Origin of the sequence: Faecalitalea cylindroides ATCC 27803, assembly GCF_000469305.1 — a bacterium.
Taxonomy (GTDB): domain Bacteria; phylum Bacillota_I; class Bacilli_A; order Erysipelotrichales; family Erysipelotrichaceae; genus Faecalitalea; species Faecalitalea cylindroides.
Genome location: NZ_KI270990.1, coordinates 1 through 57,671, shown reverse-complemented (window position 1 = coordinate 57,671; position 57,671 = coordinate 1). Strand labels below are relative to the sequence as shown.

The window sequence follows — 57,671 nt, the reverse complement described above, 5'->3', positions numbered from 1 at the left end:
ACACAATATGGATCGCTGCCACCACAAGAGGTAGAAAGAATACAGTTAAAACTTGAGAATTGATCGTCTTTTTTACTTCACGTTTATCCAGTCCTACTTTCTGCATGATTTCAAATCGTTTCTTATCTTCATATCCCTCTGTGATCTGCTTATAATACATGATCAAGACTGTGGCCATGATAAATAGAAAACTCAAGAAGATGCCGATAAACAAGAAACTGGCATATAAAGACAATAGATCTTCATAATTTCCTTCCTGTGTATCCACCATCATGTAAGTTGTATCTCCTGGATAGTTTGCAATCAAGGCATCTGTGGCTTCTTTAACGCTCATTTCTTCTGATTTGCTTAAATTGAAATCATAACTGGTATGAATATAACTTGCATTATCACCATACGCTTGTTTTTGAAGATCATCGATCATAAACAAAGTATCCATAGAATCTACTACAACAAACATTGAGTTCTGCAGATTGGCACTGTAATTGGAATCGGCTTTGATCGAATCTAGAATTCCTTTTACCTTAAATGTATTTGAGGCAATATCAATTGTTTTATGATCAAACTGTTTTCCTGATGGAAAAACCAACACTTCATCTGGCGCAAGACTCACATTGGTTCCTTCTGTTCTGTTATAGTCATCAAGTGTTATAAAATACAGAACAACTACATTTGAAATGTCCTGCAATGACATATTCTCATTTCCAAACGTATATGTATTTCCTTGGTTAAAAGCACTTACGGATAAAGTACGGTAAACCAATTCATCTTCCGTTTGAATACCTGCCTGTTCAATGGCATAATTCATATCATCAATCGTATAAAGGGCCTGGTTAGAATCAACACTATTAATAGATACTGTGATATCTCGAGGGAAACGCGTCTCGATGATATCGTTCATTCCTACCCATAAAGAAATTGTTGTTGATAACATGACCAAAACCATAGTAGACAAAATACAAATGTTCCCCAAGCCAACCGCATTTTGTTTCATACGATAAATCATGTTGGAAACAGAAATAAAATGATTGGTCTTGTAGTAATAACGCTTATTTTTCCTTAAGAGCTTTAAGATAACGATACTGCCAGCCGTAAATAACATATATGTTCCAATTACGACTAGAATGACCGCAACCATGAAGAACGCAAAAGCAGTAACTGGATCTTGGATTGAAACAGACATATAATATCCTGTTCCTAGACAAATCAAGCCAATAATTGCTAATAACCATTTTGTCTTTGGCTCTTTTTCTCCATGTTGATCTCCATGCAGCAACTCAATTGGATTGGATAAATTAATCTGAATCAAAGAGAATAAATACATTAAAACAAAGATAATCAAGAATAAAATGATTGAATTTACGATAGATTGATAAGAGATATAAAATCCCAAGGCAATGGATGCATTTAACATCTTGGCAATCAACAGATAAAACGCTTTATCTAAAAGAATTCCTATTCCGATTCCTAGAACCATTGACACAAGAAAGACAATCATAGATTCCAAGGCAATCACAATAGAAAGATGTTTCTTTTCCATACCTAAGATATTAAAGAGCCCAAATTCACGTTTTCTTCGTTTGATTAAAAATGAATTTGTGTAGAATAAGAAAATTACCGCAAAAACCGTAATAACATAGATGCCCAGGCTTAAAATCTGCTGCATGACATCTCCACCAATCATGTTCATCATATTGGGATTCATAGATAAAGAAGATACCATATAATACATCATGATCGTTAAGATACAGGAAAGGACAAAAGGTATGTACATTTTGGCATTTTTCTTTAGATTATCAAATGCCAGTCGAAAGTAAAACGTTTTACTCATTGCGAGCACCACCCGTCGCCAGCACTGTCAAAGTATCGGAGATATTTTGATACATTTCATCCATGCTCTTATCGCCACGATAGATTTGATGGAATACCACACCATCTTTGATGAATAACACTCTTTGGGCATGACTGGCTGCTTTGATTGAGTGTGTAACCATCAAAATCGTTTGATTGTTTTCATTGATTTTAGAAAATAAACGAAGCAATTCTTCTGTTGATTTAGAATCCAAAGCCCCAGTTGGTTCATCGGCAAGGATCAAATCTGGATGTGTGATCAATGCACGGGCAACCGCTACTCTTTGTTTCTGCCCACCAGAAATCTCATATGGATATTTCTTTAAAATCGACTCAATTCCTAACTGACGCGCAATCGGTTCTAGTTTCAATTTCATTTCAGGATACTTCTTCTTAGATAGAACCAATGGTAAAAAGATATTATCCATATTGGAAAACGTATCTAATAAGTTAAAATCCTGGAAAACAAACCCAAGATGATCTCGTCGAAAAGCACAGATTTCTTTTTCGTTAATTTTGGTGATATCTTTTCCATTCAATAAAACAGTACCACTCGTTGGTTTATCCAATGCAGCCAGAATATTCAAGAGCGTTGTTTTACCAGATCCTGATTCTCCCATGATTGCGACATACTCCCCTTTTTCTATACTGAAGTTTACATCGGATAGCGCAAGAACCTGGTTCTGCGAAAATCTTGTAGTATAAACTTTCTTCAATCGATTTACTGTTAATAATGACATAATTCGTCTCCTCCTTAATACATCTTCAGTATAGATGTTTAGAAAATACACAACCATCGAATTTCCTTACAAAACAAACGCGAATCTTACATTTCTGAAAGAAACACAAAGAAAGCCCACATATTGTGAGCTTTAATCCTTTAATATACCAAAATCATATCGGTCCAATGTAATGATAACTTTAGTGCCCTGATGTCGTTTGGACTCAATCGCAATTGAATGATTAAGCTTATCCAAAATCTCCTTACAAAGATATAAACCCAGACCACTGGCTTTCTTATCAATACGACCATTGTATCCGGTAAATCCTCTTTCAAAGACTCGCTTTAGATCGCTTTGTTCAATACCAATTCCATTGTCTTCAATCACAAGCTCATGTTCATCTTGTAAGTAAATCATGATCTTCCCTTTTGGATTTGTATACTTTAAGGCATTAGATAAAATTTGTTCTAATACAAACACAAACCATTTTTCATCGGTTAATACGCATGTATGCGTTTCTTTAAAATCCAGCATAACCTTACGGTATATAAATTCACTGGAAAAATGACGAATGGCTTGACGAATGAGATCATCTAGATCCTGTTCACGAAAAACATAATCTGTCTGTGTACTGTTCATTCTTAAGTAAGCCAAAACCATGTCTGTATACTGTTCCATGCGTAAAAGCTGCATTTTGAGTTCTTTTTGATCAATTGGATCTGTATCTAGACAAAGGCGCATGGCTGCAATAGGAAGCTTGGCTTGATGAGCCCATAATGTAAAATAGTCCATCTGTTCTTTTTGTCTAGCTTCATTTTCTTCAATAATTCGCAGTTTATCTTGATCCATAGCCTGCAAGATCTTCTTATAATCCTGTCCCTTTAAAGAAGTATCCAAAATAAAAGGAGATAAAGATACATTATTTTTGATTTGTAAGGTCGTTAATGTCTCGTGCTGCTTATAATAACGATAGAAATCAATGATGCAGACACCTAAGATCAATACTCCTATCAACATATAGGCATAAATGATCATATCTAATTCGTATCGATAGAGAAAGAATAAAAAGGATAAAATCAAAAATGACATCAAAAACACGATGATGGCCAATAATCTATCTTTTAAATAATGAAGCACTATCATACCAAATACCCAATTCCCTTTTTTGTGATGATAAAATCTCGAACATCAATTTGTTCTAACTTCTTTCGTAAACGGTTCACATTCACGCTGAGTGCGTTTTCATCCACATAATAATCAGTCTTCCACAAGTATTCCATCAAATCATCTCGAGAAACGATCGAATTCTTTCTTTCCAACAAGAGTCTCAAGATCTTGGCTTCATTCTTGGTCAATTCGATGCTCTTGTCCTGAAAAGACACTGTATTATCTTCCACATTAAATCGAACACCTTTGTGTTCAATAAAATGACTTTGTGAATTAAAATCATAGGTTCTTCTTAATAGGGCCTGGATCTCGGCAGCCAAAACCTGTAGATCAAATGGTTTTGTGATATAGTCATCCGCTCCCTGCGATATCGCCATAACAATGTTCATATCGTCGTTGGCGCTAGATACAAATAGAATTGGTACTTTTGAGAACTTACGAATTTCCAAGGTCCAGTGATAACCATTTAGATGCGGAAGCGTAATATCCATCAAGATCAGATCCGGATCAAAGGCAATAAATTCCTCCATGATCTTAGAAAAATCATGAACCTGCCTTACTTGGTAATTCCAGCTGGATAAAAACTCTGCCATTTTTTGTGAAATCACTTTATCATCTTCTACAATAAATATTTTATAAACCATATCCTAATTATACTCAATTCGCACATAAACTCAAAAAAAGAAGAGCAGCCTAAGCCGCTCTATCTCTGTATCAATAACTTAAATCTTCTCCATTTGTCTCAATGAACTTTTTATACCACACAAATGATTTTTTCTTTGTTCTCTTCAAAGTTCCTTTTCCTTCATTATCTAGATCAACATAAATAAAACCATAGCGTTTTTTCATCTCACCGGTAGAGGCACTTACCAGATCAATAGGTCCCCAACTTGTATATCCCATCATATCGACACCATCGATTTCTACTGCATCTTTCATTGCTTGAACATATTAAGATGAACCTATAGAGAAATTATTAGAATAAAGTCATTTGGTTTTCTTCGTCCAATCCTTCCATCGCACCCATTTGATCCAATCGATCACACAAGGTCTTAGAAAGCTGTGTTCTTTTTAAGACATCCTCTTTGGATAAGAATGGTCGTTTTTCTCTTGCCTCGACAACCGATTTTCCTACGTTATCACCTAATCCATCCAGACTTGTAAATGGTGGAATTATAGCTTTAGGATCATCCGGGTCTACGATAAATTCATTGGCTGCTGAACGATTGATTGAAACATTGGAGAATCTAAAACCACGCAATGTCATTTCCAAGGCAAGTTCTAACGTATCATAAATCGCATTTTCTTTATCCGATACTTTCTGGGTCTTATCTTCTCTTGCACGCTTGATATCACTCATTCGCATACGTATTGCTTCTTCTCCGGCAATCATCGTTTGAATGTCATAAGCATCACAACGAATACTAAAGAACATACAATAATAATGAACTGGCATGTGCACCTTGAACCAGGCAATACGCACCGCCATCATAACATAGGCAACCGCATGGGCTTTTGGGAACATGTATTTGATCTTTAGGCAGGAATCAATGAACCAATCTGGAACATTGCTGGCTTTCATTGCCTTGATCCAGTCATCTTTTAAACCTTTTCCTTTACGAACGCTCTCCATGATCGTAAAAGAAAGCTTTGGTTCCAATCCATATTGAATCAAATCGACCATAATATCATCACGACATCCGATAACTTCACTTAAGACACATGTTCCATTATCAATCAAGTCTTTGGCATTCCCTAACCAAACATCTGTACCATGGGACAATCCAGAAATTGTGACCAATTCTCCAAAAGTCGTTGGTTTTGTCAATTCCAGGATACCACGAACAAATGGAGTACCAAATTCAGGAATTCCGGCTGCTCCGGTTACCTCATTGTATTTTGTCGTATCAATTTTTAATGAATCTGTCGATGAGAAGATCATCATCGTTTCAATATCATTCATTGGAATCTTTCTTACATCTACACCCGTAATTCTCTCCAACATCTTCATGGCAGTTGGATCAACGTGACCAAGAATATCAAATTTTAAGATATTGTCATGAATCTGATGGAAATCAAAGTGCGTAGTCTTCCATTCTGCATTTGGATTATTAGCTGGGTATTGTACTGGAGTAAAATCATGAACATCCATATCCAATGGCACAACAACGATACCACCTGGATGTTGTCCTGTAGTACGTTTTACCCCTTCACAGGCTTTTGCCAGATCTGTACGCTTTGCCTCACTGTATTCAGGAATATCCATCTCTTCTTCATAGCCCTTGACATATCCATAAGCTGTCTTTTCCTGAACCGTACCTACGGTTCCTGCACGAAAGACATGATCTTCACCGAATACTTCCTTGGTATAGGCATGAGCTGTTGGCTGATATTCTCCAGAGAAGTTTAAATCGATATCCGGAACTTTATCTCCTTCAAAGCCCAGGAATGTCTCAAATGGAATATCCTGTCCATCACCACGTATGATAGTTCCACATACAGGACACGATTTATCTGGAAGGTCAAATCCAGATTTAACATCTTCATCATCAACAAATTCATAGTAATGACATTTTGGACATACATAATGTGGTGTCAGTGGATTTACTTCGGTAATATTGGACATCGTCGCAACAAAACTGGATCCAACAGATCCACGACTTCCGACTAGATATCCATCATCATTGCTCTTTTTAACCAATAAATGTGAAATATAGTAAACAACATAATATCCATGCCCAATAATGCTGTCTAATTCACGGGACAATCTTTTCTCTACTACATCTGGTAGATTATCTCCATAAATCGAATGAGCTGTTTCAAAACAAATATCACGTAATTTTTGATCGGATCCCTCAATATCAGGTGGATACAGTTTATCTTTGATTGGATAAATTGGTTCCATCATAGATTTAAGTTCTCTTGGATTTTCAACAACGATCTTATACGCAAGATCTTCCCCAATCCAACTGAATGCCTGCAACATCTCATCTGTCGTCAGTAAATGCTGATCCGGTGCCTTGCATGCTTTACGCTTTACACGATCATAGAAATATAAAGGATGCCTTGCGTTTCCAATCGCTTTGGCATTGATATAAATATCACGCACACGTTTTTCATGTGGGTGTACATAGTGTGCATCACTTGTCGCAATGACCATCTTATTTTTCTTCTTGGCTGCATCAAGGATAAAGCGTATGATTTCTTTTAATTCGTCAACATCTTTGATACTGCCTCGATCGATCATATTTTTATAACATTCTAAAGGTTGAACTTCGATATAATCATAGAAATCCATCGCATCCAGCAATTCTTGTTCACTTCGCGTATGTGCCAAATCAAAGATCTCACCATTTTGACATGAAGATCCAAACAATAGATTTCCATGTGCGTGTTTTTCGATCAACTCTTTGCGAATGATGCGTGGCTCTGCCACCACATTTTCACCTGATTTTCCATTATAAGCCAAATATTGTGTATGCGATAAAGTAATCAGTTCGAAAAGGTCTTTTAACCCTTCTTTATTTTTAGCGTATACAGTAATATGATTTGGATGATTCTTCTTAAATCCTTCTGGTTTATCCTGCAACTGACATAATGTATCCATCGTTGCCTCACTGCCCAGATCATTCATCATATGACACATTACCTGCGATAAGACTTCCGCATCATAATCAGCTCTATGGGCACCTTCCCCATCATAGCTGACCCCATAAGAACGACATACCTGTCCTAGTCGATATCCTTTTCGGTTCAGGATCGCATATGCCAGTGGCAAAGTGTCAATTGTTGGATTTTTTAACTCTTCTCTTCCTAACTTACGTAAAGCTGCATTGATGAAACCAACGTCAAACACTCCATTATGGGCAACTAATACTGCATCCTCAAAATACTCTAATATTTCATCTATTGCCTCTTCGATCGTCTTAGCACTATCTACATCATTTTGTGTAATGTGTGTTAAAGACATGATATGTGCCGGCAATTTACATTCTGGATTGATAAACATCTGCTTCCGTGAAATCACTTCACGGTTTTTCATCTTGACCGCACCAAATTCAATGATCTTATCCAAACGATTGGATAAACCTGTGGTTTCAAGGTCAAATACCACAAATGTACAATCTTCCAATTTGGCATGGTTATTATTGGTTACGATCTTATATTCTGGATCTACCATGCTCATTTCACAACCATACAACATTTGAAAATTGCGATTTGGATTGGATTTATTTAAAGCACTTACCTTATGTTGTGCCATGGGAAAAGCCTGAACGACTTGGTGGTCACAAATTCCAATCGCATCCATGCCCCAGTCATATGCCGTCTGAATGAACTCTTCGATTGCACAAACCCCATCCATTTCTGAGAAATTGGAATGAACATGCCATTCAATACGTTTTTCTTTGGCATTATCCACCCGTTTCTTTTCTGGAATCACTTCCATCTTGTTGATCATAAAGGCATCGCATTTGGAAAAAGAATCATAGACAACTTCACCAGTTACACGAACGGTCTGTCCTTTTTTTGCTTTTTCGATTTCTTCTAAAGGACATCGTGCCCCTTCAAAACGCTTGGCAACGATCGCATCTTCATAATCACTGATATATAACATCTGCAATGTTTTTTTTGACTTCATGACTCGATTATCAATAGAAAAAATATGTCCTTCAAAGGCAACATTACGCATTCCTACTTGAAGTTCTGAAATCTTATAGATTTCCGCTTCTTCTTTTTTATAAGAATAGTTATTGCGCTTTGGTTCTGGCGCTACCTTTTGAGGAATTGGTTTGATTTCAATCACATTGGTTTCTATATCTTCATCATCTTCAACCAATTTACATAGAATATCCATCTCAATACCAACTTTTTTCAATTCTTCCTTTAGTGTAGGCAAAGAAAGATTTAAAGATGCCAGTCTTTCTGGATCTTTCGTTGAAAAACAAACAGTATGATTTTCCTGATAAGGATGTAGAAAACGAAAACATCGCAACACATCTACTTTTTCTACAAAATAATTGACATAAAGATCAAGTTCTTCCATTGAAACTTGAGGATTTCTAGACTGCAGATTCCATACAAGATGAACATGAAGAGCTAATTGTAGTTTAGAAAAAACTTCTTCATATATAGAAAATGGAAGTACATTCTCTACTTCAATGTTTAGTTCCAATTGTTTTTTTTGTGAATGAAAAACAGGATTTTTGACAAAGGTCGCATTATCAAAATATCCCGTTAATGATGACGGTAATAGTTTTTCAAAGGATTTTGTTACGTCCTGTGCCATACTTTCCTCCTTTACTTAGCCATTTTATCAAAGGCTGCTTTGGCAGCCAGCTGCTCAGCTTTTTTCTTTGTGCTGCTGGTTCCCTTTCCTAACAAGATGTCATCCAAATAGACTCCCATCGTAAAAGTAGGCGCATTACTTGGACCTTGTTCTTCAATAAGTTTATATTGAATAGTCTTTCTAGAATCAGCCTGGATCACCTCTTGAAGATGGGTCTTATAATCTGTTACATCTTCACTTTTTTCACTACCAAATACTGGCATCATATATTCGGTCAAAATCTTATCACAGGCTTCATATCCCAAATCGATATACATTGCTCCGATACAAGCTTCAAACTGGTCGGCCATTAAAGAACGACGCTTTCTACCTCCGCTCTTTTCTTCACCAACTCCTAATTTCAAAAATTTATACCAGCCTAATTCTTCATTTAACTTTGCAAGCGTTGCTTCACACACCGTCTGAGCTCGTAAGGTTGTCATTTTTCCTTCGTGCATCTTTGGCTGCATATGAAACAACTGATCTGCACTCCAAATCTGCAAGACTGCATCCCCCATGAATTCCAAACGTTCATTATTATCACAACCATGAGGATGTTCATTGGCATAGCTTGAATGTGTACAAGCTTCCTCATAAATATCTTCTCGTTTTGGTCTAAAGCCTTCATTTCTTAACCAATCTGTAAATGTTCTCATTTCGATTCCCTCTCTTTGATCGTTTTAAGCACACACTCTGGTACAAAAGACGATATATCTAAACCATATTTTATAAATTCACGAACATTCGTACTGGAACAAAGCGCCAAATCTTCTCTTGTATAAAGGCAGATCGTATCAATGGCTGGATCGATCAAAGCGTTCATACCAGCCATATTCTTTTCATATTCAAAATCCACTGTATTTCGAATTCCTCTGACAAGCACAGTTGCCCCAACTTTATGACAAGCTTCAACAACCAATCCATCCTGGATATAACACTCGACATTAGACATATCCTTAGTGATTTCATTTAACCAGGCAAGTTTTTGTTCATTTGAAAAAGTATTCGTTTTCAGCGAATTAGGTGAAACAAAGACCACCAGTTTATCAAACATCTTACTTGCTCTTTTAATCAAATCCACATGTCCTAAAGTTACCGGGTCAAATGTTCCACAAAAGGCTGCTGTTTTCATTGTTGTTCCTGCTTTCTATAATATGTGATCTTGGTAATACCATACACTTTTTCTTTTTGTTTTGATAGTGTTGCGATCTGTTCTGGAAATGTTTGTTGAGCCAAACTTTCCACTACGACCATTCCATTTGTATTTATCAAAGATAACTGATCCAATTTTTCGATCAATTCCACATTCTTTTCTTCTTTATAAGGAGGATCAATATAAACTAAATCATAAGCTTCTTTCAATCGATTCATAACAGAAAAAATGCTCCCAGATATAATTTCACAATTCTTTTCCTGCAAAGATTTCACATTTTCGCGAATTACATTAAGAGCTATACGATCTTTTTCAACCATGGTTGCAAATTTCATACCTCTTGATAAAGCTTCTAAAGCCATATTGCCTGTGCCGCTGTAACAATCCAACATTCTTCCAGAATCAAAAGAACCTCCAAGGCTGGAAAAAACAGCCCCTTTCACTTTATCTGCTGTCGGTCTTGTCGTATCGCCTTTGCATGATTTCAAAGGTCTTGATCCATATTTTCCTGCAACGATACGCATTAGGCATTCATCTCCTTTACTCGTATTTGTGAAATACACTGTTGCGATAAACCAATCGCCGTACAAATAGCCATCAAAGAAGAACCACCACTACTAATAAACAGCAGCGGAACTCCGGTAAATGGAATCAAGGCAGCCACACCACCAACATTCAAGAAGAAATGCATGAACAAATAGGTGGCATTTCCAACTAGCACAATTTTATAAACTGTTTCATTTGTCTTAAAAGCATAATAAAACAAACGATAAATTATGACCCCATACAAAAGTACGATCAATCCTAATCCAAAAACACCAGTTTCTTCGATCGTTACGGCCAAGATATAGTCGTTATCCGCCTGTGTTAAATATCCATATTTACGTGCAGAAGCCCCTATTCCCTTTCCTATGATATTACTTGATGCAATACCGTATAAAGAGTTGGCTGGCTGATATCCTTCTCCATATATATCATTATATGGATTTTTTGCGTTTTCAATACGAGTCGCAACATGCGAAAAAGGTGTCTGGGCAATGATGTCTGTTCCGATATCCGTAATACCAAATAGAACCACCACACCTAAAACACTTACTGTAAATAGGCGTTTTAGATTTTTTTGGATTCTTTGAATTGATGGATAATCTGGAATCAATATACAAACAAAGAAAATCATTGCAACAATGGACATTGTTCCCAAGTCTCTTTGTAGAATCAAAAAGATAATATCTAACACAAGTGCATAAATAGGAAAACGAAATAATTTAGACCATTTTTCCTGCAACTTAGGATTTCTTTTTGCCTTATAAACTGCACAGGCAATCAAAACGATCAAAAGCGGCTTGGTAAATTCACTTGGCTGGATCGTAATACCACCAGGTAAACGAATCCATGCCTGAGATCCACCAGATGCACTAAAGGCAAACGGCATCATCATAAATACCGACATAAATAATATAAACATCATCTCTGCTTTACTAAACCAACGAAAACTGAATACATGATTGACGATCCACATACAGAAATATGCCGCAAACAAAAAGGCAATCTGTTTGATCAGTGTAGTTAAAACGACCGTAGAATTTGTCGTAGTCTGTCCAACGTTGGTTGAAACGATCATAAACGTTCCAAACAGAATTAAGACAAAGACTGCTACATTTATGTATATATCACTATGTTTTCGCAACATAATCAAATCAATAAAAGAACGTAATCGCTGAGTACGTTTTTTTTTCTGTTCTAACTTTTTTTGTGCTTTATCTTTTCTTGAGAGTCTTTTTCTAGCCATGCACCTATTTTAACACATGTGTAAAGCAATGAGAAAAATAATCAAATAAATTGTCATTTATCAAAAAATAAACTAGAATAGAGTCCGAGGATAAAAATTATGAAGATTACATGTGAGAATATCATCTTGGACACAGATCCAAGAATTAGACAAAAAAGTGAAAAAGTAGAGCTCCCCTTAAACCAAGAAGATAAAGAGCTTCTAGAAGCACTGTTAGAATATGTGCGTAATTCAACCGATGAAGAAATTGCCGAAAGAGACAATCTAGAACCAGCTGTAGGTATTGCGGCCATTCAAGTAGGAGTCCCTAAAAAATTAATTGCGGTCGTTGTACCGGACGAAGAAGGCAATGTGCAGGAAGTTGCCCTTGCCAACCCTAAAATCATCAGTGAATCTGTACAAAACGCTTACTTAGATAATGGAGAAGGATGCTTATCCGTCAAAGAGGTTCATGAAGGACACGTATTCCGTCATGCACGCATCAAAGTTCGTGGCTATGACTTGATCAAAGACGATAATGTAACTATCAGCGCAGAAGGTTATTTTGCGATAGCCTTACAACACGAAATTGATCATTTATCTGGAATATTGTTCTATGATCGCATTGATAAAAACGATCCATGGAAAGAAGATGAGTTGGCAGAAGTTATTTAGCTTCTGCTTTTTTTTAAGATATTTGTTTGTTATAATGATAAAAGAAAAACGGAATTAGAAAGAGGAAGAATATGCCAACTAGACAAAATAATGTTTTAGGGCATACGAACTCAAGAAAACCATATCATACCAAAAATCATGTTGAGAAAACCGATACCCTCATCTATGCATTAGGTGGACTAGGCGAAGTTGGTAAAAACATGTATTGTTATGAACACGAGAATGAAATATGCATCGTAGACTGCGGTGTTTTATTTCCTGGTGATGAGCTTTTGGGTGTCGATTATGTCATTCCTGACTATCACCACTTGATTCGTATGAACAAAAAAAGGAAATTTTTAGTAATAACACATGGACATGAGGACCACATTGGAGGAATCCCATTCCTATTAAAACAAGTACAAATCGATGCGATTTATGCACCTCGATTTGCCAAAGCTTTAATTCAAAAAAAATTAAGTGAACATAAAGGATTAGAGAACACAAAAATCATTGAAATCAACGAAGATAGTCGCGTTTCAACTCGTTATTTTACCGTTGGATTTTTCAATACGATCCACTCCATCCCAGATTCATTAGGAGTATTGATCACAACACCAAATGGAACGATCGTACATACAGGTGACTTCAAATTTGACTTAACTCCAGTTGGAACCAATGCCGATTATCAAAAAATGGCTCATATTGGAGTTTTAAAACCAGATTTATTAATGTCGGATTCTACCAATTCAGGTGTTGAAGACTTTTCTATTTCAGAAAAGAAAGTTGCAGACGAGATCTTAGAAATCATGCGCAAAACAAAACAGCGCTTGATTGTTGCGACATTTGCCTCAAATGTACATCGCGTTTCTCAAATCATTGAAGCAGCCGTCAAATGCAAACGTAAAGTTATCGTGTTTGGTCGAAGCATGGAAAATGTGGTGGATATTGGACGAAAAATGGGTACGATCCATATCAAGAACAGTGATATGTTATCACCGGATGAATTAGCACATACACCAGATGATAAAATCTGTATCATCTGTACAGGAAGCCAGGGAGAACCTTTGGCTGCACTAAGTCGAATTGCCAATGGTACACATCGTCACATTCATCTAAAACCAGGTGATACGATCGTTTTCTCCAGCAATCCAATCCCAGGAAACACATCCAGTGTTAATAAAGTCGTAGACAATTTGTTCCGCGCTGGAGCTACCGTTCTTACAAAATCAGTTTTGAACAATCTGCACACAACAGGGCACGCTTCTAAAGAAGAACAAAAACTTATGCTGCAATTGATTCGTCCAAGATATTTCATGCCTGTACATGGCGAATATAAAATGTTGATGCAGCATCGTCAAACCGCCATGGAGGTAGGTATCCCTAAAGAAAACATCTTTGTTTGCGCCAATGGAGATATCTTGATTTTGCGTAATCATGAAATTCTTCAAAGCGACTGGCGATACCAGGGAGATGATATCTATGTCGATGGAAATGACATCAGTGGATTATCCACAGCAGTCTTAAAAGATCGTCGCATATTGGCAGACAACGGATTAGTAGCAGTCATTATTGCCATTGATTCCAAGATCAATAAGATCTTGATGCGTCCGGTTATCGTATCACGTGGTTTTGTGTTCATCAAAGATTCACAGGGATTGATCAAGGAAGCTGAATTTATCGTAAATGCTTCTTTACAGGAAAGAATGAAAGAAAAAACTACATTCTCTGAATTGAAAAACTGTGTTCGCTCAACACTGGAACCTTTCTTATATAGAAAGACACATCGAAATCCAATCGTAATTCCTGTTATCATCAATTCCAAGGCTACGATGGAAGAATTACAAAACGCGCGAAAAACAGCACGTAAACCCCGCAAGGTAAATACTTCACATGAATAGGGTAACTTCAAAGTTATCCTTTTTTTGATTTTTCAATTTGATATGTTACAATTTTTTGCATAGGGGTGAACATATGGAAATTACAAATCTACAAAAAAAGTTGATCATTCTTCTAAGTATCCTTGTCGGTATCATGGTATCGATCACTTTTTCTTTGTATCGGGCAATCTATGTAAATCCTAATAATCTAAACGTTATTTATCAAACTCTGCAGGATGAAGCTATCCCAACAAGTTTGAATGATGTATCCATCCTTTACTTCACAGACTTAGAATTCGGCGAGTTTCAAAATCAAGAACGAACGGAAAATCTCTTTAACACCATCTATGATCTAGCTCCAGATGTTGTGATCTTCGGTGGTGATTTATATGATTCATCTGATCAGATCAATGATGAAAACAATCAACTTTTAATTAACTATTTATCAAAAATCGATGCTCCTTTAGGTAAATTTGCGGTTCTTGGTGAAAAAGATCAGTTAGATGAAACAATGTTAAATACGGTTAATAACATTTATTCCAATAGTCAGTTTGAAATCTTAAGTGATATCAATGTTAAAATTGGAAATCAATCCACTGCATCAATTCGTTTAATTGGTTTATCTTCACAGCCTAACTTCGAACAGGCGTTATCTAATTTAAGTTCTGATGAATATAATCTGTTGATAAGTCATTATCCAGATACGCTAGTTAATGAAACACTTGCTTCATATCCGATTTCCTTAGCTCTTGCAGGACATTCTCATGGTACACAAGTAACCTATCCAATCATTGGAGGTTATAGAAGTATCGAAAATGCCACCCAGTTAAATCGATCCATCTCAAAAAATTTAAGTTTTGATTATATTATCTCTAGTGGAGTTGGTTGTACAAATGTCAATGTGCGTTTGTTGTCTACACCAGAAATTTATTATTTTAACTTGCATCATTAAAAAAAATATCTATAATAGAACTGTCAAGACAGGGGCGCCAATTTTGGCTGAGATGTTATGATAACGGTCCCTCATGACCTGAACTAGGTAATGCTAGCGTAGGGAGTCTATAAAAGTATTTGATATTTTTGTAATGATCCTTACGCCTCAAACATGGAGGTGTTTTTTTATGAAGAATTTATCAGTTAAAGATCTAGTTTTGATGGCGTTTTATGTTGCCCTATTTATGGTATTGGACACATTTGTCAATACATTAGGAATCTTCCAAATGCCAAACGGAGGAAGCCTAGGTGTATCTACTCTAGCTTTGTTAATGGCTAGTTATCATCTAGGATGGAAGAAAGGATTATTTGTATCCGTTGTTTCCGTATTCGCTCAATTTGTAACAGGACCTATGTATACACCTGATTTACTAGGTTTTTTACTAGACTATTTATTAGCATTCAGTGTATATGGAATCGCATGTTTGTTTCCAAACTTTGGTTATTTCTATACAGGTGTATTGGTAACAAACTTCATTCGTTTTGTTTGTTCAACCATTTCTGGAACTGTTGTGTGGGGTGTTGATTTATGGGGAAGCATCGTTTACCAGGCAACATACATGGTTCCAACTTTGATCTTAGGTTTGATCATCGTTCCTCTTCTATATAAAGCTGTAGAACCAAGCATCAAGAAATAAATCAAAAAGCAGGAATCCCTGCTTTTTATTTTGTCTTTTCTTGTAGTCTTTTCATGCATAACAAGGCTTCTTTATGACTAACTTCTGGCTCTAAGGACAGTGCTTTATCATAGCCTTGTTCTTTTAGGTAGGCAAAGATAGAATCATAATCAATATCCCCATCATAGATTGGTTTATGCACAAACGGTTTTTTAAATCCTTCTACATAATGATAATCTTTGACATGAATATGATCGATGTAAGGATAAACTTCTTTTAATTCTTCAATCAGTGTTATCCCCTGATATTCTAATGGAACATTTTGTTTAAAGGCGCGATATGAATTGGCTGGATCCCACAAAAGCTTGAGATAAGGACTATTGATCTGTTGAACCAATTGTAAGGTCATCTTCCCCTTTGGTAGATGCGAATATGGACAATTCTCTAAGACAAGCGTAATTCCATAATTACGAGCAATTTTTTCTGCCAACAATAGGTTATTCAAGATAATTTCCATATCCTCTTTTGTGCCAAAAGGCGGTTTTCTATTATCTGGCCAACGAAATGGAAATACACGAATTCGTTTACAGTCAAGTTCTAGAGCAATTTTACAAGCATTCTCAAGATACCTTAAATGCGTGTGAACATTTCCTTTAATCGAATAAAACTCAGGATTGAACAAAGTAACTTGATCGTTTTCGTATAAAGGACACAAGAAAAAGATAGTACTCGCTATGTTCGTTACTTTTACTTCATAACGTTGAACTAATTCTTTAATTTTTTTTACTTCTTTGTCGTTACACTCTTCGATAGATTTTGAAAAAACATTATGGATTTCGATATACTTATAACCGTGTTCATGAATGATTTGTAAAGCTGTTTCAAAATCCTGATTGATTTGATCGGTAATTATTGATAATTGCATGATATCACTTCCTTGCTTCAAGCATAGCACAGCCACAAAAAAAAGAAAGTAAATGTTATAACTTTTAAATTATTTTGTGCTTCTAATTAAAAAAACAATTCATTTCGAATATAGCGATGAAAAAAAGAGTCTTGACTCAAAATAGATATTAGATCTACTGAGCTCTTAGACTCTATTTTTCTATATCAATGAAACATATCTTTTTTAGAGAAGATATACGTTGCAATCGCACATGCAACAACGGCAATACCAATTGGAATCCAGATACTTGAAGCAAATGGAAGTCCATCAACATTCATTCCATAAAAACTGAAGATAATATTTGGAATTGACATTACGATCGTGATAACGGTTAAAACTTTCATTACGATGTTCAAGTTATTAGAAATCACGCTCGCAAAGGCATCCATCGTACCAGACAAGATATTTGAATAAATGTTACACATCTCAATGGCCTGATGCACCTCGATCATTACGTCTTCCAACAAATCCTCATCTTCTTCATATAGTTTAATTTGTTTTCCTCGCATGATCTTATTTAAAGTAATCTCAACAGATTTTAAAGATGTTGAAAAATATACTAAAGATTTTTCCAACCCTAACATCTGAATCAATTCTTTATTTTGCATGGACTGATGTAAACGCATTTCTGTTCTTGAAGATAAGCGATCAATTTGTCTTAAGTAAATTAAATAGCGTTGTGATATGCGCAAGACAAGTAACAACAAGAAACGTGTTTTTAAACGAGTATCAATTCCTTTGATTCGCTGCTGAGCCATATCTTCTATATTGTAATTTTCATGTAGAGAAATTGTTACAATATATCCTTTTAAAATCACAACACCTAATGGCAAGGTCGTATATTGCAAAGTTGTAAAATCTTCTCCGGTCTGCTCATCATCGGCACTTGGATAGTCGACAATGACCAGTGTCTGTCTAAAATCATCATCGTAATCGATATGTGAACTTTCTTCTTCATCCAAAGAAGATTTTACAAATTCCGGCAAAACTCCAATTTCTTCAATTAGATAATTTCTTTCTTCTTCTGTGGGTGCTACCGCATTGATCCAGCAACCTGGTTCAGCTGCATCGATCTTGCGTGTACCATCTTCAAATGTTTTGTAGAATTCTAACACAGTACCCCTCCTTTATAGACGGAGGCTACTGTTTAACGATGCCTCCGCATTTGTCAAAACTATTCGAATAATATTCACTCGGATCTGGAGACATCATTCCACCTACTTTCTTTCCTCAGGTATTGTATCACATAATTTTAAAAATACGAGAAAAAAAGCAGGATTTTACACCTGCTTAACATCTGGATCAATAAGCCATGTTCTGTTCTGACAAGTCAGTGACAGTCATTTATCTATAACTTTCGTTATCCAGCCTTCATTTCGTTTCAATCCGGCTGACTCCCCTACCAAATTTGGGTTTCTCGCTTGCGGGGTTTACCCGTTCCACTCAATATGTTTCCATATTGACTCGTCTCTGTGGCACTTTTATAGTCTATTTCCATAGTTTCCCTTAGGAAAATCGACGGCCGTCAGGTTGGGACCTGCCTAGACTTATTAATTCATCTAGCACAAACACTACGATCATCACAGATCGTGCGAGCATGGACTTTCCTCTAGCTTAACGCCAGCGACTGTCTAGACCCAGACTCATCTTCTCTTACTGATTAAATACAGCTTTTTCTAAACGTGCGATACGTTTTAAAACATCTACCATATCGCTGTTACCATTCACAAAGTCAGCATTAACTTTTTCGTTCAAGTTTTGATTTTCTGTCTGAAGAGTGAAAATTTGTTGAGAAAGTTCTTTAATTTTCTCTTCATAACGGGTCAAAGCCTGTCCTAATTCTTCAATTTTTTCATCATATATCTGATAATCTTCAATGATCTGATCTAGAAATTCATCTACTTCTGCAGGCGCATATCCTTTAATATCTACATGAAATTCTTTTTCATAAATAACTTGAGCTGTCAAATTTGTATCTTTTGCCATAATTCGTTCCCCCAATTCTCTATACATTATGCCGTCTTTGGACTAAAAAATCAATCGCAAATTTGAATGTTCTTATCTTTTCATATATAATATTTTCGATGAGCACGATAAAATATCCTACCGCTATTTCACCGGTTAATTTATCACAGTCCAGCACGACTTATTCACAACGAGGAATGAGTCTTGAATCAGATATCAATGATTCAAACAAGTATTATAGAGCTTGTGATATTGCGCTGATATATAAGAAACCAACACCTATACAAGTGGTTCGAGTGGATTACCCGGCTAGAAATAAGGCTAAGATTGTAGAAGCTTATTATAAAACTCCTTCTACTACAGATTACAATGGGGTATATAGGGGATGTTATATCGACTTTGAAGCAAAGGAAACGAAAAATAAAACTGGATTCCCAAAAATGATGATCCATGATCATCAAATCGAGCATCTAGAAAAAGTCAAGCTTCACAAAGGAATTGGTTTCTTTATCATTCGTTTTTCATATTATCACCAAACTTTTTTAGTCGATGCTCCATTGCTTATCAAAGAATATCATCAGACGACAAAAAGCTTTATTCCATATAAATGGTTTTTAGAAAATGGTCAACTGATCAAAGAAGGACTGCGTCCACGATTAGCGTACCTAAAAGAAGTGGATGCAAAATATTTTAAGGAGGATTGAATTCATGGCAAAACTAATGTCAAAACTCAAGAATAATACAAGTTCAGATTCCAAGCCACCAAAAAGCCCTAAACCAAAAGGGCGAAGAAAACTGGATATTTGGAATAAACTCGCTATTGGGGTCCTGACAGTTTTTTTGGTAGGATGCATATCTGTATTCTTTATCCTTGTTAATATTGTCAATGATCCAGATGGTATGCGTTTTAATCAAGACGGACTTGTCACAACACAAAACACGCGAATATTTGACGGAAATGGAAACTTATGGACAGAATTAGGTTCTGAAATTCGTGAAGATGTATCTTATGAACAAATACCACAGTCTGTAATTGATGCCTTTTTAGCTATTGAAGATTCTCGTTTCTTTGAACATAATGGATTTGACCTTCCTCGTTTTATGGCCGCTGCCTTAACCAACCTAAGAACTGGAGACTTCTCACAGGGTGGTTCAACATTGACCATGCAGATGATTGACAATGCTTTCACAAAACAAAAAGAAGAACAGTTAAAAGAATCTGGAAGCTATACAACAGTAGATCAAATCAAATTAAAGGTTCAAGAGATTTATCTATCTTTGATTGCAGAGCAGACGATTGATAAAGAAGCTATCTTTGAATTCTATGTAAATCGAATCTGGTTTGGTTCAGGCAGTAGTACTCGAGGTATACAAAAAGCAGCCAATTATTATTTCAATAAAGATGTTTCTCAATTGAATGTCGGTGAAGCTGCATTTTTAGCCGGAGCAATCAATGCGCCTGACTACTACAATCCAATCAATAACATCAATGATCCAGATACCGATCATTTACAACTTGCGACAGAACGTCGTAATACAACACTGACAATGATGTTACAACACGGATACATCACCGAAGAAGAATACAATTTATATGTAAATACAGATCTTTCATTTTCTCTTCAGTATGTAGAACAGGAAAACTCAAATCCATATGCTGCATACTTAGATCAAGTACTAAATGAAGCTGCAACCTTAACTGGACAAGATCCAGCTATTGTTCCAATGGACGTTTATACATGTCTTGATACTGATCTTCAAAATCAGGCAAACGCTATCTGTAATGGTGAAATCTTTGCCTTCCCAGATGAAGCGTTTGATGTAGGTTTCACGGTTGTAGATAATGACACTGGTGAAGTCTTGGCAGTCGGTCCAGGTCGTTTCTATGATTCTACATCAGCTGATCGTAAAGATAGTTCAATTATGCAACGTTCACCTGGTTCATCTATGAAACCATTATTAGCCTATGCATCGACTTTCGATATTTTAGGTTGGTCTACAGTGCATACAGTAAATGACGCCGCAAAAGATTACTTTAAATCAGGAACTAATTTAGGTAACTCCGATGGTAAATACGATGGAAAAATGTCATTGGCCAGAGCCTTAGGAGTTTCTAAAAATACGCCGGCTGCTCAAGCCATGATCGATCTCGTTGATCAGACAGGTTATGATTACTGGATTGAATATTGTAAGAATTTGGGATATACCGATGATGTTGCAGAAGCTTTCGTTGAACAATATTGTATCGGTGGTGCTGATATGCAGGCCTCTTCAAGAGAACAGGCAAGTGCATATACGATATTTGCCAATGGTGGAAAACGAATCGAAGATCATACGATTCGTAAGATCGTATACCGTAATGATAATTCTGAAGTCACTCCGAATTTAGAACCTATTCAAGTAATTTCAGAACAAGCCGCATGGATGATGTCTCAATTATTATATGACGTAGTCAATGGAAACTATGGAATGATGAATGATCAGTTAGCTTCATCTTCTTATCCAATCTATGGTAAATCTGGTACATCCGACTGGGGAATTTACGGATTGGAATACGGTATTCCACAAGCTGCAATTCGTGATGAATGGTCAGTTGGATATTCGAGTGCATACACTGTCGCCTGCTGGTCTGGTTACTTAACTCAATATGAACAGCAAGGTTACTATATACCAGTTAACCAGATCATATATTACAATATGGCCTTTGAAATCACTGATTACTTATTAGATTACATGAGTTCTAGAGAACAATATGTGGATATCCCTCGCCCAGATGGAATCACTGATTATAAAGGTGGTTATATCAAGACTGAATTTGCTAGCAAAGGAGATCCAGATACATCTTCAACAGATGACGATGAAGATGATACATCTGAAGAACAACAAGCTTGTGAAGCTGAAGGCGGTACTTGGGATGCAGAAAGCTCTACTTGTGTAAAAGAAGAGGAAGAAGAACCTGAAACTCCAACTCCTGAAGAAGAATGTATCGCCAATGGCGGTACTTGGGATGGTACAGCATGTACATATCCTCCAACTCCTGAAGAAGAATGTATTGCTCAAGGTGGTACTTGGGATGGCACAACATGTACATATCCACCAACTCCAGGTGGAGGAACCGGCGGTGATGGTGGCCAAGGAGGTTCCGGAAATGATGGTAATACAGGTGCACAGACACAAAATATTGCTGCTATCTTAAGCTGGGATCCAAGAAAATTGATTCAACAATTATTAAACCTATTTTAAATAAAAAAAAGGAGGTACGATCAATCGTACCTCTTTTCATTTACAAAAAAAGACGAACTACTCGTCTTTTAAAATAATTCTCTATGTTTAATGATATCATAAACATAATATAAAGAAGATATTCCCCAAGTTAGAGGGTAAACCCAATAAACAAATTGTATATTATGGAACAAATATCCAGTCACACTTAAGAAAACAACTCGAATAATGCACCAAGATACGATCATTACCATCATAGGGATCATAGGTTGCCCCGCACCTCGTTTTACCGCCGATATCGCATGTGTAAAAGCTAACAAACAGAAGAAAAAGCCTGCAATCTGGGATCTAGCAACACCAAATGATATGACCTCTGGATTATTATCAAATAATAGAATCAATTGATTAGCGAACAATACTGTCCCTATTCCTATCATTTCAGCAATCACAACACTGCATACAATTCCAAAAATTGCTCCTTTTTGGGCACGCTTTTCTTGTCTGGCTCCCAAATTTTGACCAACAAATGTCGTAATTGCGTTATTAAAACTCATAATCGGTAAAAAGGCAAAACCTTCAATTTTTGAATACGCTCCACAACCAGCCATGGCCATTGCTCCAAAAACATTAATATTGGATTGAACTACGACATTAGCTACCCCGGTAATCGAATTCTGTATTCCACTTGGAATTCCATTGCGCAATATTTCTTTCAACATTTCCTTATTAATTCGAACTTCACGAAAAGAAAGATGATAGCTTTCCTGACTTTTGTGCAACAGGCGCATACATAAAAATGCACTTACAAACTGAGAAAGAATAGTTGCAAAAGCTGCCGCCTCGACCCCCATTTCAAACCATGCGATCAACACATAATCTAGGACAATATTAATCAGGCTCGAAATGATCAAATAATACAATGGATGTTTGCTGTCACCTAGTGATTGAAGGATTCCTACAAAGATATTATACATAACAAGTCCTAAAGCCCCTGCAAAATAAACACGAAAATATTTTAACGATTCTGGCATGACCGTTTCTGGTGTGCCCATCAATTCCAATATAAATGGTGCTAATACTACTCCTAAAACCGTCAAAATAACAGACATGATCAATCCAAAAGCAACATCTGTATGTATCGCAATGCGAAGATTTTCATGATCCTGCGCTCCAAAATATCGCGAAATTACCACTCCAGCACCTAAGGCAATCCCATTAAACAATCCTATCATCATAAATATTAAGTTTCCTGATGAGCTTACAGCCGCTAAGGCCTCACTTCCTAAAAAATTACCAACAATTAATGAATCAGCCGCATTATATAATTGTTGAAATAGATTGCTAAAAAATATTGGTAATGCGAATACAACCATTTGTTTCCAAATGGTTCCTTGTGTCATCGATTTTTGTGAAACTGCCATATTTAATCACCTTTGATATTATAGCAGAAACTGAATATCCTTTTATAGTATATAATTTCCATTCGATAGGAAAAGGCTGACTTATTATCGCCAGCCTGTCTTTAAAATTTTATTTGCGTTTTCTATTCTATCTTTTGTTGGAGGATCAATGCCTTCTAAAGGATACGATAGACCTAACTCACGCCATTTATATGCCCCCAATGTGTGATACGGTAAAACTTCCACTCTTTCTACATTCTTTAGCTCTGAAATGAACTGAGATAATTCTTTTAAGAATATATCTTCATCTGTTCTTTGTGGAACTAGAACATGACGAATCCAAACCGGTTTATTAATTTTGGAAAGATATTTTGCCATCTCCAGTATATTTTGATTTGTATGTCCTGTTAACAATTGATGTTTAGCATTATCTATATGTTTGATATCCAATAAAACTAAATCACACACATCCATCAATCGATTAAACTTTTTAAAAAATGGTTCATTATAGGTAAATGGCTGCCCACATGTATCAAGAACAGTATGAACACCTTCTCTCTTGGCAAGAGTAAACAATTCAATCAAAAAGTCAATTTGTAACAATGGTTCTCCACCACTTACAGTAATACCTCCTTTATCCTTCCAATAAGGGCGATAACGCAAAGCTTTATTTAGAACATCTTCTGGATCTTGATCAGGCTCTTGAATTTTCCACGTATCAGCATTATGACAAAACTGACAACGCATCTTGCATCCTTGCATAAAGATCACATAACGAACACCTGGCCCATCCACAGATCCAAAAGTTTCAATTGAATGAATTGAACCTAAAGTCATAAGTACTTCCTTTCTAAAAAAAGCCTGAGTACAGGCTTTTTAATTTTATAGATGATCGTGACATGTACGAGCAATAACATCTAATTGTTGCTCACGAGTTAAATCGATGAACTTAACCGCATATCCAGAAACACGAATCGTAAAGTTTTGATATTCTTCTTTTTCCGGATGCTCCATTGCATCTTTTAACTTTTCAACACCAAATACATTTACATTTAAATGATGTGCTCCTTGATCAAAGTATCCATCCATAACATGAACTAAATTCTCTGCTCTTTCCTCATCGTCATGCCCTAACGCTCCAGGATTGATCGTTTGCGTATTTGAGATACCATCAAGCGCATATTCATATGGAAGTTTAGCTACAGAGTTTAAAGATGCCAACAAGCCATTCTTTTCTGCACCATAAGATGGGTTTGCACCTGGTGATAAAGGTTCCCCTGCTTTTCGACCATCTGGTAAAGCACCTGTTGCCTTTCCATATACAACATTTGATGTAATTGTCAAAATAGAAGTTGTTGGTTCACTATCACGATATGTATGATGCTTTTCAATTTTGCGCATAAATGTCTTTAACAACCATACTGCGATTTCATCGGCCCTATCATCATCATTTCCATAACGAGGGAAATCTCCTTCAATCTCATAATCTACGACTAAGCCATCTTCATCACGTACAGTTTTCACTTTTGCGTATTTAATAGCACATAATGAATCTACTACATGAGAGAATCCCGCAATACCTGTCGCAAATGTACGACGAACATTTGTATCGATCAAAGCCATCTGGCTAGCTTCATAATAATATTTATCATGCATATACTGAATCAAATTCAGTGTATTTACATATAATCCAGACAACCAATCCATCATGATGTCATATTTATGCATTACTTCATCAAAGTCTAAATATTCACTTGTAATTGGTTTATATTCAGGCCCTACCTGTGTTTTTGTCTTTTCATCAACTCCACCATTGATTGCGTACAACAAACATTTCGCAAGATTTGCACGAGCTCCAAAGAACTGCATTTCTTTTCCAGTCTGTGTTGCACTTACGCAGCAGCATACTGCATAGTCATCACCCCAAACTGGGCGCATAACATCATCGTTTTCATATTGAACAGAGCTTGTCGCAACACTGATCTTAGCTGCATACTTTTTAAAGTTTTCTGGTAAGTGAGATGAATACAATACAGTCAAGTTTGGTTCAGGACTAGGTCCCATGTTTTCAAGAGTATGTAGGAAACGATAACATGTTTTAGTTACCATATGTCTTCCATCCATACCGATACCCGCAACATCTAAAGTAGCCCAAACCGGGTCACCAGAGAATAATTGATTATAGCTAGGAATACGGGCAAATTTAACCATTCTAAACTTCATGGTCATATGGTCAATGATTTCCTGTGCCTGACTTTCTGTTAAGATTCCTGCTTTTAGATCACGTTCAAAATAAATATCAAGGAAGGTAGAAATACGTCCGACACTCATAGCTGCACCGTTTTGTGTTTTAATTGCAGCTAAATATCCAAAATATAACCACTGTGCAGCTTCCTTAGCGTTTTTAGCTGGTCCAGAAATATCATAGCCATAGGCAGCAGCCATTTCTTTCATGCCTTTTAAAGCCTTGATTTGATCAGCTAATTCTTCACGCTGACGAATGATATGATCCAGCATTGTACCATCGCCACAAAGTGCCAGATCTTCTTCCTTTTTCTCAATCAAATAATCAATTCCATATAGTGCAACACGGCGATAATCACCAACGATACGTCCACGCCCATATGTATCTGGAAGTCCTGTGATGATCTTATTGCGTCGTGCAGCACGCATTTCCGGCGTATATGCACTAAATACCGCATCGTTATGAGTTTTATGATATTTTGTAAAAATTTCATGTAATTTCTCACTTGGTTTATAACCATATGTGGTACATGCCTCTTCACTCATACGAATTCCACCATATGGCATGAAAGCACGTTTTAATGGTTTATCCGTCTGTAAGCCGACGATCTGTTCAAGATCTTTCATTGATTCATCAATATAACCAGGTCCATAAGATGTCAAAGAAGAAACAATTTCTGTTTCCATATCTAAAACGCCACCTTTGGCACGCTCTTCTTTTTGAAGCTTTTGAAGAGCTCCCCATAATTTTTCTGTTGCTTGTGTTGGTTCAGCCATGAAGCTTTCATCTCCATCATATGGAGTATAGTTGTTCTGAATAAATTCACGAACATCCACTTCATCCTGCCATTTTGTTCCTTTGAAACCTTGCCACTCTTTTCTCATGTTGTCCTCCTGTCTTTTCTATGGCTGCCCAGACGGACGGCATTTATACTCTTATACTTCCATGTGGTCAGTTCCACTTTTTCCGTCAGTTATATAAGCACCCTAAATATAACATACAGGTTTAGCGATTTCAAATGATACGACTTGATAAAAAAAGGTTGATTCTAAATCAAATCAACCAACGATAAAACTAACAACTGTCTCAAGTATAAACAAAATAAACCAGGATATAAAAGAAAATCTTAAAAAGAGTCTTGAAAAAAAAGGATAACTAATCGGATCTTCCTGATATTCTTTTTTAAGATCTTTTATATGATTTGATAACCAAATTAAAGCGACAATCATACAAGCAAAGCGAAACAACAGATCGATTGTGGTCAATGACATCGAAAATGAAGTAAATGTCGTTAAAGTATTATGAAATATATGCAACAAAATAGGAACCATCAAAGAATCTGTTTTTAAAGAAGCATACGCAAGCACTAATCCTAATACAAATGCATGTGCACCTTGTTCCAAATATAGATGAAATAAGCCGAAGATCAATGCTGAGGCAATAATGGCAAAATAGCGATTATATCTATTAAGTGTTCTTAAGATTGCTCCACGAAATAAGACTTCTTCAAAGATTGGTCCAATCAAACAAACATAGAACAAAAAAAGCCAACCTGACAAAGAGCTAAAATCAAACGTAAAATCTGCCTGAGGAATATCTAAATTTGTAATCGTGGTGAATACTGTACTGATAATGCTGATAAATAAGATTGCAGCCATAGAGAATCCGGTCATCAAGATAAAATACTTACCCAGCTCTTTTACAGAACAATTCAAATCATATATAGAGCCTGGTATTTGTATTTTAGTTTTTCGCTTACAATAAAAGATCGTGATCAAAATTGTAATAATGGAAATAATAGCCGACAATCCATTATCTATATAGGAAAAAGGCATAGTAATGACAAGCATTACGGCAAAATACACCCATAAACTTTTCCCTATTGATTTAAAATCACGATCTTCATTTTGAAATTTATCAAATACTGGTGGTTGCATATAATCACATCCTTTGAATGATTATAACACAACTAGACAATCACTCATCCTTTTTTGACAAAATATTCATCTTAGCCAAGGCTTCTTCTATCTCATCTAAAATAAATTCACTAGAGGCACAAACCAAATGACCATGTTTACCACCGGTAAGCTCTGTCAAAGGTTTAATTTTTTTCAATGTGGTTTCGTTCACAAAATTTTTAACATCTTTTCGCGAATGAATATTCAGGTTTGCTTCAATTCTTCCATAGATCGCATGATCCACGAAAACATTCTCTACTTTTCCACCTAGATCAACTATCGTATTTAACTCATCTTCAATCATATCATCTGTATGACAAACATAGATTTCTCTTTTTATATCATGATCTAAGATAATATATCCTTTACTGGTAGAAATGATATCGATATCTTTAGCCCTTAATAAAGCTATGTCTTGAACGATGACTTGCCTCGATACATCACAAATTTTTGCCAGTTTTGTTCCAGAAACAGGCTGATCTGAATCGCACAAAGTTTTGACGATTATATCCAAACGATGATTTTTGGACATGATTACACCGCTTTTAAATTCTTTAAAGATAAATCCAGAATTGGAGCTGAATGTGTCAAAGCACCGCTGGAAATATAATCCACTCCAATTTGTGCTAGATCTTTAATTGTTTCTTTTGTGACATTTCCGCTACATTCTGTCAATGCTCTGCCATTAATATATGCGACCGCTTCTTTCATTTCATCTATGCTCATATTGTCTAACATAATAATATCTGCACCAGCCTCAACCGCTTCTTTGACCATATCCATATTCTCAACTTCAATTTCGATCTTACGAACAAATGATGCATATTCTTTAGCCAAATTGATTGCCTGTGTAATGCCTCCTGCAGCTGCAATATGATTATCTTTTAATAAAACTCCATCTGAAAGGTTATAGCGATGATTATATCCACCACCAACTTTTACTGCATACTTTTCAAACACACGCATATTTGGTGTTGTTTTTCTTGTATCCAGTAATTTTGTTTTTGTACCCTCTAAAAGCTTTGCACTTTCGTGTGTATATGTCGCAATTCCTGACATTCTTTGAAGGAAATTCAAGGCCGTTCTTTCGGCAGATAAAAGCACACGAATATCCCCATGCACTTCACCGATCTGCTGACCGTTTTTAACTTCGGCTCCATCTTCCACAAACAAAAACACCTCTGTTTTGGGATCTGTCAAATGGAATACTCTTTCAAATACAGGCAAACCGGCAATGATACCATCTTGTTTACAAATCAATTGCACAGATCCTTCCTGGTATTTTTTCATGATGGCATTGGTTGTAATATCTTCACTTGTGATATCCTCCCGCAAAGCCTGCAGGATCAATCCATCCACATTCATTGACATCGTTATTGTGTTCATTGGTTCTCCTTTCGCTTTTTGATCTCATTTAGAACAATATTTTTATATGTTTCCACATAATCCTTTGGTAGTTTTTCAATTGTTTCTTTGGCCAAATCGTCTAAATCACATGAAGATTGAACTGCTTTCTGTGTTTTTATATCCTGCATTGCCCTTTTTGCAAAAACTAGGCTTTCTAATAAAGAATTAGAAGCAAGACGATTTTTTCCGTGCACGCCATTGCAGCTTGTCTCCCCAGCTGCATACAATCGTTCCATTGAAGTCTTTGAATTTTTATCCACGTATACTCCACCCATATAGTAATGCTGACCTGGAACAACAGGAATCCACTCTTTTGTACAATCATATCCCTCATTCAGGCAGTGTTGATAAATATGTGGGAAATGTGTAACGATCGTTTCTTTTCCTAATACAGTCATATCGAGCCAAACAAATGGTTTATGGTCTTTTTTCATCTGTTTTAATATTTCTTTGGTCAATAAATCACGAGGCAATATTTCATTGGCAAATCTTTTACCATCAGCCCCATAAAGTTTTGCACCTTCTCCACGAATTGATTCACTAATCAAAAAACTTCTACCATGTTTTTTTGAATATAGTGTTGTAGGATGAAATTGAATATATTCTGGATGCTCCAGTTGGACTCCATGACGAATTGCAATCGCAACTGCATCTGCTCGTAAGTGCGGATAATTTGTTGAATTACAAAACAATCCTCCAATTCCTCCAGTTGCCCAAATTGTATAATTAGCCCTAATCGTATAATATTCACCGTCTTTTTTTGCCAATACCCCATAACAAACATTCTCTCTTTCCAAAATGTCAACCATAGGCATATTTTCAAGAATCGTAATATTTTTACGCGTTAATACCTCGGCTAAAAGCTTTGAAGTGATTTCTTTTCCTGTAATGTCTTCATGATATAAGATTCTAGGTTTAGAGTGACATCCTTCTCTAGTATAGTCAAAATGATTGCCTTTTTTCGTAAATTCAACACCATATCCTATAAGTTCATTGATTGTTTCTTTACTCGAGCGAATCATGATATCAACGGATTCCCTACGATTTTCATAATGACCTGCTTTCATCGTATCCTCAAAAAAACTATCATAATCGCTTTCATCTTTTAAAACACATATTCCACCTTGTGCTAAATAGGAATCGCTCTTGTCCTTTGCAACTTTTGTGATCATTAAAACTTTTTTATCCGGATCTGCATGTAATGCCGCAAACAATCCTGCAGCTCCTGTTCCTACGATCAAGATATCTGTATCAATTCGTTTCATGATGCCAGCTCCAACATTTTTTCCAGTGGTTTGTTCGCATTGATCATCATATTTTCATCTAAAATTATTTCATTGTTTTCCTCTTTTAGACAATCTCGAACTTTTTCAACCAATATTTTTTTCATATTGGAGCAAATCAATTCTTCAGACATTGGATAGAAGGTCTTATCCGGACACTGTTTTTTTAGTTCACATAAAACACCAAGTTCAGTACCAATGATAAACTCCTTGTTCATACTGCTTTTTGCGAAATTGATAATACCAGCTGTGCTGCCGGCATAATCTGCCAACTGCACCACTTCTTCTTTACATTCTGGATGTACAAGTAGCAATGCTTCAGGATGTTGTTTTTTGGCAGATAATGCAGCCTCTTTAGTCATCGCATGGTGCGTGATACAATAGCCATCATTTAAAATAATATTTTTTTCTGGAACTTGTTTTTTTACATACGATCCAAGATGCTGATCTGGTATAAAGAAGATATTTTGATTCTTTAATGATCGTACGATATCTACCGCATTAGAAGATGTTACACAAACATCACTGACGGCTTTTAAAGCTGCTGTTGAATTCACATAACATACAACCGCAAGATCTTCATACTCTTCTTTCATCTTTTTAATCTTTGAAATAGCAGCCATATGTGCCATTGGACAATCTGCACTCATATCGGGTATCAATACTTTTTTATCTGGATTTAACAATTTAGCACTTTCTGCCATAAACAGAACTCCGGCAAAAACGATGATCTTGGCATCCGTTTCTTTAGCTTTTTTTGCCAAGGCAAACGAATCCCCAACAAAATCAGCAATTACCTGTACTTCATCAGGCACATAGTAATGCGCCAAGATGATCGCATTTTTTTCTTTCTTTAATGTTTCTATTTCACTAAACAATGACATAATCTTCCCTCTTTTTAAACTTATACCGCCAAATTATACATCTTTTATTTACAGCTGACAAGACAGTTAAGTTGATAAAAAAGAATCGGCATAAAGCCGATTCTATTAAATATTAAAGTAGAATCCATCAAAATCATAATAGTAAATACGATAAATATATTTCTTGTTCAACATTGATTTATACTGTTTCAAAAGGTTTCCCTGCGCATCATAAATTCCCAGTACACCTTGCATTCCTGAATCTGTGATAATATAGTCATCAACTCTTTGAACACTGCTCACAATTCCTGAATAAGGAATCTCAAAAGATTGTACTAAAGAATATGTTCCTTCATTTTCATCTACTAGATACTGATAAAAGTAAGATACACTATCAATTTCTGTATCTCCTTCTGTAGCTAATTTTGTTTCAATTCCTTCAATCTGTGTCCAATCATAATCGCTGCGTGTTGTACTAACACCATAATTATTATTGAATAGGTATAGGTAATATTGACCATCTTCTAAAGAGTCATCTCTCATATATGTCACGGAATGCTGCCCACCTGTATTGGAGAATTCACTCGTTGGCATTAACAAATAATCCGCATACTCAGTATCGCTCCAGAATGATTCTTCCCCAATCAAATAATCAATACTTGGATTTGTTTCTAGATCATTGATCTTAATGATCGTACTTGTTTCTCTTGAACTTAAAATTACACTTCCATCTTCTAACCATTGAAGCGTATTGATATGCATCCAATCCCAGTCTTCATCTTCATCATGGCTTGTCATATCTTTATATGACCCAAATAAATCTTCAAGATCTAACACTTCGCTGACTTCCCCTGTTTCTACATCTAATAAGACAATTCGATCTTCTACCGTATCGGATTCAGTATCGGATGCCAAGATCAAAATATTTCCATCATTATCAAATACATAATCATGATGCAGTTCATATTGACCTAGATCATATATTTTTACGATTTGACCTAATCCATTCATGGCTACCATCTTACTCTCAGCAACACTAAAATACATCAAATCATCTTGAAACAACAAACGATGACTACGATATCCAAGGATTGGTATTTCTCCACGAATCACACCATCTTCATCATAGTAATACATGAAATCCTGTTCATCACTATCATTCCCCATAAAGGCAAACAATCCATTTCCAATATCTACTGAATCCACCGTACTATTCATTTCTTCAAGTTGAACATCCTCATTTCCTAGAAGAGAGGATGTAGTATACTCATATGTTCGTGTAATTGTATTTCCATCTTCATCTTCTATTGCAAACTCAACTTCATTGAGTGTACCAGGGATCAAACCCAGAACTTGAAATTCGTGTTCTGTTCGATAACTGCCATCTACATTAGCACTAAAATCTTCATAATCTGTTTCCGGCGCCTTTACAGTATAAGATACTTTTGTAGCTTCTTCAGTATTAAAATAAACATAGAGCGATAAAGTATTAGTCTTGAATGGATTATATTCAATCAACATATGATCTTCATCATAATCGTTTAAGGATTTTTTTGATTCCAGTTCGTCAGCAACATTATTTTGATACTCTTCAGTATAAATTGTTTCTATAGAAACATCTTCTTCAGGTAATGACTTCCAATATATGATACCTCCAACTAAGCCAAGCACAATAACAACTGTTGCTATTTTTACAATAATTTTCTTCATCTTTATAAAGGTCCTTTCCTTTCTAATACTACTTCCTCTTCCTTAAATAAACCTTAAAAGGCTATTTATATTACTTATACCTATAGAATACTACAAAAGAAAAAAATGTCAGAAAAAATTCTGACATTAGTGTTTCGCTTTTTCTGCATCACGCCAATTGTTCTGATATCCACTTAACAAATCCACAAAACGTTTTGCGGTAAGATGAGGTCTTGTGATTGCACTTCCTACAACAACGGAATGAGCCCCTAAGAAAATACATTTCATCGCATCTTCAGGTGTATATAAGTGTCCTTCCATCATCACATATGCATCATCTTTAAAATCACGACACATTCTCGCAAACTCTCTTAAATCTGGTCCTTCAATATGCGCTGTTTCTTTTGTGTAACCATATAGAGTAGGGGCTACGATATCCGCACCATTTTCGATTGCGTGTTTAGCTTCATCATAATTTGATACATCCGCAAAAAAGATCGCATCTGGATATTTTTCTTTTGCCTGTTTTAATAAGTCCCACGCAACCGTTTTTTCATGTGTGATCTGGGCTGTACAATCTAGAGCAATGATCTCTGCTCCTGTTTCATAGATTGCGTCGACTTCTTTCATCGTTGGTGTAATAAAAACATCTGTATCATCATGCCAAACTTTCCATAAACCAATTACAGGAAGCTCTGGAACTGCTTTTTTGATAGCACTGATCTGTTCTGGAGAATTCGCACGAATACCAACAGCACCCGCCCATCTTGCCGCTTCTGCCATCTTTACTACAATATCATCGGTATAGATTGGATCGTCTTTTTGCACCTGGCATGATACAATCAAGCCTCCTTTTAAACTTTCTAAAATTGCGGATTTTCTTGCATCTTTTGTTTTCATAGTCTACTCCTTTTCACAAATTACAAAATTTTCTAATGGTTCGATCCCTTCTTTGATCGAATCCGTATACACAGTATGGAAATCATCTAAATTCGCCCAAGTACACATTGCTCTTGTTTCAAACTTAGATGCATCGATCAATAAATCCGTACGTTTACAGCGAGACATGATTTCCTTTTTAACAGCCCCCACCTTAAAATCAAAGACATAAACTTCTTTGGTTTCAAGATCCACGCCGTTTGTCGATAAAAACGCATGGTCAAAATAGAATTGACGAATCATTTCTAAAGTCAAGGAGCCATAACTCATATCGTATGACTTGTTAAATTGACCACCAAGAAGATAAATATCTCCTTTAAAATTTGCGGATAATTTACGAATCAAAAATGTACTGGGAGTTACTAGTGTGATTTTTTTATCCTGCAAATAATCTAATAAATAAACAGGTGTGGTTCCTGAATCAATATAAACACAATCTCCATCACGAATGGATTTAGCTGCTTCTTTACAAATTCTCTGCTTTTGTGCTATATGAAGATTCTCTTTTTCCTGAACAGCCGGTTCATTAAAGCTCGTTAGAGTAATATCAACACTCTTTAAACTGGCTCCTCCTCGTTCTCTTTGAATCAACCCCTGATTTTCTAATTCAATTAAGTCTCTAACAATGCTGGAGCGAGAAACATTAAAATCTTCAATTAATTCTTTGATTGTCACAAAGGATCTCTCCTCTAAAAGATTCATGATCCTTAGCTTTCTTTCTTTTGTTAACATACTAACCTCCCAGTTTGATCTTCAACCCATGTTTTTTGCCGATTTCAACATAGTCTAAAAGTTCACTTTTATCCATCATTTTTAAATCTGAATACATATATTTTTTATGCATCTTGTCCCATTTTGATTTTCCTAAAGAATGATATGGAAGCAAATCCATTTCTTTGACAGGATATTTTGAAACATATTCGATCATGGCACACAGTGTTTTTTGATCAGCATTAAACTTTGGTATAACTGGTGTTCGTATAATAACTTGATCTGGACAAGTATTCATTAAATATGTGATATTCTCCATGATTTGATCATAATCACCACCGGTTACTTTCTGCAGCTTTTCTTTATCGATATGTTTAAAATCTATGAGCCATAAATCAATATACGGCAATGCCCTTTTTATTTTTTCATTGGAATAATTTCCGGTCGTTTCAATTGCTACATGTAGATCATGTTTTTTTAATGTCTTCAACAATTCCATTAATGCATCAAACTGTACAAAGGCTTCTCCTCCAGAAATCGTTACACCACCCTGACTATTCTTATAATAATCAATATCTTTTAAAACGATCTTAACGATTTCTTCAATTTCCATGCTCTTTCCTGAAAATTCAAGCGCTTCAAGCGGACAGTTTTCAACACAAGTATTACAGTGTTGACATGTTTGAGGATTCCATTTAAATTCCGGATCAAAATGAATTGCCATATTTGGACAATTCTTTTGACAGGCAAAGCAACGAACACATTTTTTAGTATCATGCATCAATACAGGATATTCTACCCATGTTTCTGGATTCGCACACCATGGACAATGTAACGAACATCCTTTTAAAAAAATCGTAGTACGAATTCCCGGCCCATCATGGGTCGCAAATCGTTCAATATTCGAAACATTAATCATATAAGGTCCTACTTAACAATTCTTCTTGAACATCTTTTGTTAAATTGACAAACACAGCACTATATCCCGCAACTCGAACGATCAGATCCGGATAATTTTCCGGATGTTTTTGCGCATCTTCCAATACGCCATGATCGACAACAGTTACCATCAATTGACATCCGCCTTTATCAAAATATGTTTTAAATAAAAGCTTTACTTTTTCTTTATCTTCATGCATCATGCGTGGAGTAAACTTGATATTTTGAACACTGCCGCCATGATATTTCGCATCAAATCGAGCCAAAGAATTCAATACAGCCGTTGGCCCACTCTTTGCCGCTCCACCTTGAGGGTTGTTTGCCGGGTTCATATACATACCTTTTAATCTTCCATCCAAACTTGCATCTGTTTGATGTCCCCAGTCAGTATTGGTCTGGTTATTTGAGATTACGATCAAATAATAACCCATGCCTTCATCAATACCACGTTGACGAATATTTTTTGCGACATATTCATATAAATCATTAGCCATTCCATCAACATCTTCAATATCATTGCCATATTTAGGCAAAGCCAGAATTTCTTTACGAAGCTTTTCATAGCCGACATAATTATGCAATGCCGCTTCATTCAACTCTTTTAGAGTATACTTTTTCTGATCGTATACCAATGTTTTGATCGCATAAAGGGCATCGCTGGCATTAATGTTTCCATATGTTTCATTGGTACCACCAAGAATTTCAACACCACCATCTAATAATGCCTTTTGTCTAGCTAGACAATCATCCATTAAAATAGATGTAAATAAGAAGCTGACTTCCTGATTCATAATTTCATAACTGTGTTTTTGTGCATATACACTTAAATCAAAGTAATAATCCAGTAAAGCTTTATATTGATCATAGAATTTATCAAATGTATCAAAGGATTCAATTGGATCTACTTTAACTGGACCAGCCTTATAAACATGATCCATTGGATCATATCCTTCATTTAATGCAAGCTGCATGATCTTAACCAAGTTCAATAATGTATTAGGAGTACCAACACTTTTCCCCTGAATGACAAACTCACCGCATCCAAATGGGATATATTGTTCAGCAATTTTTTCATCTACTCTCATACCATACATGACAGCCGGTACATTCACTTCATCATTATATAAAGTTGGATAAGTTGCCCCAGATGCAATACATTCATAAGCCATATCCATGATGTAATCTGGAGTTGTATGATCAAAACGAAGTGTAAATTGTGGTTCAACATACCGAGTATCCTTACATACTCTTAAGGCAATCTTACAGAATAGATCGGCAGCTTCTACATTTTCTCTACCCTTACCACCTACAATGATACGACCATTTACCGTCGTTCTTCGATTTTCGATCATAGTCCATAACGATTTAACATAACGATAAGCTTCATCTTCATCAATCAAACCGGTATCGATATCATGTTTTAGATATGGGCCTAAGACAATATCCATACGACCATAATTGATGCATCCTGCACATAGAGCATATAGCCAGAATAATTGTAGAGCCTGATGGAAGGTAGCTGGCTTATGATCCAAAATATAAACTAAGTCTTCTTTCATAAGGTGAAGATCCTTTAATCTTTGTACATCCTGTGTCTTTTCAATGGCATCTTTTACCAATTCAATTTGTCTGCGAATGACATCTTTGAAAAGATACATCGTTTTTAGACAGGCTTCCATAAATGTATTGGATTCATTTTTCTCGATCAAATCAATCAATCCATTTACACCTAACCTCACTAGCTTTTTATAATCCAACATCATCCCGCTCAATCTGGCAGTCGCCATAAATGGATACTTACAATCAATAAACCGCCCTGTTGTTGTATCATTCAATACATCTTGACAGTAAATTGATTTTACATCATTATCCTGCCAATAATCATACAAAACATCCACTCTTTTTTTTAATTCTTCATCTTCTAAAGTATCTTTAAACGCTCTTAATTTATGAAATACACAATAATGACCAACACCGCCAATACTAGTTACACTACCAAATCCAATAGGCAAAAAATCAAGTCTTCCAGCAATCAAATCATTTTCTTCTATGCTTCTGAACAATCGCGGAAAAATTGTTTTAAGACAATTTAATTCACGAACCGCTTTATCTTCATCTTTTGATTCCTGGTGGGCCTTTGTATAAGCTTCCATGATTTCCAACTGTTCCAAAGGTGTTTTTTCACATGGAATTTTAATGGAAACTTCCACATTTTGAGCACCATCAATATTAATTCTAGCCATAAGATCCACCCTCTTTTCTTGTCATCTTCAATATAGCACCTAAGCAGCACAAAATCAATCATATTTATTCATTTTTATCCATTTTCGTTCATATTTGTTCAAAAAAAGAACCAGGTAATTATCCCTGATTCTTAGTTCTAATCATTTTTTTCAAACTTATATAAAACAGTGTCGCCGTTGTGACAGATGCAATCGTATCTGCAATTGGTTCTGCTAAAAATACTGCAAACACCTTATCCGTTAAAATCATTGGCAAAATATAAATCAAAGGAATCAAGACAATCAGTTTCCTGAAAATTGCCAAAAATGCACTTGTTTTTGAATTTCCAAAGGCAATAAACGTTTGTTGACAAGCAACTTGTATTCCCATCATTGGGATTGCGAACAAATAAATTCGCAAAGCCCATGATGTAATTTCAACTAAATCTGGATCAGATGTAAAAATCATCGCAAATAAAGAAGGAACAAACATTGCCAATAACCACAACGCTAAAGCATAGATAAAGCAAGCCATTAACTGTAATTTAAAGGCACTCTTTACACGATCAAGCTTTTCTGCCCCATAATTATAACTAATAATTGGTTGTCCACCCTGTGTCATTCCCTGCAAAGGTAACATTGCAAACTGCATAACACTAGAAAGAATAGTCATAGCTCCAACAGCAAGGTCTCCACCATAAGCCAATAAAGAAGAATTAAAGCACAACACTAAAACGCTCTCTGTTGACTGCATAATGAATGGAGCTACACCTAAGCCGATACACGGAACAAGGATATCCTTTTCGATTTTCATACAGTCTTTTCTTAGACGGAGTACTGTTTTCTTTGATAATAAGAACTGAAAAGCCCAAATTGCACTAATTGTCTGTGAAATAATTGTCGCCCATGCCGCTCCATTCACTCCCATGTTAAACACGAAAATAAAGATTGGATCTAAAACAATATTAGTAACCGCACCAATAAGAACCGTCAGCATACTTATCTTTGAGAAGCCCTGTGCCGAGATAAATGCATTTAGTCCAAGTGTTACCATGACAGAAATCGTTCCAATTGCATAAATACAAATATAGCTTCTTGCATAACCAATCGTATTTTCGCTGGCTCCAAACAAATATAACAATGGTTCATTAAAAATTAACACAATGATCGTTATTATCAAAGCAACGATCACTAAAGAAATAAAGCAGTTCCCCAATATCTTTTCAGCTGTTTTATTATCTTTTTTCCCCATAAAAATACTTGCGCGTGGTGCTCCTCCAACACCAAACAAATACGCTGTTGCACTGATAATCATAATAATTGGAAAACAAACCCCAACTCCCGTCAATGCCGCTGATCCTATTTCAGGAATATGTCCAATATACATACGATCAACCACATTATATAAAGCGTTGATAACCTGAGACAGAATAGCCGGTAAAGCTAAGATCCAGAATAGTTTCTTAACAGATTCTTTACCTAAATCCACTTCATTTGACATTGTTAACTTCATACATTCCTTCCTCCTTTTGATTCAAAACACTCGATAATCTTTGATATCGTGCTCTCCATCTGAATAATCTCTTCTTCTGAAATATCTTTTAAAATCCGATCATTAATTTTTCTAACTTCATTTGTGATTTTTATAGTTATAGTTTTCGATGCTGGAGTTAATACAATTCTTTGAACTCTACGATCTTTATCGTCCTGTACACATTGAATCAATCCTTTTTTCACTAAACCATCAATACTTCGACTCACCAATCCTTTAGATACCTGTAAAAAATAAACGAGCTGCGAACTTGTCGTGACTGAAGGGTTATTGGATAGTAAGATCAATATTGAAATCTCATTAGGTGTAAGATTTTCCTTTTCTAGCTTATTTTGTAATTCATTAGCATAAAAGCGTCGAATCTTAGCAAATGATGACAGCAAATTTTCCACATTCTTTTTCATAACGCCTCCATTAGTTTACTTGTAAACTAAAAGATAGTTTAGTCTTCTATAGTACAAAAGTCAATAAAAAAAGCGCATCGTGCGCTTATTTTGTTACATGCACATAGGCAATAAACGGTCTGTCACATTCAACTGTTGAAATGACAGTTTGATTTCCTAACCATCCACCATGCACAGCCTGGCCATTTCCAATATAGATTGCTACATGACCACTGTATACGATGATATCTCCAGGCACTGGATTATCTGTAACAGTCCCCAAAGATAAGTAAGCAGCCGGTGATCCATGGAAATTAATTCCTACAGCCTTCAAAGAATTTGTTACCAACATCGTACAATCTTGATAAACACCTAATTGAGCCAATGCAGCAGAAGCAATCTTGTCATAAAAATTTTCTTCAACATTGACAGTCACTATTTTTGTTGTTGTGTTTCCACTTTTATCTGTAGCGGTTGCTTCCACTTGATAGGACCCGATTGTGTTGTAATCAACATCTCCATTTAAAGATACTTCAACTGTTTCATCTTTATCATCACTTGCGCTGATCTGACTTGCTAGATCTAAGCTAACTCCCTGATCAGTCACAAATGATTCTTCTGTTTCGATCGTTGGAGCAACTACGTCTTTAACATCTACAATTACTGTTTTTGTAGAAGTCTCTGGAGTTGTACTGACTTGTTGAGCAGTAACCGGTAATTCAATCGGCAATGGATTTTTGCCGGCTTTCTTTGTTAAAGTCAAAGAAACATTCTGCAAGCCTGTCTTATCCAAATTGATTCCCTTAGCCTCAATCATGTAATCATCGGATTCCATCTCAACACTTGACTTTGTCGTGTTTGTTACTTTTAATCCGGTTAATTCTTCATCAAAAGAATTATGAACAATTTCCATCAGTGATTCTTCATCTTGATAAGCCGCTTCTGTTAATGAAATCGGCAATTTAACCTCAGCATCACTTTTTGTACTTGCAAAAACAGCAGTATTTCCCGCTGTAAAACTCAAAAATAATCCGGTAGCGAGAACAGTTTTAGTGATTTTTTTTATCATATAATTTCTTGCCTCCTGGTACTTTTTTCTGTTTCTTTGTGTATTTTTCAAAACACACAGTTAAGAAACTTACAATAATCTTCTAAAAAAGTCCAGTATTTTTGACAATTTCACACATTATAAACCCGTTATCGTTTACATTTTTATGGAAATAGCATAAAAAAGAGCTTGTCTTAACCAAGCTCTTCTATTAATCATTCCAAAGATTTTCTGGATAAACACCTTTTTCAATCAATTCTTTGAATGAATTTTGTACGGCTTCTTTATCTTCTTTGTATGTTACACCAAACCAGCGATCATTTGTTTCCAAAATCTTAACTTGCACACTCTTTTCTTCTAACATACCATTTACGATAATTGGTAATAAGTACTCTTTTTTCATTGGATCATCATCGATATTTGATAAGAATTCTTTAAAGCCCTGTTCTAAATAATCAATGAAATCTGGATAAGCTGCCCACATATTCATTGATACAAGATCTTCTGGTTTTACCCAAGCTTCTACTTCAGGATCATCACATAAGATCTTGCCATTTTCTTCTTTGATTCCTTTTGTCTCAATAACGGTTTTCAACAATCCGTTTTCGCCTTTACAAATACCACGAGTAACTGTTCCATTTTCACTTAAAGTATTTTTCAAGACAAAACCAGCCATACCCATAGTATATTTCGCATCAAGCTTTTCATTAGAAACTAAAAAGTCATGTAGTTTCTTGTATGCTTCTTTTCCATAATAATCATCTGCATTGATGACAACAAAAGGATCTTTAACTACTTCTTTAGCACATAAAACTGCCTGCCCTGTCCCCCATGGTTTTGTACGTCCTTCTGGTACAGAAAAACCTTCTGGAACATCATTGATATCTTGGAAAACATACTCAACATCAATGTGTTTTTGAATACGATCTCCAATTACGCTCTTGAATTCTTCTTCAATGTCTTTTCGAATGATAAATACGACCTTGTTAAAGCCGGCTTCCTTGGCATCATAAATAGAGTAATCCATGATAATTTCTCCATTTGGTCCCATTTTGGCAAGCTGTTTGATACCTTCTCCAAAACGAGAACCAATGCCTGCTGCCATGATTACTAATGTAGTGTTCATACTTCTTTCCTTCCTAGAATTTTAACTCTTTTATCTTCTCCCATGAGAACTGTGGATCCCCAAAATGACCATAGCAACTTGTCTTACGGTAGATTGGTTTTCTTAGATCAAGTTCTTTCAAGATATTATCAACATTGAAATCAAAGTTGTTTTCGATGATTTCAAGAATCTTTTCGTCTTCAAACTTTCCTGTTCCAAATGTGTCTACACAAAGCGAAATCGGTTCTTTTTTACCAATCGCATAAGATACCTGTACTTCTGCTCGACGCGCTAATTTGTTTGCTACGATACTTTTAGCTACATAGCGGCAATAATAAGCTGCACTACGATCTACTTTCGTTGGATCTTTACTAGAGAAGCATCCCCCTCCAATACGTCCGCGTCCACCATATGTATCACATACAATTTTACGTCCTGTTGTTCCAGAATCCCCAAAAGATCCACCTACAACAAAGCTTCCACTTGGATTGATAAAGTATTTTGTATTTTCATCCAATAAATTCTCATTGATGCATGGTTTAATGACATCATTCATGATGATTTCTTTGATTTCTTCTTGTGAAACATCCGCTGCATGTTGCGTAGAAACAACGATCGTATCAATACGTTTGATTTCATCGTTTTCATATTCAACAGATACCTGTGTTTTTCCGTCTGGTTTTAATTTAGGATTGTTTCTTCTTACTTTTGTCAACTGCATAGCTAACTTATGCGCATAGTAAATTGGCAAAGGCATATATTCCTTGCTTTCATCACATGCATAACCAAACATGATTCCCTGATCACCTGCGCAAACATCATCACGGTTTACCGCATTGTGAATTTCAGGACTTTGTTGGTTTACAACAACATGAACATGATATTCTTCTTCGTATCCAATCTTTTTGATCGTTGCCAACGCAATCGCTGCATAATCAATATCTGCTTTTGTATTCGCTTCTCCATAAATCAACACAAAATCATCTTTGATCGTACATTCAACCGCCATGTTTGAATATGGATCCTGTTCAAGGGCTGCATCCAGAATTGCATCCGCAATCTGATCACATACCTTATCTGGATGTCCTTCTGTAACGCTCTCACTAGTGAAAATATAGTTTTTCATTTTTTCCTCCTTACACATATCATATCATAAAAAAAACATACTCTAAGAAGTATGTTGTAATTATTTATACTTCTTATCGTTGTTAGCGGGACCACCTTAATTTTAAAATCAGGTTGGTGTGGGATCTTTGAGCTAACTCTCTAACCCATCTCTTGATAATGTGCACTGATATTAAATCATTTTTTATATATGGTTTCAAGTAAAACAATGATCTTTTGATCATTCTTTTGGCTTTTCATTTAGATTGGAAATATCTCGTATCAAAGCAGCAGCTTTTTTAAGATCTCTATCTGCCATAAACCAACAAAGCCAAAGCGTAATTCCAACCCAAAATATGGTATAAAAATTAATATTTAGTTTAACGGCAGCCAAAACACAAGCGACAATACCTAAGGCCAAGGTAAGCACCTTAAGCACTAGAGCATAAAAAGCTTTTAATACAATCTCAAAAAGATCTTCAAATGTATATTTTTCAATAAATTCTCGATTTGAACACATTGCATCATAGATGCCTTGACAAAAATCTCGGATGATCTCTTTCATATATACAATTTTATAACATTCGTTGAATATTTTCTAACCACTTTTCTTCAAACTGTTTGCGATAAAATCTTGAAACTGGAACTTTTTGTTTATTCACTAAAATAATATCGTTTTTTACGATTGTATCTACATAGTTTAAATTCACCAATATACTTTTATAGCATCTCGCAAAATATTCTTTGGATAATTTTTCTTCCCAATAATATAAAGGATATGGAGTTTTTAATTTCTTCCCATTATCAAATACCAAATATGAATTTTTATCAAAAAAATCAATATACATAATATCATTCAAACGAATTCGATAACGCGAAATCTTTTCATCATAGATGGTTGTGTTTTCTGCATAATATTCACGAAATACCGGTGCCATTTCACTATCAAATAGTTCCTGACTAATTGGTTTCAATAAATATCGATCCGCCTTTACCTTATACCCATCAATTAAATACTTTGTATAATTTGATGTAATAATAATATGACAATTCTTATGTTTCTTACGAATTTTTAATCCAAGATCAATTCCATTTTCTGAACCCAATTCTATATCCATAAACAAAAAATCATAAACACATGCCTGATCCAATAACATTTTTGATGAAACACATTCATCTAGTTCATATTTGTATTTATGTTCTGATAAAAAATTATTTATCCTTGTTTTTAGTATTTCTCTATCATGTTTATCATCTTCATACAGTAATACCTTCATATCAAATCCCTCACTACAACAACAATAGGATCATTTCTTTATCCTCTTCAACTTTCCTATTATAGCGCATTGAATATTTTTTGATCATATCTTTTAATATGTTCTCAACCATATCTTCTTTATCTTGGTTTGGAGAAATCATTTGTATTGCGATATTCGAATTTATTTCTTTAAGTACAATTCGAATCTGCCGATCGTTTACATCAAACTGTTTACAATTATCCAATGCGTGATTTAATAAAATTTCATATAATTCAATCTGATCAGATAATTCCATGTCTTTTAAATCACACAAAATCGTAGTCATGATAGATACATTTAATTCTTGTATTTTATCGTTCTTTTGTTGAAGAACCGTATTTAAAGCAAGTGAATTTGAATAAATCATATTAAATTCTTTTCCAGCTTCCTCTCCCATCTTTTTAGCAAGAGCCGCTATATTATCCATATCTTTTGTTTCAACAAAATAATTCAAATCATTACATTCATGAAGAAAACGATGTAAATAATTAAAACTATGTGTGTAATGTTGATTCACCAGTTGTACTTTTTCTTCCAAATATTCTTGTTTACTCTTAATCATGGTTAACTCAGAATCCAAATGTATTGCCTTTATAGAATATGTATAGAAATACAACATGATAAAATTAGAGAATATCAATCCTAACATTGAAAATGTTACAACTTGGTGATTTTTTACCAATTCAAAATAATCTGGAATTGCCAGCACTAATATAAAAGTCATCAGCGGTGCGCATAATAGTAACCATTTAGACTTTGGATAATTATCATTCTTTAAAATTTCTAGCATTTTCGAGAAAAAAATACTATAAATCAAAAAGAACGATATACCTAATAACAAAGCAAAAAAATAGGATAGAGAATTTATATTAGACGAATCAAAAAAATGCATCAAATTATTAGCATTAATAAACATTACACTCCATTCTGATGTCGCAATTAAAAGTACCGAAAAAATTGAAGTTATTACAGCAATCAGAAAGTCAATGTCAAACGCGATTAATATAAACAAAAAATACAACGCCATACATACCATTCTTACTAAATACGTCTGTTTTTGAATAGTAAAAAAGCCTAAAATAATCCCAAAGAGAACTGCTTCAACTATTGAAGTCTTTTTTGACTTTCTTAAGCGAAATCCTCTACCTAAAACGAATAAAATAATCAATAAATATGAACAACAAGTAAAATAAATCCCAACCATAAGCTCACTCTCAAACGCCTGAATTATAACAAGTATTATAATTTATTTAAAGTAAATATAACTTGCCATACTTTTTCCTCCTCAAGTTTCTAGGAACAATGACCGGTCTATTATTTCCACTCTCATAGTAACTCGACTATGATTGACAAATGTCTAAACAAATTCCAGTTATGCCATTTTTTTAACCTCTTATTCTTTTTTATACTATGCATTTAAAAAAAAGCTTATTATATAAGTAAAGATAAAGTTGGTGATACAGTGAGAAAGAAGAAAAGAATTATAATAATCATTTTGTCTCTTTGTATTTTCGTTTTTCTTGTTTCTTTTAAAATTGCTTCTTCTAAATCTGGATTTGTTCCAAAAAACATATTTAAGCGAAATCAGATTGTTTATAGGACAAAAGAAGGTGATCTACTTTATGGATTACATACCATAGGAAGACAAACATACTATTTCGATAAAGAAACTGGAGTCATGCAGATTGGATTTATTGATATAGATGACAATACCTACTATTTCAAAGAAGATGGCACCATGGTAAAAGGATTATATCGAATTGAAGATGATTTTTACTATTTTGATGAAGATGGAAAACAAATTAAGAATCAATTTAAGAAAGTTTCCATGAACGAAAACGACCAGATATCATATTTTGACAAGGATGGAAAAATGGCAACAAATCAATACAAAGAAAAAATATTCAATGAAGACGGACAATTATTAATCGATGAAGATACACTTTTAAAGCAGGCTCAAGCGATCATTAATAAATACGGAGGAAATGTCGGCTTGTATTTTAAAGATTTAAGGACACAACAAGAGATTTCCATCAATGATAATACATTCTATCCATGCTCGATCATCAAGGTTTGCGTTTTAGTCACAGTCTATAACTATATAGATCAAGGTTTATTAGAGTATGATTCCTGTCAGACTTATCTAGAAAACATGATCATTCACAGTGATAATACATCTTATAATGCCCTAATATCCATGCTAGGAAATGGAAACGGAATCAAAGGATTACAAGTCGTAAATACATATATGATGCAATTAGGCTTGCAGAACACGCAGCTTCATCATAGTTTATCACCCGGTGATATCTATTTTAGTGACAATGGATCAAACATGAGCTGCCCCAGCGATATTGGCTTATTATTTGACTTGCTGTATCAAGGAAAGATTATCTCAAAAGCTGCATGTGATCAAATGCTCAATCTTTTAAAACAATGTTCAGATCAAAGAGCCATTTGGCAAGGATTACCAAATACTGTAGAATTCGCGCATAAATCGGGATGGGCTTATGATTTATATCTAGATGGTGGTATCGTGTACATTCCTGATAAAGATTATATTCTTGTATTATTCACCGATCAGATTTCAAATAAAACAGATTTTTTTAAAGAAATATCTAGTTTATTTTACACATATGAAACAAATTTATTTACTTTAGAATAGAGGGATATTATGAAGAAAAACACTAAAATTTATATTGGTGCAGGCACAGCTAGTTGTATAGTTCTCATTGCTTTGGCAATCTATTTTTCCATGCCTTCCTTAAAACAAACATCTTATACAATGGAATATGGAAAGTCCATAAATATTAATACAAAAGAATTGTTTAATTCATCTTTCATTGAACCAAGTAACATTCGCATTGATACTTCCAAGATTAAAAATGAACCCGATAAAGATTATCCGGCTGTAGGAACTTACAAAGTCGCTTTATCCTATCACGCTTTGATTGATCATTCAAAATCATTAACAATCAAAGTAAAAGATACAACAAAGCCCAAAATAACTGCTTCTTCAGATCCTATAGATGTAGCTCTCAATGATAGCAGTTATGATTTTTCTAAGCATTTTACTGTAGAAGATCTAAGTGAATGTACTTTAAGCTTTGATACACAAGAAGTTGATTTTACTACACCTGGATCCTATATTGGTAAAATCAAGGCCACAGATAAATACAATAATTCTACTTCAAAAGAATTCAATATAGTTATTCAAAATGAAGAAAATCAAAATGATACTTCTTCTAGTCAAAATAATTCAACCGAACAAAATCAAAATAATCCTTCAACACCTCAAACTACCATTGAGCCATACTATGTAAACGGCATTCTTATCGTGAATAAGAAACATCCTTTACCTGCAAACTATGGATCTCAAGAAGATCCAACGGCTTTATCTCAACTTCAAAAAATGATTGCCGACATGCAAAGTCTTGGGCTTTCAATCAGCAATTCCTACAGTGGATATCGTAGTTATCAATATCAAAGTTCTCTTTATCAAAATTATGTTAACTCATACGGTCAGGCAAGCGCTGATACATTTTCAGCAAGACCTGGATATTCTGAACATCAAACCGGGTTGGCTTTTGATTTGATACAACCAAATGGTGCTCTGTTGGAAAGTCCTAATGAAGCTCAATGGGTAGCTCAAAATGCTCATAAATATGGATTTATCGTTCGTTATCAAAGTGGTAAAGAAAGCATAACAGGCTATATGGCCGAACCTTGGCATGTACGATATGTAGGTGATGAGGCAGTAAATATATACCAGTCTGGTCTAACACTTGAAGAATATCTACATGTAGAGGGTGGTGACTATTAAACCTGTTAAGCGCAAAACAAGACCTCTCATCTCAATTTTAGACGCAATAATAAAAAAATATAGTAATATATATTTAAAGAGGTCTCTTTCATGTTGCGAAAAAAGTTTTTACATTTAGATTTCATTGGGAAAATTTATTTATCTGTCGGAATTTTTTCAATTATAGTCCTTGTCTTTTGTATCTGGTTATCCAATCAAAGAGGGTTTGTGCAAATTCTACCTTTTTCAGATGCCATCATGGTTTATGTGGATCAAAACGGACACTTATATCATGGAAACCTTGAAATTGATGGTAAAGAATATCATTTCAATGAAGACTCCGGGTTTATGACAAGGGGATTTGTGACACATAAAACAAATACATATTATTATGATCAAAAAGGTCATAAACTATATGGTTTTCAAACCATTAATGATCATACATACTATTTTGATACAAATGGAAAAATGGCAAAAGATACTTATGTAGCATTTTCAAAAGATGGACAACTGCATCTAGATTATTACGATAAAAACGGAGAAAAGACCAAACAAGAAGTAGATTTTGACATTGAAGGAATCCAGTCGCAAGTACAAAAAGTTTTATCAAAATATGATGGTGATATTTCTGTATATTTTAAAGATCTACGCACCGAGCAATCCTTTTATATCAATCCTAAAAATATGTATCCTTGCTGCATGATCAAAGTACCTGCCCTAATTAAGATCTTTCAAGAAATCGAGAATGGTAATATAGATCATGCTGCTCATGCCAACGAAATCGAGCAGATGATCACCATTAGCAGCAATACAGCATACAATAATTTAGCTGCTCTACTTGGTGGCGGCAATGGAATCTTTGGCCTTTATCAAATCAATCAGATGTGCATTGAACTAGGCTTAGAAAACACAGAACTTCACCATGGACTTCTTCCTGGTGAAAACTTCTTTACTGATGGAGGTGCCAACACATCCAATCCAAAAGACATTGGTATTCTTTTTGAAAAACTATATAAAAAAGAAATCATATCCGACAAAGCCTGCCAAGACATGATTTCCATCTTAAAAGCTTGTGAAGACCGTGACGAGATCCAAGCTGGTTTAGATAAAGGCATTGAATTCGCCCATAAAACAGGCGCAGCCGATCTGTTATATCACGATGGAGGAATTGTTTATCTTCCTGGAAGAGACTATATTCTTGTTATCTTCTCTAATGAAGTCAGTCGAATGTATGACATGATGCAGGAAGTCTCCAAGACTATCCTTAATTACCAAAAATCCCTTACTGGATCTAAAGATATTATTTACGTACAAGATGCTTGATTCTTCTTAGATCTTCATAAACTGTATATGTTCTTTTTCGATCTATATATTCAAAATTTCCTATAAGTTCGATAACATCTGCATCAAAACCCTTTTTAAAAAGATATACTCCATATTCTTCATCTTCAGGTGAAAAAATTCCACTAATGCCATAAAAATTATAGCGCTTGATATGATGCTCAATACCATATTTGATCATATACCACTGCAAAGCATAGGCTGCTTTAAAATGTTTAAACGTATCATTAGACCCACTAAATAAATATACAATTTCACGATCAGTAATAACATACATGGCAGCTGCTAAATCAATTTTATCGCCATACTCTTCTCTAAGTTTTTTAGCTTCATCAATTCGTTTCAAAGCCGCTGTGATTTTGTTCTCACAATTCTTTAATTTTGAACGATTCTTTTTGGAATCTGTTTCCTCAATCAGCTTGTATATATGTTCTTTTTCTTTTATAAGTTCTTCATAATTCTTTTTGTAACGCTCATAGTAATCTTTTGTATCCAAATATACACAATATGCCTGCATATTTTCATGAAAACTTGTCATAAAATCGGTATAGTACGAAAGATCTGGATTTAGAAAATGACGCCGCTTGCCAGTTGTGGAAACCATATCATGCAAGCGATATAGCTCCGATTTATTTAGACGGTCTATTTTTAGGCCGGTTTTTTGTGTGTTGACAATATTTTGTCGAGTCTTTGAATCACATTTTTTTAAAATATCCTCTTCATCTTTGCCTTCCAATGGCAGTATAGACATCCAACGCGGTTCATAATTATTATCCGACCCATTACGAAATCCTTGATGAATAAAACCATGTTTTTCAAACAAATCTATCAAGTCATCTCTTCTATAGCCTTCTATGGCATTCCCATCTTTATCATGAGGCTGATATTCACAATATGGATCGATCTTCATATATAAACAATTATGCGCATGAAGATATATTTTTAACTCATTTAAAAATGCATCCATTAAATCAAGATCGTCATAGTCAATCAAAAAACCACGTAACGACTCAAAAAGAGCATACTTACCCATAACATTTTTAGAAATTAATACTGTAGCTGCACGAATCACATCCTCATCATAAAAGCCTAAATAATGAATGCTCCATCCATGAGAAGACTCAAAATGAGCCATTGAAACTGATTGCCAAAAACATTTTTGTTCAAAATTCTCATAAAAATTACTAAATTCCTCCTCGGAGATATTCTTTAAAATCATGATCATCGCCTTACTTTCTAACGCGTACTATCATAGTCAACTGATTTTGATGTATCAAGAACATAAGAATAAGTGGTCAGTTTTTAAGAATAACAGGATACTTTCTGACACAAATTGTCAGATTCTCTTATGAACTTATACTTTACGATCATATCAACAATCCCCTAAATTAATCTGAAAAAAAAAAAGATCCCTCAGGATCTCATCATCTCTTTGATCAAAGTTGCAGCTTGTTTCGATGCAATTTGAGCATATGTTGTAAACTCCATTGGATTATCATGATGATCTACGACATCACTTAAAGAGCGAACGATCAACACGGGAACATTGAAAACATGAGCAATCTGCCCTATAGCTCCACCTTCCATCTCTGAACAAGCTGAATCGGCAAATTTTGTCATTAATCTATCATAGTCTTCTTTTCTTGCCATAAATATATCCTGTGAGGCTATTGTTCCAACATGATAGGTGATTTTTGCCTTTTTGGCAGCTTCGATACACGTTTCCTTAAGTTTTTCATCCGCTTCAAACACAAGCCCAATACCATCATCCCCATCAATAGGAGAGGTATCATAGTCTGCCTGAACTATTTTATCTGAAATCACAATATCCAATACATTTTGATCTTCCTTCAAACCACCGGCAACACCAACGTTAATCAAAGCAGACAGTTTTTCTTTTGTACATAACAAAGTAGCACTCATACTCGCAAGGCACTTTCCTACGCCACATTTGCATAAAACGACTTCTTTATTTTCAATTGTACCATAGGTAAAATTCATTCCCTGATACAATTCTTCTTTTTTTATTTCCATGATATTTTTGATAGCTTCTACTTCTGTATCCATGGCTGCTAAAATTCCAATCATACTTCCTCCTGTAAAACTGACTCTATTTTTGTCCTGATTAACTCAAGAGCCATTTTATTCATCCCACCATTTATAATGATATCCGCATATTTTCTTGTAGGCTCAACATATTTTTCATGCATAGGTCTCACAGTTTTTAAATATTGATCGCATATATTTTCAAGAGTTCTACCTCGTTTTTTCGTATCACGAAGAATCCGCCGTAAAATTCTTTCATCACTTGTCGCATCTACATAAACTTTTATATCTATCAAGTTCCTTAATGCTTCGCTTTCTAATATAAGGATACCCTCTAAAATAATGATCTTTTTAGGAAAAATCATTTCACTGCCTTTTCGATCATGAGTCGAAAAATCATATAGTGGTTTTTCAATCGGTTGACCATCTTTTAATTGTTTTACATGTTCCACCAACAAATTCGTTTCCAATGCATCTGGATGATCATAATTAATATGCTTTTTTTCTTCAAAACTCAAATTTGAATGATCTTTATAATAATCATCATGACGGATGATCAAAACATCCTCTTTAAACATTTCTTTTATAGCGTTGGTAAAAGTTGTCTTTCCTGAACCACTGCCTCCAGCTATTCCTATAATCATATATATCCCTTATTTCTTTTGGCAAATATAAAAATACTTTTCGCCTTCCTGAATTCCTTCAAGATCAAAATCTGTTTTAACGGAAAGAATATTAAAGTGTTTTGATAATTCTTTTTCTAACCAGACTGGATCATATACCCTTTGAATATGATGTTCTTGAACAATATGTCCTTCCTGAAAATAAAACGCAAAATCCTGATAGATCAGATCATCTTCACTCATGATCGACCATTGATAATCGCAGTCTTCAAAAGAGCCTGTTTCATTAAACTCATCTTCAAACTCTTCCAGGCGATCCAGTGAATGAGTATCAAAGAAAAAATATCCTTGATCTTTTAAATGGTCAGAGACCTCTTTAAAAAATTTAGAAACCTCTTCTTTTTCAAGCAGGTAATTAAAACTGTCACAAAGACAAAAGATTGCACTAAACTTAGAAAAATTAGATAAGTCTTTCATATCCTGACAATAAAATTGAATCTTATTATCCGTATCTTTTTGTTTTGCCTGTTCGATCATTTCATCAGAAAGATCAAGGGCAGAAACATCAAAACCATCCTGTACCAGCATTTCGGTAATTTCTCCGCTGCCACAGGCCAGTTCAAGCACATCGCAGGGACTGCATTTGGATTCAATCCAATCCACCCACATTCTGGATGCCTCTTCATCTTTTACTAAGGCATCATAATATTGCGCTAATGTATCATAAATCATATTCAATGACTGGAACATCTCGATACAAACGATCCAGCTGATACACCTGCCTTTCATCCTTGACAAACAGCTGTACAACAATTTCTTTTAGATCGATCAAAAGCCATTTTGAATCGGCATTTCCTTCGATACGAATCGTACCATCAAATCCATTCTCCTTTAAACGATCCTTAATATTCTGCGCTATTGCATTGTTTTGACGAATATTGGTCGTACTTACAACAATCATGCTATCCATAAATGGAGTCAAACTACGTGTATCATATTCTTTAATATCAAACCCTTTTTTCTCGCTAATTGCCTTTAATACGATTTCTTTAAATTCCACTTTACTTTCCTTTCTGAAGATATCGTTCATTATCTTCTTTTACTTTTAAAAAGCCCTTATATAAATCTTGCTTACAAAGCTGGATACCTTTACTGGTATCATAGTCTCTTAACGGATCTAATTTGTCTGCACAGAAAACCGCCATTGCGTATGGATCTGTACTTGTTCCAAGCACATGATGATAAATAGCGTTTTTGATGCGCCAGTCTTTGATATAAAAGATGCGATCTACAACTTCTGCCCCTACAAAACCGTGCCATACTGGAGGAGCATATTTTTCATTTTCTGGGCAGATAGCCTTGATCCAGCATAACATTCGATCTTTAGGCATTGCCTTGCATACATCGTGAAATAACCCAATATAATACGCTACATTGACATCCAAACCATTATTTCGGGCAAATTCTTCACAAAGGTTGGCAACAGATAGTGAATGCCTATAACGATGTTCAGGTACACGGCTGGCTACAAATTCTTTAACATATAACCTATTCGCATATATGTAATCTAAAACCTTCGATGGTAAATAATTCAATTTATTTCCCATACGAATCTCAGAACTAGAGACCGGCATGCATTCCATATGTAATCTTTTAATATCATAAGATGTCTTTGTCAACATATGGTCTCGATCAAAACAAACAAACTGAGCCATCTTGACGAGTTTTTCTGGGTCTTTCCAGCGATTAAACTGTTCAAGTTGATCATTGCCTATGATCCAATAGAATTCATGTTTATATCGTTTCTTTAATTCTCTTAATGTATCGATTGTATAACTTTTCTCTTCACGCTCTAACTCCAGTGTACAAAGTTTGAAATTGGCATATGGTTCAATCGCAAGCTTGATCATAGACACACGATCTTCAACGCTTGTTAATTCACGATCTTTTAGTGGCGTGATCTTCGTAGGCATGAACCAGACTTCGTCCACCTTCAATTGTTTGATTGACTCCAGTCCCATATGGATATGGCCATAATGAATTGGATCAAAAGACCCTCCTATGATCGCAATTCTCATTTTTTAAGCCCCAGCTTGTTTTCTTTAGAGCGACGATATAATACAAATGTATGTCCTACAATGTGTACGATCTCACTATGAGTATTGCTGGCACACTCAATAGCCGCTTCTCTTGTATCAATTGGACATGTCTGTAACAGATTGCATTTGACAAGCTCGTGAGCTTCTAAAGAATCACTGATTGTTTTGATCAAATTATAGCTGATTCCATCTTTACCAATTTGGAAAAGAGGTCTATATGACATGCTTAATTTTCGTAAATATTTTTTATCTTTATTATTTAACATTAGATCATCGCCTTTCTGAATGTAACATTGATGCCTTTATGAACACGGACATAAACATCTTGAATCTGTCCACTTATACAAAACCATCCAAGTCCATGGATCACGACATCCAATTTTTCATTTGTTACTTTTGGTGCCTGGAATGTATGCATTGTCAACATAGAAGTATCTAGACAAGGAACCAGCATTTCATTTAAATGTTTGTTCCAAAGATTATCCGCATTTTCCAACTTTCCTCTATGAATCGATAAAGAGCGTGAGAAATAACCAACTACACTAGCTTTTCCTTTTACTACGATATCCAGCCTTGCAAGCCCAGCTGCTGCAAAAGACTGATCTTCATAAATCTGAGAAACAAATGGCTTAATTGGTTTGGTTGGAATCACCATTTTTAAATCTTTTGAATTTAAAAAAGTCAATACACTATGATGATTTTCAATTCCCGGCGTATCATAAATCGTATATCCCTCTTGTTCAATTGGCACAAGGTCCAATGTTGTACCAGGATGTCTAGATGTCGTTAGATCTTCCATAGCCAGCAGTTGATTTAAGATGGTTGATTTTCCTGCATTGGCAACCCCCATAAAGACAATATCTCTTCCTTTACGATACATTTGTATCTTGGAATAGATTTCATCAATGCAGGCCTTTGACTGTTCATTATGCTTTAAAAGATATCCACAAATCACGATATCTTTTACTTTGATTCCTTCTTCATCTAAGCGACGATTGACAAATTCAAGAATCTTTTTATCACTTAATGTTTTAGGTAGAACATCACGTTTAGTTAAGACAAGAACAATTTCATCAGTATCCAATTTTTGATTCAAACGAGAAATCATGTTCGATTCAAACGCAAAAAGATCGACCACCCAAAAGATTACTCCTTTGACTTTGGCAATCTTATCCAGCGTTTGATTGGATTCAATTTTCTGTGCCATGGAAATAGTTACGTCTCCATAATGACGAATTCGAAAACATCTTTCACAATACGATGCATCCAGTGTAGGAACATACCCAATTGCATCTTTATCGTCGTTTTGCAGCTTTGCGCCACATCCTTTACAATATTTAGTCATCGAATTCACCTCTCTTAAAATCTCCTTTATGCTCTAACACTTTATATACAATATTTTCAAAGAAACGATTGATCTTCGTAACTCCTCTATCTTTCACTGCGATTGGCGCAGTCAATATCGTATAAAGTCCAGCAAGATTTCCACCTAATATATCTGTAAACATCTGATCACCAATAATGGCAACCTGATTAGCTTTTAAATTATGTTTTTTCATTGCTTGAATAAAGTTCTTCGGTAATGGTTTCATGGAAAAATAATAAGTTGTGGACACATTTAGATCCTTGGAAAACCGTGTTGCCCTCTCCTTGGTTGCATTTGAACAAAGAGCCACTTCAATTCCAGAACTTTTTACGCGATCAATAAACGCAATAACAGAAGGACTTGGATGTTTTTCATCATAAGAAACCAATGTATTATCAATATCGCATAATAACAGCTTGATCCCCTGTTGTTTTAAACGCTCGATCGACATATGTTCAAAACTGGAAACATAGTATTTTGGTTTTAATAAAGCCATCTCATCCCTCCGTTTTCTGCTTCATTGTATCATGTTTTTGGTATCGGCAAATAATACTTTCTGCGCATTTTATTCCATCAATAGCACTTGTCATAATGCCACCAGCATATCCAGCACCTTCACCTCCAGGATAGATCCCTTGAATGTTAGATTGAAGATCATGATCACGAATGATCCGAACACTAGAACTGCTTCTTGATTCAACAGCACTTAATAAAGCTCCTTCGCTGACAAAGCCTGGAACACGTTTTTCAAAAGCAAGCAAGGCTTCATGTAACGCCTGATTGATTGCTGGATCAAACAATTCATTTAAATCGACAAATTGATATCCCAAGGCATAAGTTGGTTTTACATCATCCAAACGAACCGAAACCTTATTCTCTAAATAATCTTTTGCCAATTGCAAACAAACCTTGTAATCACCAGCCATATGATACGCTTTTATTTCCAAGTCTTCCTGATACTGTAATCCCGCAAAAAGCTCATTTCCATAGTCTTCTTCATTGACCTGTACTAGTAAAGCACTGTTTGCATTTTCTCCACTCCTTGATGCATAACTCATTCCATTGACCACAAGCTTTTCTTTAGAACTGCTGGAAGGAATAACATACCCACCCGGACACATGCAGAATGTATAGACACCTTTATTATTAGAAGCTGTATGTGTTAACTGATATCTAGCTGGAATCAATCTAGGATCTGTAGCATAGTCTTTCAACATAGCACGATTGATATATTCTTGTTTATGTTCAATACGTACGCCGATCGCATACGGTTTATTTTCCATCATAACTCCGTTTTGATGTAACATTCGAATCGTATCGGTTGCGCTATGCCCAATTGTTAAGATCATATTTTCACAGGGGATCCATGTATCGTTGATCTTAATTTCTGCCAGTTTATTTTGTTTTGTCTTTATATCTTTTAAACACGTATCAAAATAAAATGTTCCACCAAGATCAATGATCTTCTTACGACAATTCTCAATGATCTTTAAAAAGGCATCCGTTCCAATATGTGGATGAGCATCGATTAGGATATCTTCTTTAGCGCCAAAATCCACCAATTCTTCTAAAACTTTTCGTGCTCTTGAATCTTTAGAACGCGTCGTTAATTTCCCATCTGAAAAAGCCCCGGCACCACCTTCTCCAAACTGAACATTGCATTCTGGATCCAACTTTCCTGTTTGCCAAAAAGTATCTACTTTTTCTTTGCGAAGAGAAACCATACTGCCACGCTCAACTACAATAGGTTGATATCCTGCTTCAGCCAGGATCAATGATGCAAACATACCAGCTGGTCCAAATCCTACGACAACTGGTCTTGTATTCATTATCCGAGTGCCACTGGAAACAAAATGATATGTTTCATCTGGACAGGGTTGAACATCTTTGTGTTTTAAAACTTTTTTTTCGTTTTTTAGTGAACAGTCTATAACATAAGAAAACAAGACCTTTTGGTGGCGGGCATCCACACTTCTGCGGTGTATTG

Annotated in this window: 52 protein-coding genes, 1 other RNA gene, 1 pseudogene and 3 riboswitches (1 of these 57 running past the window's edge); of the genes and pseudogenes, 9 read left to right on the top strand and 45 right to left on the bottom strand. The window is 35.3% G+C overall.

Annotated features, from left to right (window positions below; all coding sequences use genetic code 11):
- The 10 genes and pseudogenes from HMPREF0367_RS04210 to HMPREF0367_RS04165 all read right to left on the bottom strand — a co-directional run.
- Positions 1–1,831 carry the 5' portion of an ABC transporter permease gene (locus HMPREF0367_RS04210; protein WP_035401476.1) on the bottom strand. Its footprint begins 167 nt before the window's first position, so only the first 1,831 of its 1,998 coding nucleotides appear in the window; the start codon lies at positions 1,829–1,831; its stop codon lies beyond the left edge, outside the window.
- Positions 1,824–2,591, bottom strand: coding sequence for an ABC transporter ATP-binding protein (locus tag HMPREF0367_RS04205; RefSeq protein WP_022355686.1), 768 nt, complete (start codon positions 2,589–2,591; stop codon positions 1,824–1,826). Before HMPREF0367_RS04205 ends, HMPREF0367_RS04210 begins: the two co-directional genes overlap by 8 nt.
- Positions 2,592–2,723: 132 nt before the next feature.
- Positions 2,724–3,716, bottom strand: a complete 993-nt coding sequence (locus HMPREF0367_RS04200) for a sensor histidine kinase (protein WP_015536235.1) — start codon at positions 3,714–3,716, stop codon at positions 2,724–2,726.
- Entirely contained in the window at positions 3,713–4,384 is a 672-nt protein-coding gene (locus HMPREF0367_RS04195; protein WP_035401473.1) for a response regulator transcription factor, read from the bottom strand. The genes HMPREF0367_RS04200 and HMPREF0367_RS04195 overlap by 4 nt, the downstream gene beginning before the upstream one ends.
- Before the next feature lie 70 nt (positions 4,385–4,454).
- Positions 4,455–4,682, bottom strand: a pseudogene (locus HMPREF0367_RS04190) (family 1 glycosylhydrolase); the annotation flags it as partial.
- 34 nt (positions 4,683–4,716) lie between these two features.
- Positions 4,717–9,027, bottom strand: a complete 4,311-nt coding sequence (locus HMPREF0367_RS04185; RefSeq protein WP_035401469.1) for a PolC-type DNA polymerase III — start codon at positions 9,025–9,027, stop codon at positions 4,717–4,719.
- A gap of 11 nt (positions 9,028–9,038) precedes the next feature.
- Positions 9,039–9,722 carry a ribonuclease III gene (gene rnc / locus HMPREF0367_RS04180; RefSeq protein ID WP_022355682.1) on the bottom strand — a complete coding sequence of 228 codons (684 nt, stop codon included), beginning with the start codon at positions 9,720–9,722 and terminating at the stop codon, positions 9,039–9,041.
- On the bottom strand, positions 9,719–10,198 hold the full coding sequence (coaD, locus tag HMPREF0367_RS04175; RefSeq protein WP_022355681.1) for a pantetheine-phosphate adenylyltransferase: 480 nt from the start codon (positions 10,196–10,198) through the stop codon (positions 9,719–9,721). The genes rnc and coaD overlap by 4 nt, the downstream gene beginning before the upstream one ends.
- Positions 10,195–10,743, bottom strand: a complete 549-nt coding sequence (rsmD, locus tag HMPREF0367_RS04170; protein ID WP_035401464.1) for a 16S rRNA (guanine(966)-N(2))-methyltransferase RsmD — start codon at positions 10,741–10,743, stop codon at positions 10,195–10,197. The genes coaD and rsmD overlap by 4 nt, the downstream gene beginning before the upstream one ends.
- The gene (locus HMPREF0367_RS04165) at positions 10,743–12,008 is read right to left on the bottom strand and encodes an FtsW/RodA/SpoVE family cell cycle protein (RefSeq protein WP_022355679.1); all 1,266 of its coding nucleotides are present in this window, start codon (positions 12,006–12,008) and stop codon (positions 10,743–10,745) included. The genes rsmD and HMPREF0367_RS04165 overlap by 1 nt, the downstream gene beginning before the upstream one ends.
- Positions 12,009–12,107: 99 nt before the next feature.
- Here HMPREF0367_RS04165 and def point away from each other — a divergent pair, with 99 nt between their 5' ends.
- The 4 genes from def to HMPREF0367_RS04145 all read left to right on the top strand — a co-directional run bounded on the left by def (position 12,108) and on the right by HMPREF0367_RS04145 (position 16,152).
- Complete coding sequence (gene def / locus HMPREF0367_RS04160) at positions 12,108–12,662, top strand: peptide deformylase (protein WP_022355678.1); 555 nt, start codon at positions 12,108–12,110, stop codon at positions 12,660–12,662.
- A gap of 71 nt (positions 12,663–12,733) precedes the next feature.
- A complete protein-coding gene (locus HMPREF0367_RS04155; protein ID WP_022355677.1) occupies positions 12,734–14,542 on the top strand; it encodes a ribonuclease J in 1,809 nt (602 codons plus the stop codon).
- A gap of 73 nt (positions 14,543–14,615) precedes the next feature.
- Positions 14,616–15,473 carry a metallophosphoesterase gene (locus tag HMPREF0367_RS04150; protein ID WP_035401460.1) on the top strand — a complete coding sequence of 286 codons (858 nt, stop codon included), beginning with the start codon at positions 14,616–14,618 and terminating at the stop codon, positions 15,471–15,473.
- 20 nt (positions 15,474–15,493) lie between these two features.
- Positions 15,494–15,595, top strand: a riboswitch (TPP riboswitch).
- 47 nt (positions 15,596–15,642) lie between these two features.
- Positions 15,643–16,152 carry an energy-coupled thiamine transporter ThiT gene (locus HMPREF0367_RS04145; RefSeq protein WP_022355675.1) on the top strand — a complete coding sequence of 170 codons (510 nt, stop codon included), beginning with the start codon at positions 15,643–15,645 and terminating at the stop codon, positions 16,150–16,152.
- 25 nt (positions 16,153–16,177) lie between these two features.
- Here HMPREF0367_RS04145 and HMPREF0367_RS04140 read toward each other — a convergent pair whose 3' ends face one another.
- From HMPREF0367_RS04140 to HMPREF0367_RS04130, 4 genes are all read right to left on the bottom strand, one after another.
- Positions 16,178–17,056, bottom strand: coding sequence for a sugar phosphate isomerase/epimerase family protein (locus tag HMPREF0367_RS04140; protein ID WP_035401458.1), 879 nt, complete (start codon positions 17,054–17,056; stop codon positions 16,178–16,180).
- A gap of 185 nt (positions 17,057–17,241) precedes the next feature.
- On the bottom strand, positions 17,242–18,192 hold the full coding sequence (locus tag HMPREF0367_RS04135; RefSeq protein ID WP_022355673.1) for a magnesium transporter CorA family protein: 951 nt from the start codon (positions 18,190–18,192) through the stop codon (positions 17,242–17,244).
- 187 nt (positions 18,193–18,379) lie between these two features.
- An RNA gene (gene rnpB, locus HMPREF0367_RS10210) (RNase P RNA component class B) lies at positions 18,380–18,716 on the bottom strand.
- 14 nt (positions 18,717–18,730) lie between these two features.
- Positions 18,731–19,063, bottom strand: a complete 333-nt coding sequence (locus HMPREF0367_RS04130; protein WP_015536244.1) for a DivIVA domain-containing protein — start codon at positions 19,061–19,063, stop codon at positions 18,731–18,733.
- Positions 19,064–19,161: 98 nt separating this feature from the next.
- Between HMPREF0367_RS04130 and recU the strand changes: the two genes are divergently transcribed.
- Both recU and HMPREF0367_RS04120 read left to right on the top strand, forming a co-directional pair.
- Positions 19,162–19,746 carry a Holliday junction resolvase RecU gene (recU, locus tag HMPREF0367_RS04125; RefSeq protein ID WP_081683629.1) on the top strand — a complete coding sequence of 195 codons (585 nt, stop codon included), beginning with the start codon at positions 19,162–19,164 and terminating at the stop codon, positions 19,744–19,746.
- A 4-nt stretch (positions 19,747–19,750) separates the two neighbouring features.
- Positions 19,751–22,285 (top strand): transglycosylase domain-containing protein, encoded by a 2,535-nt coding sequence (locus tag HMPREF0367_RS04120; RefSeq protein ID WP_051335171.1) that lies wholly within the window; start codon positions 19,751–19,753, stop codon positions 22,283–22,285.
- Positions 22,286–22,353: 68 nt separating this feature from the next.
- On the opposite strand, the gene HMPREF0367_RS04115 is transcribed toward HMPREF0367_RS04120, so the two are convergent.
- The 21 genes from HMPREF0367_RS04115 to HMPREF0367_RS10405 all read right to left on the bottom strand — a co-directional run bounded on the left by HMPREF0367_RS04115 (position 22,354) and on the right by HMPREF0367_RS10405 (position 45,134).
- Entirely contained in the window at positions 22,354–23,685 is a 1,332-nt protein-coding gene (locus HMPREF0367_RS04115; RefSeq protein WP_035401455.1) for an MATE family efflux transporter, read from the bottom strand.
- A gap of 84 nt (positions 23,686–23,769) precedes the next feature.
- Positions 23,770–24,501 (bottom strand): pyruvate formate-lyase-activating protein, encoded by a 732-nt coding sequence (pflA, locus tag HMPREF0367_RS04110; RefSeq protein ID WP_035401453.1) that lies wholly within the window; start codon positions 24,499–24,501, stop codon positions 23,770–23,772.
- A 45-nt stretch (positions 24,502–24,546) separates the two neighbouring features.
- Positions 24,547–26,793: a formate C-acetyltransferase gene (gene pflB, locus HMPREF0367_RS04105; RefSeq protein WP_035401450.1), complete on the bottom strand. Its 2,247-nt coding sequence runs from the start codon at positions 26,791–26,793 to the stop codon at positions 24,547–24,549.
- A gap of 19 nt (positions 26,794–26,812) precedes the next feature.
- Positions 26,813–26,896: riboswitch (ZMP/ZTP riboswitch) on the bottom strand.
- A 71-nt stretch (positions 26,897–26,967) separates the two neighbouring features.
- Positions 26,968–27,846 (bottom strand): CPBP family intramembrane glutamic endopeptidase, encoded by an 879-nt coding sequence (locus tag HMPREF0367_RS04100; RefSeq protein ID WP_035401447.1) that lies wholly within the window; start codon positions 27,844–27,846, stop codon positions 26,968–26,970.
- A 40-nt stretch (positions 27,847–27,886) separates the two neighbouring features.
- Positions 27,887–28,399, bottom strand: a complete 513-nt coding sequence (locus tag HMPREF0367_RS04095) for a transcription repressor NadR (protein WP_035401445.1) — start codon at positions 28,397–28,399, stop codon at positions 27,887–27,889.
- Positions 28,400–28,401: 2 nt separating this feature from the next.
- Positions 28,402–29,253 carry a carboxylating nicotinate-nucleotide diphosphorylase gene (gene nadC / locus HMPREF0367_RS04090; protein ID WP_015536248.1) on the bottom strand — a complete coding sequence of 284 codons (852 nt, stop codon included), beginning with the start codon at positions 29,251–29,253 and terminating at the stop codon, positions 28,402–28,404.
- Positions 29,250–30,539, bottom strand: a complete 1,290-nt coding sequence (locus tag HMPREF0367_RS04085) for an L-aspartate oxidase (RefSeq protein WP_035401443.1) — start codon at positions 30,537–30,539, stop codon at positions 29,250–29,252. The genes nadC and HMPREF0367_RS04085 overlap by 4 nt, the downstream gene beginning before the upstream one ends.
- Positions 30,536–31,441, bottom strand: a complete 906-nt coding sequence (gene nadA, locus HMPREF0367_RS04080) for a quinolinate synthase NadA (RefSeq protein WP_022355665.1) — start codon at positions 31,439–31,441, stop codon at positions 30,536–30,538. The genes HMPREF0367_RS04085 and nadA overlap by 4 nt, the downstream gene beginning before the upstream one ends.
- Before the next feature lie 105 nt (positions 31,442–31,546).
- Complete coding sequence (locus HMPREF0367_RS04075) at positions 31,547–33,130, bottom strand: aryl-sulfate sulfotransferase (RefSeq protein WP_211237378.1); 1,584 nt, start codon at positions 33,128–33,130, stop codon at positions 31,547–31,549.
- A gap of 126 nt (positions 33,131–33,256) precedes the next feature.
- Entirely contained in the window at positions 33,257–34,009 is a 753-nt protein-coding gene (locus HMPREF0367_RS04070; protein WP_035401438.1) for an N-acetylmannosamine-6-phosphate 2-epimerase, read from the bottom strand.
- A gap of 3 nt (positions 34,010–34,012) precedes the next feature.
- Positions 34,013–34,780 carry a DeoR/GlpR family DNA-binding transcription regulator gene (locus HMPREF0367_RS04065; RefSeq protein ID WP_015536252.1) on the bottom strand — a complete coding sequence of 256 codons (768 nt, stop codon included), beginning with the start codon at positions 34,778–34,780 and terminating at the stop codon, positions 34,013–34,015.
- Position 34,781: 1 nt separating this feature from the next.
- Entirely contained in the window at positions 34,782–35,678 is an 897-nt protein-coding gene (locus HMPREF0367_RS04060; RefSeq protein ID WP_035401436.1) for a glycyl-radical enzyme activating protein, read from the bottom strand.
- Complete coding sequence (locus HMPREF0367_RS04055; RefSeq protein WP_035401434.1) at positions 35,671–37,941, bottom strand: pyruvate formate lyase family protein; 2,271 nt, start codon at positions 37,939–37,941, stop codon at positions 35,671–35,673. The genes HMPREF0367_RS04060 and HMPREF0367_RS04055 overlap by 8 nt, the downstream gene beginning before the upstream one ends.
- Positions 37,942–38,059: 118 nt before the next feature.
- Complete coding sequence (locus tag HMPREF0367_RS04050) at positions 38,060–39,433, bottom strand: MATE family efflux transporter (RefSeq protein ID WP_035401432.1); 1,374 nt, start codon at positions 39,431–39,433, stop codon at positions 38,060–38,062.
- Positions 39,430–39,876: a MarR family winged helix-turn-helix transcriptional regulator gene (locus tag HMPREF0367_RS04045; RefSeq protein WP_015536257.1), complete on the bottom strand. Its 447-nt coding sequence runs from the start codon at positions 39,874–39,876 to the stop codon at positions 39,430–39,432. The genes HMPREF0367_RS04050 and HMPREF0367_RS04045 overlap by 4 nt, the downstream gene beginning before the upstream one ends.
- An 85-nt stretch (positions 39,877–39,961) precedes the next feature.
- Positions 39,962–40,924 carry an immunoglobulin-like domain-containing protein gene (locus HMPREF0367_RS10005; RefSeq protein ID WP_051335170.1) on the bottom strand — a complete coding sequence of 321 codons (963 nt, stop codon included), beginning with the start codon at positions 40,922–40,924 and terminating at the stop codon, positions 39,962–39,964.
- A 190-nt stretch (positions 40,925–41,114) separates the two neighbouring features.
- On the bottom strand, positions 41,115–42,029 hold the full coding sequence (locus HMPREF0367_RS04035; protein ID WP_035401429.1) for a nucleotidyltransferase family protein: 915 nt from the start codon (positions 42,027–42,029) through the stop codon (positions 41,115–41,117).
- Between the two features lie 13 nt (positions 42,030–42,042).
- The gene (gene metK, locus HMPREF0367_RS04030; RefSeq protein ID WP_015536259.1) at positions 42,043–43,134 is read right to left on the bottom strand and encodes a methionine adenosyltransferase; all 1,092 of its coding nucleotides are present in this window, start codon (positions 43,132–43,134) and stop codon (positions 42,043–42,045) included.
- Positions 43,135–43,184: 50 nt separating this feature from the next.
- Positions 43,185–43,298: riboswitch (SAM-I-IV-variant riboswitch) on the bottom strand.
- A 55-nt stretch (positions 43,299–43,353) separates the two neighbouring features.
- Positions 43,354–43,677 carry a hypothetical protein gene (locus tag HMPREF0367_RS04025; protein WP_035401427.1) on the bottom strand — a complete coding sequence of 108 codons (324 nt, stop codon included), beginning with the start codon at positions 43,675–43,677 and terminating at the stop codon, positions 43,354–43,356.
- A gap of 10 nt (positions 43,678–43,687) precedes the next feature.
- On the bottom strand, positions 43,688–44,389 hold the full coding sequence (locus tag HMPREF0367_RS04020; protein WP_035401425.1) for a LytR/AlgR family response regulator transcription factor: 702 nt from the start codon (positions 44,387–44,389) through the stop codon (positions 43,688–43,690).
- 13 nt (positions 44,390–44,402) lie between these two features.
- A complete protein-coding gene (locus tag HMPREF0367_RS10405; protein ID WP_148449363.1) occupies positions 44,403–45,134 on the bottom strand; it encodes a hypothetical protein in 732 nt (243 codons plus the stop codon).
- Between the two features lie 738 nt (positions 45,135–45,872).
- Here HMPREF0367_RS10405 and HMPREF0367_RS10000 point away from each other — a divergent pair.
- The 3 genes from HMPREF0367_RS10000 to HMPREF0367_RS04000 all read left to right on the top strand — a co-directional run bounded on the left by HMPREF0367_RS10000 (position 45,873) and on the right by HMPREF0367_RS04000 (position 49,532).
- On the top strand, positions 45,873–47,072 hold the full coding sequence (locus HMPREF0367_RS10000; protein ID WP_051335169.1) for a serine hydrolase: 1,200 nt from the start codon (positions 45,873–45,875) through the stop codon (positions 47,070–47,072).
- 9 nt (positions 47,073–47,081) lie between these two features.
- Positions 47,082–48,230, top strand: coding sequence for a M15 family metallopeptidase (locus HMPREF0367_RS10205; protein WP_081683628.1), 1,149 nt, complete (start codon positions 47,082–47,084; stop codon positions 48,228–48,230).
- 90 nt (positions 48,231–48,320) lie between these two features.
- A complete protein-coding gene (locus HMPREF0367_RS04000; RefSeq protein ID WP_035401421.1) occupies positions 48,321–49,532 on the top strand; it encodes a serine hydrolase in 1,212 nt (403 codons plus the stop codon).
- Here the strand turns inward: HMPREF0367_RS04000 and HMPREF0367_RS03995 are convergent.
- The 10 genes from HMPREF0367_RS03995 to HMPREF0367_RS03950 form a co-directional block, all read right to left on the bottom strand.
- The gene (locus HMPREF0367_RS03995; protein ID WP_248660662.1) at positions 49,510–50,769 is read right to left on the bottom strand and encodes a peptidoglycan bridge formation glycyltransferase FemA/FemB family protein; all 1,260 of its coding nucleotides are present in this window, start codon (positions 50,767–50,769) and stop codon (positions 49,510–49,512) included. The genes HMPREF0367_RS04000 and HMPREF0367_RS03995 overlap by 23 nt on opposite strands.
- 194 nt (positions 50,770–50,963) lie before the next feature.
- Positions 50,964–51,638: a 5'-methylthioadenosine/adenosylhomocysteine nucleosidase gene (locus HMPREF0367_RS03990; protein WP_022355790.1), complete on the bottom strand. Its 675-nt coding sequence runs from the start codon at positions 51,636–51,638 to the stop codon at positions 50,964–50,966.
- On the bottom strand, positions 51,635–52,240 hold the full coding sequence (udk, locus tag HMPREF0367_RS03985; RefSeq protein WP_035401418.1) for a uridine kinase: 606 nt from the start codon (positions 52,238–52,240) through the stop codon (positions 51,635–51,637). Before udk ends, HMPREF0367_RS03990 begins: the two co-directional genes overlap by 4 nt.
- A gap of 9 nt (positions 52,241–52,249) precedes the next feature.
- Positions 52,250–53,008 (bottom strand): class I SAM-dependent DNA methyltransferase, encoded by a 759-nt coding sequence (locus HMPREF0367_RS03980; protein ID WP_316244693.1) that lies wholly within the window; start codon positions 53,006–53,008, stop codon positions 52,250–52,252.
- Positions 52,941–53,309 carry a ribosome silencing factor gene (gene rsfS, locus HMPREF0367_RS03975; RefSeq protein WP_035401414.1) on the bottom strand — a complete coding sequence of 123 codons (369 nt, stop codon included), beginning with the start codon at positions 53,307–53,309 and terminating at the stop codon, positions 52,941–52,943. The genes HMPREF0367_RS03980 and rsfS overlap by 68 nt, the downstream gene beginning before the upstream one ends.
- Positions 53,281–54,297 carry a nicotinate (nicotinamide) nucleotide adenylyltransferase gene (gene nadD / locus HMPREF0367_RS03970; RefSeq protein WP_035401412.1) on the bottom strand — a complete coding sequence of 339 codons (1,017 nt, stop codon included), beginning with the start codon at positions 54,295–54,297 and terminating at the stop codon, positions 53,281–53,283. Before nadD ends, rsfS begins: the two co-directional genes overlap by 29 nt.
- On the bottom strand, positions 54,294–54,584 hold the full coding sequence (locus HMPREF0367_RS03965) for a YhbY family RNA-binding protein (protein WP_022355785.1): 291 nt from the start codon (positions 54,582–54,584) through the stop codon (positions 54,294–54,296). Before HMPREF0367_RS03965 ends, nadD begins: the two co-directional genes overlap by 4 nt.
- The gene (gene yqeH, locus HMPREF0367_RS03960) at positions 54,584–55,663 is read right to left on the bottom strand and encodes a ribosome biogenesis GTPase YqeH (protein ID WP_035401410.1); all 1,080 of its coding nucleotides are present in this window, start codon (positions 55,661–55,663) and stop codon (positions 54,584–54,586) included. Before yqeH ends, HMPREF0367_RS03965 begins: the two co-directional genes overlap by 1 nt.
- Positions 55,656–56,180 carry a YqeG family HAD IIIA-type phosphatase gene (locus HMPREF0367_RS03955; protein WP_015535363.1) on the bottom strand — a complete coding sequence of 175 codons (525 nt, stop codon included), beginning with the start codon at positions 56,178–56,180 and terminating at the stop codon, positions 55,656–55,658. Before HMPREF0367_RS03955 ends, yqeH begins: the two co-directional genes overlap by 8 nt.
- 1 nt (position 56,181) lies before the next feature.
- A partial coding sequence (locus HMPREF0367_RS03950; RefSeq protein ID WP_035401408.1) for an NAD(P)/FAD-dependent oxidoreductase occupies positions 56,182–57,671 on the bottom strand: 1,490 nt, incomplete at its 5' end.

Excerpts from the sequence above, each read along its gene's own strand:
- HMPREF0367_RS04050 (WP_035401432.1), bottom strand. The coding sequence starts at position 39,433 with ATGAAGTTAACAATGTCAAATGAAGTGGATTTAGGTAAAGAATCTGTT.
- HMPREF0367_RS04060 (WP_035401436.1), bottom strand. The coding sequence starts at position 35,678 with ATGATTAATGTTTCGAATATTGAACGATTTGCGACCCATGATGGGCCG.
- HMPREF0367_RS04140 (WP_035401458.1), bottom strand. The coding sequence starts at position 17,056 with ATGCAATTATCAATAATTACCGATCAAATCAATCAGGATTTTGAAACA.
- HMPREF0367_RS04020 (WP_035401425.1), bottom strand. The coding sequence starts at position 44,389 with ATGAAGGTATTACTGTATGAAGATGATAAACATGATAGAGAAATACTA.
- HMPREF0367_RS03965 (WP_022355785.1), bottom strand. The coding sequence starts at position 54,584 with ATGTTAAATAATAAAGATAAAAAATATTTACGAAAATTAAGCATGTCA.
- HMPREF0367_RS04145 (WP_022355675.1), top strand. The coding sequence starts at position 15,643 with ATGAAGAATTTATCAGTTAAAGATCTAGTTTTGATGGCGTTTTATGTT.
- HMPREF0367_RS10205 (WP_081683628.1), top strand. The coding sequence starts at position 47,082 with ATGAAGAAAAACACTAAAATTTATATTGGTGCAGGCACAGCTAGTTGT.
- HMPREF0367_RS04115 (WP_035401455.1), bottom strand. The coding sequence starts at position 23,685 with ATGGCAGTTTCACAAAAATCGATGACACAAGGAACCATTTGGAAACAA.
- HMPREF0367_RS04130 (WP_015536244.1), bottom strand. The coding sequence starts at position 19,063 with ATGGCAAAAGATACAAATTTGACAGCTCAAGTTATTTATGAAAAAGAA.
- metK (WP_015536259.1), bottom strand. The coding sequence starts at position 43,134 with ATGAAAAACTATATTTTCACTAGTGAGAGCGTTACAGAAGGACATCCA.
- nadC (WP_015536248.1), bottom strand. The coding sequence starts at position 29,253 with ATGAACACAATAACGATGTCAATGAATGTGGATGGATTGATCCTGCAG.
- rsmD (WP_035401464.1), bottom strand. The coding sequence starts at position 10,743 with ATGCGTATCGTTGCAGGAAAATATGGATCAAGACCTTTGAAATCATGC.
- HMPREF0367_RS04195 (WP_035401473.1), bottom strand. The coding sequence starts at position 4,384 with ATGGTTTATAAAATATTTATTGTAGAAGATGATAAAGTGATTTCACAA.
- HMPREF0367_RS04035 (WP_035401429.1), bottom strand. The coding sequence starts at position 42,029 with ATGAACACTACATTAGTAATCATGGCAGCAGGCATTGGTTCTCGTTTT.
- HMPREF0367_RS03990 (WP_022355790.1), bottom strand. The coding sequence starts at position 51,638 with ATGATTGGAATTTTAGCAGCCATGGATACAGAAGTAGAAGCTATCAAA.
- HMPREF0367_RS03995 (WP_248660662.1), bottom strand. The coding sequence starts at position 50,769 with ATGATTTTAAAGAATATCTCCGAGGAGGAATTTAGTAATTTTTATGAG.
- HMPREF0367_RS04200 (WP_015536235.1), bottom strand. The coding sequence starts at position 3,716 with ATGATAGTGCTTCATTATTTAAAAGATAGATTATTGGCCATCATCGTG.
- pflA (WP_035401453.1), bottom strand. The coding sequence starts at position 24,501 with ATGACTTTAGGTTCAATTCATTCAATTGAAACTTTTGGATCTGTGGAT.
- rnc (WP_022355682.1), bottom strand. The coding sequence starts at position 9,722 with ATGAGAACATTTACAGATTGGTTAAGAAATGAAGGCTTTAGACCAAAA.
- HMPREF0367_RS04025 (WP_035401427.1), bottom strand. The coding sequence starts at position 43,677 with ATGAAAGAGATCATCCGAGATTTTTGTCAAGGCATCTATGATGCAATG.
- HMPREF0367_RS04185 (WP_035401469.1), bottom strand. The coding sequence starts at position 9,027 with ATGGCACAGGACGTAACAAAATCCTTTGAAAAACTATTACCGTCATCA.
- HMPREF0367_RS04150 (WP_035401460.1), top strand. The coding sequence starts at position 14,616 with ATGGAAATTACAAATCTACAAAAAAAGTTGATCATTCTTCTAAGTATC.
- HMPREF0367_RS04075 (WP_211237378.1), bottom strand. The coding sequence starts at position 33,130 with ATGAAGAAAATTATTGTAAAAATAGCAACAGTTGTTATTGTGCTTGGC.
- HMPREF0367_RS10005 (WP_051335170.1), bottom strand. The coding sequence starts at position 40,924 with ATGATAAAAAAAATCACTAAAACTGTTCTCGCTACCGGATTATTTTTG.
- pflB (WP_035401450.1), bottom strand. The coding sequence starts at position 26,793 with ATGAGAAAAGAGTGGCAAGGTTTCAAAGGAACAAAATGGCAGGATGAA.
- HMPREF0367_RS04120 (WP_051335171.1), top strand. The coding sequence starts at position 19,751 with ATGGCAAAACTAATGTCAAAACTCAAGAATAATACAAGTTCAGATTCC.
- HMPREF0367_RS04095 (WP_035401445.1), bottom strand. The coding sequence starts at position 28,399 with ATGTCCAAAAATCATCGTTTGGATATAATCGTCAAAACTTTGTGCGAT.
- HMPREF0367_RS04085 (WP_035401443.1), bottom strand. The coding sequence starts at position 30,539 with ATGAAACGAATTGATACAGATATCTTGATCGTAGGAACAGGAGCTGCA.
- HMPREF0367_RS04055 (WP_035401434.1), bottom strand. The coding sequence starts at position 37,941 with ATGGCTAGAATTAATATTGATGGTGCTCAAAATGTGGAAGTTTCCATT.
- HMPREF0367_RS04100 (WP_035401447.1), bottom strand. The coding sequence starts at position 27,846 with ATGCAACCACCAGTATTTGATAAATTTCAAAATGAAGATCGTGATTTT.
- HMPREF0367_RS04045 (WP_015536257.1), bottom strand. The coding sequence starts at position 39,876 with ATGAAAAAGAATGTGGAAAATTTGCTGTCATCATTTGCTAAGATTCGA.
- HMPREF0367_RS04165 (WP_022355679.1), bottom strand. The coding sequence starts at position 12,008 with ATGGCTAGAAAAAGACTCTCAAGAAAAGATAAAGCACAAAAAAAGTTA.
- nadA (WP_022355665.1), bottom strand. The coding sequence starts at position 31,441 with ATGTCATTGTTTAGTGAAATAGAAACATTAAAGAAAGAAAAAAATGCG.
- yqeH (WP_035401410.1), bottom strand. The coding sequence starts at position 55,663 with ATGACTAAATATTGTAAAGGATGTGGCGCAAAGCTGCAAAACGACGAT.
- HMPREF0367_RS04155 (WP_022355677.1), top strand. The coding sequence starts at position 12,734 with ATGCCAACTAGACAAAATAATGTTTTAGGGCATACGAACTCAAGAAAA.
- HMPREF0367_RS04205 (WP_022355686.1), bottom strand. The coding sequence starts at position 2,591 with ATGTCATTATTAACAGTAAATCGATTGAAGAAAGTTTATACTACAAGA.
- HMPREF0367_RS04000 (WP_035401421.1), top strand. The coding sequence starts at position 48,321 with ATGTTGCGAAAAAAGTTTTTACATTTAGATTTCATTGGGAAAATTTAT.
- udk (WP_035401418.1), bottom strand. The coding sequence starts at position 52,240 with ATGATTATAGGAATAGCTGGAGGCAGTGGTTCAGGAAAGACAACTTTT.
- coaD (WP_022355681.1), bottom strand. The coding sequence starts at position 10,198 with ATGAAAACAGCAGCCTTTTGTGGAACATTTGACCCGGTAACTTTAGGA.
- rsfS (WP_035401414.1), bottom strand. The coding sequence starts at position 53,309 with ATGAACGATATCTTCAGAAAGGAAAGTAAAGTGGAATTTAAAGAAATC.
- HMPREF0367_RS04070 (WP_035401438.1), bottom strand. The coding sequence starts at position 34,009 with ATGAAAACAAAAGATGCAAGAAAATCCGCAATTTTAGAAAGTTTAAAA.
- HMPREF0367_RS03955 (WP_015535363.1), bottom strand. The coding sequence starts at position 56,180 with ATGGCTTTATTAAAACCAAAATACTATGTTTCCAGTTTTGAACATATG.
- nadD (WP_035401412.1), bottom strand. The coding sequence starts at position 54,297 with ATGAGAATTGCGATCATAGGAGGGTCTTTTGATCCAATTCATTATGGC.
- HMPREF0367_RS03980 (WP_316244693.1), bottom strand. The coding sequence starts at position 53,008 with ATGAAAGGCAGGTGTATCAGCTGGATCGTTTGTATCGAGATGTTCCAG.
- HMPREF0367_RS04065 (WP_015536252.1), bottom strand. The coding sequence starts at position 34,780 with ATGTTAACAAAAGAAAGAAAGCTAAGGATCATGAATCTTTTAGAGGAG.
- def (WP_022355678.1), top strand. The coding sequence starts at position 12,108 with ATGAAGATTACATGTGAGAATATCATCTTGGACACAGATCCAAGAATT.
- recU (WP_081683629.1), top strand. The coding sequence starts at position 19,162 with ATGAGCACGATAAAATATCCTACCGCTATTTCACCGGTTAATTTATCA.
- HMPREF0367_RS10405 (WP_148449363.1), bottom strand. The coding sequence starts at position 45,134 with ATGACTTTTATATTAGTGCTGGCAATTCCAGATTATTTTGAATTGGTA.